This is a genomic window from Stenotrophomonas sp. STEN030 (assembly GCF_056759995.1).
In genome coordinates, this window is sequence record NZ_JBRREB010000033.1 from 1 (window position 1) to 55,085 (window position 55,085).

Sequence of the window (55,085 nt, forward strand, 5' to 3'; positions counted from 1 at the left end):
CCACCGCGGGCCGCCGGCCGCCCCCCCCCCGGCCCCCGCCCCGCCCGCCGCGCCCCGCCCCCCCCCCCCCCCCCCCCCCCCCCCCCCCCCCCCCCCACTACATTGGAATGCTGGTAACGCCTCTGTCGAGCATGGCTCGGCACTACAGGCACGCTTCAGCGCAGCTGTAGCTGCGCGGCGTCATCAACCTGCACGTGGGTCTGGTAGTAGTACTTGTCGCTGACGCGCCTGCCATCGGCAACGAAGGCGATTCGCACCATCCGCGCCGTACCCCGCACCAGGATCGCGTGCCCCTTCAAGGCTGCGCCTGGATCAGCCCCGTACTGCGCCACCATCTCCTGAAGTGCATCGGGCGCGACGCTGATGCTGAGGTTGCGCGGATCGCGGTAATCCAGCTGGGAGTTCAGGAACAACCTGCCATCAGCATTACCACTGGTTCGCACTGTCAGCGCGAACACCCCATCCACACCGCGCTGCGGGCCGGCCGCAGCCGCCAGCTGCACCGCCATGGAGGGATCCACCCATGTACTGCTACGTCCGACGTCACCACATCCCACCAAGCTCATTGATAGAGCTGACATCAACAACAGACCTCGCATGCTCGACTCCTTGTCAGCTCATGAGCATTGATTGAAGCCCAGCATTAGCGATGAGTGCAAGAGACAACACCGCTGTACCTGTAGGAGCGGCGTAAGCCGCGAAGCCACTGCAACAGCAGCGGCAACATGGCTTGTGATTGCGATCAATCCGTTCACCAGCTTCGCGCCTGACGCGGCTCCTACACGGCGAACAGCGCCAGCTCCAGGCCAACCCACGCCAGGAACGCGACGAACAGCACCGCGCCTTCGCCACGGCTGACCTTCAGGTCGCCGCGCAGCATCGGGTACAACATCAGCACGAACACGATCGCTGCCGGCAATTCGAGCCGCACGAACGAGGCCGGTAACGGCATCGGCCGCAGTGCCGCCATGCCACCAATCACCACCAGCACGTTGAACAGGCTGGAGCCGATCACGTGGCCCACCACCATGTCGCCCTGGCCGCGCCGTGCAGCGGCAATGGCTGCGGCGACTTCCGGCAACGCGGTGCCGATGGCGACGGGCAACAACCCCGCCAGCAACGGCGACATACCCCAGCCAGCGCCGATCACCGGTGCTGCCTGCACCACGAAGCGCGCGCCGTAGTACAGCACCACTGCGGCGATGACGAGACGGATGATGTTGAGCCCGAGCACCGTGCGGGTGGTTGCGTAATTGATGATGCTTTCCTGCAGCTCCGCCGGCTCATGCCGTGCACGCTTCAGCAAGAACACCAACGCACCGACAAAGCCCAGCAGCAACACGATGCCTTCAATGCGGCTGATCGCCCCATCCAGTCCGAACACGATCAAGGCCAGCGTCGCCACCGCCAGCAGCACCAGCAAGGGCGACAGCAGGCGCGTGCGCACCACCAGCGGGAACGCCAGCGCAGCCAGGCCCAGGGTCAGGCCGACATTGACGATATTGCTGCCGACCGCATTACCCAGCGCCAGCTCCTGCGCACCGACGGCGAAGGCGCGGGCATTGACCACCAGCTCCGGCAACGAGGTGCCGAAGGCCACCAGCAACAAGCCGGCGACGAAGGGCGAGGCACCGAAGCGCTGGGCCAGGCCGGAGGCGGCCTTGACGATGGAGTCACCGCCCAGGGCCAGCAGCACCAGCCCCAGTACAAACCATGCGATAGCTTCGAACATTGCGCCTCCCTCCCCTGCAGTGATGACGGCGGTGCCCGGAGCATACCGGCGCTACTGCCTATGACCGGCGCAGCGTATCAGCCACAGCCTTCCACGTAATCCACCTGCGGCGGCAGGCCTACGCGCCAGATCGTGGCCTTGCCGTCGGCGCCCAATTCGAACACCAGCACGCCTTGGCTGCCGTCCGTTGCCGGCACCCGCAGCACCTTGCCGCCTTCCACGTACTTGTGCGGCTGCAGCGGCTCGGCCTGCGGGTAAAGCGCCTGCAGCTGGGCCAGATCCATGCCGATCTTGCCGCCGCCCGGCGCGGCGGTATCGCCCCCGCGCACGTCGTAGCGGACGAACTTGCCGCCTTCCAGCATGAAGAACGGCCCGCCCTCACTGTGCGCGGCCGGCGACAGGTAATAGCAGCCACCATCGGCCGCGGCATCACCCTGCAGTTCACCCGTCCACGCCGTGCGCAGCTGCTCGGCATCGATGCCCAGCTGGGCGGCGCCATAGCCCTGCCAATCGGCGTCGCTGCTTGCCGCGGGCGCGGAACTGCCAGGGCTTGGCGCTGGCACCGGAGCTGCAGCAGGTTCGGCAGCTACCGGCTCGGCCGGCGGGGTGCGCTGGCAGGCCACCAGCAGCACGGCAAACAGGGACATCGGCAGGGCAATACGCTTCATGCAGCAGCTCCGGGCGGGTTTGCGGCCGAGTCTAGCGACAACCGTGTCCGGCCAGCGCGAAGACAGACTTGTCATCGTGGTTTCACCTGACAGCGACAGGCTGGGCGCCTACGTCGCCCGTGCCCAACGCCCATGCAACCGCACAAGACCGAACTTGGCCACACCGTGCTGCAGACGCACCGCGCCGCGCTGGACCTGCGCCAGCGGCGGGCGTTGATCCTGTGCGACGGCAAGCGCAACCTCGCCGAACTGAGCGGCATGCTCGGCAATGATGTGCCCGAGCTGATCGCGCAGCTGCAGCGCGACGGTTATCTGCAAGTGGATGTCGCGCCTGCTTCTACGTCAGTCGCGCCCTCTCAGGCCACACCAGCTCCCGTGCCGATTGCGGCAGCAGCCGCACCTGCCTCGGCACCAACGCAGGCGCCCGTTGAACGGCGGCGCTCAATGGTCGCTGCACGCATCTATGTGTTGGATATCCTCGCCCTGCAGCGCAATCCCACCGCTGCGCAACTGCATAAGCTGCTGCAGGCAGCGCGCGAGGAAGGCGATACCGTGCAGGCACTGAAGCTGGCGCTCAGCCATCTGCCGGCAATGACTTCCGATGGTTACACCCAGCGCGTGCGTGGGCGCCTGCAGGAAGTGCTGCCGGAGGCACATCTGACAGCGGTGCTGGAGCCAGCACCGCTGCCGGCATGAATCAGCCCTTGGGCGGGGTGAAATTGTTGCGCAGCCCGCTCCAGCAGGCCTGGTAGCCGCGCTGGCGGTGCGCAGCGTCCATCGCCTGCTCGGTCGGGCAGATCACGCCACGGGTTTCGAACATGAAGGCCATGGTGTCGCTGATCACGTCTGGCTTGGACAGGTCAGCGTGCGAGGCCTTGTCGAAGGTGGCCGCATCCGGACCATGACCAGTCATGCAGTTGTGCATGGACGCACCGCCCGGCACGAAGCCTTCGGCCTTGGCGTCGTAGGCACCGTGAATCAGGCCCATGAACTCGCTGGCGATGTTGCGGTGGAACCACGGCGGACGGAAGGTGTTCTGCGCCACCAGCCAACGCGGCGGGAAGATCACGAAATCCAGATTGCTGGTGCCCGCGGTGTCGCTGGCCGAATGCAGCACCAGGAAGATCGACGGATCCGGGTGGTCGTAGCTGATCGAGCCGATGGTATTGAAGTGGCGCAGGTCGTAACGGTACGGCGCGTAGTTGCCATGCCAGCCGACCACGTCGAGCGGCGAATGACCGATGTCGGCGCGCCACAGGCGGCCCTGGAACTTGGCGACCAGTTCGAACTGGCCGTCGAGGTTTTCATAGGCGGCGACTGGCGTTTCGAAGTCACGCGGGTTGGCCAGGCCATTGCTGCCGATCGGGCCGAGGTCGGGCAGCTTCAACAGCGCACCGAAGTTCTCGCAGACATAGCCACGCGCCTGCCCGTCCAGCAGCTCGACCGCGAAGCGCACGCCGCGCGGGATCACCGCGATCTGCTGCGGCTCGATCTCGATCACGCCCATCTCGGTGCGCAGGCGCAGGCGGCCCAGCTGCGGCACGATCAGCAGTTCGCCGTCGGCGTTGTAGAAATAGCGGCCGCGCATGTCGGCGTTGGCGGCGTACAGATGGATGCCGGCGCCGGTATGCGCTTCGGCCGAGCCGTTGCCGCCCATTGTGTACAGGCCATCGATGAAGTCGGTGGGTTCGGTGGGCAGCGGCAGCGGGTCCCAGCGCAGCTGGTTGGGCGATGCAGCGGCTTTGCTGAAATCGCTGTGCAGGCGTGGCTGCTCGAACGGGGTGAACTCACCGTGCATCGCCGCCGGGCGGATGCGGTACAGCCAGCTGCGGCGGTTGCTGCCGCGCGGCGCGGTGAAGGCGGTGCCGGTCAGCTGCTCGGCGTACAGCCCGTGCGCCACCTGCTGCGGCGAATTGCGACCCACCGGCAAGGTGCCGGGCACAGCCTCGGTGGCGAACTCATTGCCGAAGCCTGATTGATAAGCGTTGCTGACCATGGTGACGGCCTATGTTCTGCGATTGAGCCCCTCTCCCGCCTGCGGGAGAGGGGTTGGGGTGAGGGGAGCTTTTGACTTGATCCTAAGGCAACTGGCGACCTGGGTGCGGCGGAAATCAACAGCAACTGCAAGAGCTTGCCCTCACCCCAACCCCTCTCCCGCAAGCGGGAGAGGGGCTTTGAGCAAAGGCTTCAAGCAAATGCCTCAAGCAAAGGCTTCAAGCAAATGCCTCAAGCAAATGCCTCAAGCAAATGCCTCAAGCAAAGCGCTTACAGCACACCACGGTCCATCTGGTCGCGCTCGATGCTTTCAAACAAGGCCTGGAAATTGCCTTCGCCAAAACCTTCATTGCCCTTGCGCTGGATGATCTCGAAGAAGATCGGGCCGATGCAGTTCTTGGTGAAGATCTGCAGCAGCTTGCGCTGCTTGGTTTCCGGATCGGCGTCGATCAGGATCTTGTTCTTGCGCAGACGCTCGACGTCTTCGCCATTGTTCGGAATGCGCAGGTCGACCACGTCGAAGTAGGTGTCCGGCGTATCCAGGAAATCAATGCCCTGCGCACGCATCGCTTCGACGGTGTCGTAGATGTTGTCGGTGAAGCAGGCGATGTGCTGGATGCCCTCGCCCTTGTAGGCATCGAGGTATTCGTTGATCTGACTCTTCGGGTCGGAGGACTCGTTGAGCGGGATGCGCACGACGCCATCCGGCGCGGTCATCGCCTTGGACACCAGGCCGGTCTTTGCGCCCTTGATGTCGAAGTAGCGGATCTCGCGGAAGTTGAACAGGCGCTCGTAATAGTCCGACCACTGCTGCATGTTGCCCAGGTACAGGTTGTGGGTCAGGTGGTCGATGAAGGTCAGGCCGAAGCCGACCGGGTTCTGCTCGGCGCCTTCGATCGGCTCGTAGTCGGCGTCGTAGATGCTTTCGGCACCGCCGTAACGATCCACCAGGTACAGCATGCAATCGCCGATGCCCTTGATCACCGGCGCCGGTACGGCGCGGGTCTCGGCCAGCAGATCCACTTCCTCGGCACCGTTGCCCAGGGCCATGGCAAGCACTTCGTCAGCCGGCTTCTGGAAGCGGATGGCGAAGCCGCAGGCGCTCGGGCCGTGCTTGGCGGCGAAGTCGGCAGCGAACGAATTCGGCTCCTCGTTCACAAGAAAGTTGACGCCGCCTTGACGGTAGACGGTAATAGCACGCTGCCGGTGGCGGAGGACGGCTGTGAACCCCATGTTCTTGAAGTAAGCGTGCAGCTGGGCAGCCTGCCCCGCCGGTGCGCCGAATTCGACGAACTCAAAACCATCGATGCCCATCGGGTTTTCAAAGGTGGTGACCTGCATGCCCAGGTTGGGCGCGTTGGATGCAGTAGGGGTATTCATGGGTTGCCTCCGGAAGCATGGCGGTCGCCGGGGTACCGGCGATGAAAACAGGAAGATCCGCCGCAAAAAGCGGGTCTGGACCGAAGGTTATAGTTTCACATGAAACCACCATCAAGGTGCACTGCAGCATGAGCTCTTCCGATTACAGCAAGTCCACCAGCATCCGCGCCTCGCACGTGTTGCTGGATCTTGAGCAGTTCCTGCCTTACCGCATCAGCGTGTTGTCCAACCGGGTCAGCGCCAACATCGCCCGGCTGTACGGCGAGCGCTATGGCCTGGCCATTCCCGAATGGCGTGTGATCACCATCCTGGCGCTGTATCCGGGCTCCTCGGCCAGTGAAGTGTCCGAGCGCACGGCAATGGACAAGGTGGCCGTCAGCCGCGCCGTGGCGCGTCTGCTGGAGCGCGGTTTCATCAAACGCGAGACCCATGGCGATGACCGTCGCCGCTCGGTGCTGGCGCTTTCTGCCGCAGGCTTCGAGGTCTACGAGACCATCGCGCCGATGGTGATCGAGATGGAACGGCGCCTGATGTCGGCGCTCACCGAGGACGAGGAACAGGTGCTCGAACGCCTGATCACGCGCTTGGCCGATGCCGGTCTGCAGCGCATGAACGAGGGTTGATCGTCGCCGACGATCAACTCAGGTGCTTGCGCCGCGCATAGATCCACGGCGCGGCAAGGGCCGCGATCGCACCACCTGCAAAACCCAATGCCGCCGCCACCGCCGCCGCTTCCACGCGGCCGGGCAAAGCCAATGCTGCAAGCAGCAACAGGCCGGCCGGCAGACCGATGAACGAGGTCAGGAAGAACCGCCAGCGCGGCACCCAGGTGTGCAGCTGCATCAGGCTGGCGCCGGTCCAGGCATCGTTGGCTTGGTCACGTCTGATTTTGTCCACAAGCTTGACCAGATCGACTTCGGCCGTGCCTTTACCCATACGTGCCAACGCCAGCTCTGCGCCAACTTCGGCCGGTGCCGGCCAGTTGGACGGCCATGCTTCTGGCGCAGCAACGCCATAAGCAGTCAACAGCGGCAGTGACAAGGCGGGCACCGGCAGCGCGCGCAGTCGACGCTTGTCCATCACGCACCAGAATTGGGTCAGGCCGTCGTTGTTGACCTGGTAGAGCGCCAGCTGTTCCGGCGCCGGGTACGGCAAGGCGGTCACCCGTGCTGCCATCGATTCAACGCCCATCGCGCGCAGAAAACCGACGCGGCTGCGGCCGGATTGCGCCCAGCCCAGGCCCAACGGCGACAGCAGCATGACCTCGGCGTGATCGCTGACGCCGCTGTTGGCGCGCTCATCGCTGGCCAGAAAGGCCGACAAGGAATTGGGTTCGGCCACATCGGGCTTGCCCCAGCGCTGCGAATGACCGAGCAGGAACTTCAACGGCACCCGTGCCGCAACAGTCTCGCCGCGTACGCTGTCGGAGGCGAACGGCACCACGCTGGCGACAAACGCGCGCAGTTCATTGCCGGGCGATGCACTCCACTCCGGCGGCAGCAGACCGGCTAGCAAGCCGTTGCGGGTCAGCTGATCGATCTGTTCTTTCTGCTCCACCAGCCGGGTGACGGCCGACTGCAACATGATGTTGGGCGGCACTGCGGCCTGCGGCAGCCGGTAGCGCGGCGGTGGCGTGGACTCTTCCGGCGCGGAGCTTTCGTCCAGCAGTTCGTCCACCGTAGGCAGGCTGGTACCGGACAGATCCTGTTCGGCGGTCGCGACGGCGTTGGAATCAGAGCTGGCAGCTGGCTGCATGATGAGTGAGGGCAAGGAGCCGAATGCAGAGGGATTGATTCGTTAGCGGCCGCACACAGAAAAAATGAACCCGCCCCATAAACCCAGGTAGTGCCGAGCCATGCTCGGCAGGGGCTCTACCGACAATGCCCTGTAGTGCCGAACCATGCTCGGCAAGAGCCTTATCGACGGCGGCTGGTACGTGCATGAAGCCCCTTGCCGAGCATGGCTCGGCACTACAGTGAAGCCAAAAAAAACGGCGCCTTTCGGCACCGTTTTCGTTCAACCACTTCGCAAGCTTATTTCGCCGGCGGCGCCCATGCTTTGAGGAAGGCGTCGAACTTGGCGCGGTCGTAACCCTTGCCCTTCTCCAGATCGCCAGTGAACTGCGAATGCAGCAGCTGACCTTCGGCATCCAGCACGAACAGGTGCGGGTAACCCTTGATCTCGGGGAAGCGCGCGAGGAACTCGGCGTTCTCGTTCTCTTCGCTGTAGTTGACCTTCATCCACACGTAGTTGGCATCGCGGAAGCGGCGCAGCTCCGAATCACCTTCCATGAAGGCGTCCAGCAGATGGCACCAGGAGCACCACTCGCCGCCCACGTCCAGGATGATCCGCTTGCCGCCACGCTGGGCCTCGACCTTGGCCGTTTCCAGATCCGCGACCGGATCGCGGGCCGGGTCGAACTGCGCGTTGAGCCCAGCCACCGCAGCGATATCCGCTGCGGTGGGGGTATTGCCCGATGCCACCGGTTGGCTGGTATCAGCCACCGGCGCCTTCTGTTCGGACGTATCCAGCGGCTGCACCTTTTCAGGCTTGGCGGCGGGCGGTTGATTGCAGCCAGCCAGCGCCACGGTGAGCAACAGGGGAAGCATTCCGAACAGCAGTTTCATCGCCTAACTCCTTACTTCACGCCGTGCATGAGCTTGTTGATCAGCGGAGCGACCAGGAACAGCACCACGCCCGAACCCACCAGGGCCCAGAAGCCGAAGGTGTAACCGGACTGCGCCGATGCCACGGTCATGCCGCCTTCGCCGCTGACCTTGCCGGCAAAGATACCGGCCAGATTGTTACCGATGGCGATCGACAGGAACCAGCAACCCATTGCCATGCCGGCCAGACGGGTCGGCGCCAGCTTGGTGGTCATCGACAGGCCGATCGGCGACAGACACAGCTCACCGATGGACTGGATCACGTAGACCGCAAACAGGGTCCAGAACGGGATCTTGCCGGCGTCGTTGACCATGCTCGACAGGGCCACCATCAGCAGCAGGAACGCCAGGCCATTGAACACCAGGCCCAGGCCGAACTTGCGCGGGATGGACGGATTGCTCTTGCCCATCTTGACCCACATCCAGGCCATGATCGGCGCACAGACGATGATGGCCACCGAGTTCACCGACTGGAACCACTCCAGCGGGAAGGTCCAGCTGCCGAATTCGCGGTTGACGATCTTGTCGGCAAGGAAGGTGAACGAGCTGCCGGCCTGTTCGAAGAACATCCAGAACAGCACGTTGAACACGAAGATCACCAGCATGGCGATCACCTTGTCACGCGCGACCGAACCACTGCGGATGCCTTCGACCAGCAGCATCACTGCCGGCACGATGAACAGCGTCATCAGGATCGCCTGCAGCGCATTGGCATCGATGGTCAGCAGGAAGTAGAACACCGGAATGCCGACCAGCAGGCCCAGCGCGGCAACCAAGGCGACGCGGCTCAGGCTCTTTTGACCTTCTTCCGGCAGGCCAATGCCCTTCAACTGCGCGCGGCCAAACCAGAACCAGATCAGGCTGGCCACCATGCCGATACCCGAGGCGATGAACACCCACTGGTAGTGCGGGTCCTGCTCGGTGCCGAATACCATCTTGGCCAGCGCACCGGTGATGACCGGGGCCAGCAGCGCACCGATGTTGATGCCCATGTAGAAGATGGTGAAACCGGCATCGCGGCGTGCGTCACCCTGCACGTACAGCTTGCCCACCATGGTCGAAATGATCGGTTTGAACAGGCCATTGCCGACGATGATCGTGGCCAGGCCCAACTTGAAGATCACTTCACTGGGCGAGACCAGCATGAACAGGCCGACGGCCATGAACAGCGCGCCGAGCAGGATCGAGCGCTGGAAGCCGACCAGCTTGTCAGCGACGTAACCGCCGAAGATCGCGCCTGCGTACACCAGCGCCAGATAGGCGCCATAGAGCTCGGCCGCCGGCTTTTCGCCCGACGCCAAGCCACCCTGGAACTGGGCAACGATGTACAGCACCATGGCCCAACGAATGCCGTAGAACGCAAAGCGCTCCCAGAATTCGGCCATGAACAGCATCCACAAAGGCTTTGGATGGCCGAGGATGGTCTTGAACTCCGGCACGGGCGCCGGGGTTGGTTCGGAATTCGGCGCGGCAGCGCTCATGCGGTGTCCCCTGATGATTCGTTGGGTAAGTAATGCGAACAAGTCGGCCGGAACCGGCGCGACGGGCGAGGATCACAGAAGCGTCGGCTTCACGTCAAATACATACTGCTGCAACCAACTGCTGCGCCAGGCTTGGGCCAGGCTCTCCGAGCCCAGCCCATGCTGCAGCGCAAGCCGCTGAATAGGCTGAGTTTTCAACCCCAACAAGGGCTCAGGCGTCGCCGCGGATAGTCGTACGCACTTCGAACAGCTCGGGGAAGAAGGTCAGCTCCAGCGCCTGCCGCAGGAAGCCCACGCCGCTGGAACCGCCGGTACCGCGCTTGAAACCGATGACTCGCATCACCGTGCGCATGTGGCGGAAGCGCCACAGCTGGAACTGGGTTTCCAGGTCCACCAGGTCCTCGCACAACGAATACTCACGCCAATAGCGGTCGGTGTCCTGATAGATGTTCTCGAAGACCTGGCGCAGCGCCGGGTCGCTGATATGCGACTGGGTCCAGTCGTGGTCTTCGTACGCGGCCGGGATGGCGTGGCCGAAGCGCGTCAGGTAGGCCAGGAACTCCTCATACAGGCTGGGCGCTTCCAGCACCTCACGCAGTTGCGCCTGCCCTTCCGGGTCGTGTGCGAACACGTTGAGCATGTCGGCGTTCTTGTTGCCGAGCAGGAATTCGATATAGCGGTACTGCAGCGACTGGAAGCCCGAAGACGGGCCCAGCACATCGCGGAAGCCCATGTATTCGGAAGGGGTGAGGGTCTCCAGCACTGCCCATTGCTCGGTCAGCAGGCGCAACACCTGCTTGGCCCGGGCCAGCACCTTGCGGCACTGCCAGACCTCGTCGCGCTGCATATGGCCGCGGGCAGCGCGCAGCTCATGGCCGAGCAGCTTGAGCCACAGCTCCGAGGTCTGGTGCTGGATGATGAACAGCATTTCGTCGTGGTGCGGCGGGTTGGACAGCGGCTGCTGGGCCGTCAGCAGCTGGTCCAGGCGCAGATAGCCGCCGTAGGTGAGCCGGCCCTGCAGGTCGGTATGGATACCGGCTTCGAGCTCACGCTGGTTCTTTTCTACGGTCATCGGCCTGGCCATCTAAGGGGGCGGCAAGGGTAACGCAGCGTTGGACCTTCTGTAGTGCCGACCCATGGTCGGCAGAGGCATTACCGCTGAAGCCCCTGCCGACCATGGGTCGGCACTACGCCCCCTCCCTTTGCCGAAGGCAAGGGGAGGGTTGGGGAGGGGTGCCCTGGCTCTGGCTCCTGCGCAAACGGAATCGAAACACGCGCAAACCCCAGCGGCGCGACAATGTGCCGTTCCTGCTGTCACAGACTGAATACGTTGTAATTGCTCGCCCGAGTCGAGTTCCGCGGAACAAACCTGGCCTGTACCCGGTCAGTCTTGTTGCGGCGCAGGACGGCTTTTTCGGACTGAGTCCTTACCATGCGTAATTCCTATCATTTGAAACCATCTGTCTAAGGTGTTGCTGCAATGACGGTTTCCGCCCAGTTCCAAATCGATTACCTGCAGTACCTGGATGCCGAAGGCAACCTGGTACGTGACGATCTCCCCGCCTCGCTGCGTGACCCACGCTCGCTGCTGCCGATGTTCAAGCAGATGCTGGCCACGCGGGTGTTCGACACCAAGTCCGTGGCGCTGCAGCGCACCGGCAAGCTCGGCACCTTTGCCTCCTGCCTGGGCCATGAAGCGGCCCACGTCGGCATCGGCGCGGCCATGAAGAGCGGCGACGTGTTCGCCCCCAGCTACCGCGAGTACGGCGCCATGTTCATGCGCGGCGTGCGCCCGCGTGACGTCCTGATGTACTGGGGCGGCGACGAGCGCGGCAGCGACTACGACCGCGAGAGCGATGCGGTCCGCGATTTCCCGATCTGCGTGCCAATCTCGACCCAGTGCCTGCATGCGGCCGGCTCGGCGCTGTCGTTCAAGCTGCGCAACATGCCGCAGGTTGCAGTCACCGTCTGCGGTGATGGCGGCAGCTCCAAGACCGACTTCTACGCCGCGGTGAACTCGGCCGGCGCCTACAAGCTGCCGCTGATCCTGTGCGTGGTGAACAACGGCTGGGCCATCTCGGTGCCGCGTTCGGCCCAGACCGGCGCTGAAACCCTGGCCCAGAAGGGCCTGGCCGGCGGCCTGTTCTGCCTGCAGGTGGACGGCAACGACCTGATCGCCGTGATGGCGGCGATGGAACAGGCACGCGAGCGTGCGCTGTCCGGCCAGGGCGGCACGGTGCTGGAATTCCTCACCTATCGCCTGTCCGACCACACCACCGCCGACGACGCGCGCCGCTACCGCGACGACGCCGAAGTGAAATCGGCCTGGTTGAAGGAACCGCTGATCCGCCTGCGCAAGTACCTCACCGCGCATGGCGTATGGAGCGAAGAAGAAGAAAAGAACTGGATCGCCGAATGCGGCACCCGCGTCGACGAGGAGGTCAACGCCTACCTCAACTGCCCGGTGCAGCCGGTCGAGGCCATGTTCGACTATCTGTATGCCGATCCGCCGCCGGACCTGCTGGCGCAGCGTGCTGCTGCCATCGCTCTGGAGCAGCGTCATGGATGACATCAAGCGCAATGCGCCTGTCACCTCGGCCAGCCACGATCACGGCGTCGCGCACAGCGCGGCGAGCAACAGCGGAGACACCCCGATGACAGCTACCCCGATCACCCTCATCGAAGCCGTCACCCAGGCGCTTGCCTGGGAAATGGAACACGACCCCTCGGTGCTGGTGCTGGGCGAAGACGTGGGCGTCAACGGCGGCGTGTTCCGCGCTACTGCCGGCCTGCAACAGCGCTTCGGCTCGCAGCGCGTGCTCGATACCCCGCTGGATGAAACCACCATCGCCGGCCTCACCGTCGGCCTGGCCGCACAGGGCATGAAGCCGGTGGCCGAAGCCCAGTTCGACGGCTTCGTCTACCCGATGGTCGATCACCTGATCTGCCACGCCGCACGCCTGCGCAACCGCACGCGTGGCCGCCTGCATTGCCCGATGGTGCTGCGCGTGCCGTGGGGCGGTGGCATCCGCGCACCGGAACACCACAGCGAAGCCAACGAAGCCATCTTCACCAATGTGCCGGGCATGCGCGTGGTGCTGCCGTCCAGCCCGCAGCGCGCTTACGGCCTGCTGCTGGCCGCGATCCGCGAGCCGGATCCGGTGATCTACATGGAGCCCAAGCGCATCTACCGCCAGTACAAGGAAGTGGTCGTCGATGATGGCGAAGCACTGCCGCTGGACGTGTGCTTCGTGCTGCGTGACGGCACCGACGTGACCCTGGTCACCTGGGGTGCGCAGGTCAAGGAAGCACTGGAAGCCGCCGACAAGCTGGCCGGTGAAGGCATCAGTGCCGAAGTCATCGACGTGGCCACGCTGCGTCCGCTGGACTTCGCCACCATCGCCGAGTCGGTGGCCAAGACCGGCCGCTGCGTGATCGTGCAGGAAGCGCCGAAGACCGCTGGTTTTGGTGCCGAAATCGCCGCACGTCTGGCCGAGGAATCGATCTACGACCTGCTGGCACCGATCGAGCGCGTTGCCGGTTATGACACCCACATCCCGCTGTTCCGCCTGGAAATGAAGTATCTGCCAAGCGTTGAGCGGATTGTGACCGCCGCCAAGCGCGCGGTCGCGGCGGGCTGACATGCTGGCACGTTTGATTGGCAGCTACCGCAGCCAATACCGCAACCCCCTGCAGTTCCGTACCGGGCAGATTGTCGAGCTCGGTGTCCGCGACGAAGAATGGCCGGCCTTCGCCTGGGTGAAAACCAGCGAAGGAAGCGCCGGCTGGGCGCCGGTGGCCTGGCTGCAGGTATTGGACAATGGCTGTGCCGAAGCGCTGCGTGACTACAGCGCACGCGAGCTGGACGTTGACCGCGGGGAGCAGGTAAGGCTGCATCACGAACATGGTGGCTGGTGGTGGTCCGAGCGCGCCGATGGCGCGCAGGGCTGGCTGCCGGCACGCGAACTTGAATTGCTGGAAGAGAAACTCACATGAGCCAGACCAAGAATTTCAACCTGCCCGATCTGGGTGAAGGCCTGCCGGACGCGACCATCGTTGAGTGGTTCGTCAAGGAAGGCGACGTGATCAAGCTCGACGAGCCGCTGGTGGCAATGGAAACCGCCAAGGCCGTGGTCGAAGTGCCCTCGCCGTACTCCGGCAAGGTACTGAAGCTGGCCGGCCCCGCTGGTGACATCGTGGTGACCGGCCACGTGCTGGCCAGTTTCGAGCTCGACCCCAATCTGCCGCAGCGCGCCGAAGGCCAGGACACCGGCCATCACCACGGCGCCCCGGCCGAAGCTGCGCCCGCGCCAGTCGCCGCTCCGGCACCGGTAGCCGCCGCTGCCACCGAACGTGCCGACGAAGGCACCGTGGTGGGCGCGATGGTCAGCTCCAATGCCGTGCACACCGAACAAGCCGTGGCCGTCGGTGGCGTCAAGGCAGTGCCAGCCGTGCGTGCGATGGCACGCAAACTCGGCGTCGACCTGAGCCGCGTGCGCGCCACCGGCGCCGACGGCGCGGTGACGATGAATGATGTGAAGCAGGCGGCAGCCGATGGCACCGCACGCGTGGGCTCAGCGCCTGCTGCAGCGGTACATGCTCCGTCACCTCTCCCGCAAGCGGGAGAGGTCGGCGCGCACAGCGCGCCGGGTGAGGGCGCTCTTCGCGCAAGCGCCGCCCGCACCCCGCTGTCTGCTGCTGGCAAGCCGATGCGCACCGCTCCTCCGGGCGTGGTCGCCAAGGGCCAGCCGGAACCGCTCAAGGGCGTGCGCCGCAACATGGCGCGGGTGATGGCTGATGCGCACAGCAAGGTCGTACCGACCACGCTCAGCGACGATGCCGACATCCATGCCTGGGCACCGGGCAACGACATGACCTCGCGTCTGGTGCGCGCCATCGTCAGCGCCTGCCAGGCCGTGCCGGCAATGAATGCCTGGTTCGACGGTGACAACCTCACCCGTACCCTGCATGCCCAGGTCGACATCGGCATTGCGGTGGACACCGACGATGGTCTGTTCGTGCCGGCCCTGCGCAATGCCGACATGCTCGATGCACGCGGCGTACGCGAAGGCATCAACCGTCTGCGCCAGCAGGTGGAAGACCGCTCGATCGCACCGTCGGAGCTGAGCGGCTACACCATCAGCCTGTCCAACTTCGGCATGTTCGCCGGTCGCTATGCCACTCCGGTCGTTGTGCCGCCGTGCGTTGCCATCGTTGCCGCCGGCCGTGCGCGCTTCCAGGTCACCCCGGTGATGGGCGGCATTGAAACGCACAAGGTCATCCCGCTGTCGGTCACCTTCGATCACCGCGCCTGCACCGGCGGCGAAGCCGCGCGCTTCCTGCGTGTGCTGATTGACGATCTGGCCAAGATTCACTGATAGTTTTTTAGTAGCGTTATTTGAGGCCCGCAGCGATGCGGGCCTTTTTTTGCTTGGCGTTTGCTTTGGGTTTGCTTGTGCCTCGCTTTGGGTCTGCTTTGGGTTCGCTTGTTAGAAGCTTCCCCTCACCCCAACCCCTCTCCCGCACGCGGGAGAGGGGCTCAGTGCACTACGAGCCGCCGCAATCCTAGCCCCTCTCCCGCGCGCGGGAGAGGGGTTGGGGTGAGGGCAGCTCTTGCTTTAGATCTTTCGCCAAATCCCCACCAGCCAGAGAAACATCACCCCCATGTAACGCCAACCCACAATTCCAGCGCTAGGATTACCCCACCCACATCCACAACAAAAACCACCATGGGCACCTGGACCTGCAGCAACTGCAAGGAAGTCAACGAAGACAACTTCGACCAGTGCTGGAAGTGCGGCACCCATGCCGATGGCGCACCGCCGCCACGCGACTTCCAACCTGAGGCCGGGCGCAGTTGGATGCAGCCACCACGCCTGATCGACTGCCCGCGTTGCCCGGGCATGCGCATGGAGTTCATCGGCCGCAAGCGCTTCCACGAAGGCTCGCAGGCCATGCCCTTCCTGCTTGGCGATATCGGCGAGCTGTTCGTCAACCGCGAGGAGTTCGACCTGCATGCCTGCCCGAGCTGCGGCAAAGTGGAATTATTCCTGTCCAACCGCGTGCGCTGAGCACAGCAACCACAGGCGGGCCCATGCGCTTCCAACGCTGTCTGATCCTGCTGTTCGTGGCGATGTACCTGCTGATGTTGCTCGGTGGTGCCGCGCTCAAGCCCGGCTATTCACCGCTATCGCAGTACATCAGCGAACTGGGCGCGACTGGCAGCACGCATGCGCAAGCGATCAGTCTGTTCGGCTTCATTCCAGTCGGCGTGCTGGCCACACTGCTGCTGTTCGCGTTCGCAGGGACAGTGCCAGTCACCGGCGCCAGCCGAGTCGGCTATTGGCTGCTGATGTTCGAGCCGCTGGCATGGATAGGTTCAGCCCTGGCGCCCTGCGACCTTGGCTGCCCGATTGGTGGCAGCCTGTCGCAATTCCTACATACCCTGCTCGGCGTATTCACCTATTTCGGCACCGCGCTGGGCCTGATACTGCTTGCCACCACACCTGCAATCCGTCCAAGCACACGCGTGCTGTGGGTCGCCCTGGCGGGACTCTGGCTGTTGCTGTTCGTGTTGATGGGGCTGGAGCCATTGCACGCTTGGCGCGGACTGCTGCAGCGCTTGGCCGAATGGAGTGTGTACAGCGTGTTGTGCGTAAGCGCATGGCGACTAAGCGCTTCCGCAGCTACCGCCCACAGCGCAATAACGCGGGTACCGCGATAGCCGGTGTACGCTGGGTTCCTCTGTCACAGGAGCATCCGCATGAGCCACCGCAGCCGTCTTGCCGGTTTCATCATTGATTGCCAGGGCACCGACAGCGATGCCGCAGCCGCGTTCTGGGCACCAGCGCTCGGCCTGAGAGCAGAGCCCGGCTACACCGAGGACGACGGCGCGCAATATGCCGAACTATTGGGCGCGCCGGCCGAGCTGCACGTGGAAGTGCAGCGGGTCGACCACGCATCACGCGTGCATCTGGATATCGAAGCCGACGATATCGATGCCGAAGCTGACCGGCTTGAAGCACTGGGCGCGCGCCGTATTGGCAAGATCAAACGCTGGTGGGTGATGGAAGCGCCTACCGGCCATCGCTTCTGCATCGTGCAGATGAAACATCCAGAGCGTGGCGCAACGCCAAATACCTGGAAGTAGCGCGGGATTTTCACGACAGCCTGCATGGCGATGTGTTGGAATGCCGCTCCAAATCAAGGAGCGAAACAGCATGGGTTTGATCACCGGAATGATCGTCGGCGGACTCGGCGGCCTGGCCCTCGTCAACATCCTCGCACTGATGGCGAAGAACAGCGGCAGGCCGCATGACCTCACCACCTTCAGCTCCGACGAGAATGTGCTGGCCAAGGTTGATGGCTGGGCAAGCCAGCATGGCTATCGCCTGGTCCGCGACATCGATGGCAATCGCGTCTATCGCAAGGGCAACAACATCCTGACCTCACCGATGTATCTGGAACTGAGTCAGGACGGGAACAAGTACAGCATCAAGAGCTATACCCAGATCAACGGCTTCATCCTTCGCGGTGACATGGCGCTGACGGGCGACACCTTCATCGCCAAGTTGCCGCGATCAATGGCCAAGAAGGCGCAGAACACCCTGTTCGCGTCCTTGAACGTACCCGGCCTGCCCTGAGCACGGAACAGCGCGTTCGCTGCCTGCAACGCGCAACCCAGGGATAATGTGCGCTCTCCGCCCACCGGAAGCGCCGCAATGACCCCTTCTGTTTCGCTACAAAACGCACGCGTGCTGGTTGCCGGTGGCAGCCGCGGCATCGGCCTGGCCATCGCCCAGGCCTTTGCCCGCGACGGCGCGAAAGTCAGCATCTGTGCACGTGGTGCAGCGGCGCTGCAGCAGGCAGCCGAACTACTGCTGCGCGATGGTGCAGCTGCCGCGCACACGCAGCAATGTGATCTCGCCGATCCAGCGCAGATTCAAGCCTGGATCGATGCCGCGGCCGCCGAACTGGGCGGCGTCGACATCCTCATCAACAATGCGTCCGGCTATGGCAACGGCAATGACGATGCCAGCTGGCAGGCCGGTTTCGATATCGACCTGATGGCTGCCGTGCGCGCCAACCGCGCCGCCCTGCCCTATCTGCGCCTGAGTGCGATGCCGACCATCCTCAACATCAGCTCGATCAATGCCTCGGTGCCGACACCGCGCGCAGCGGCCTACTCCGCCGCCAAGGCCGCGTTGAACTACTACACCGTATCGCTGGCCACCGAGCTGGCGCGCGAGCGTATCCGGGTCAACGCACTGGCCCCGGGCTCGATCGAATTCCCCGGTGGGCTGTGGGAGCAGCGCCGCAGCAGCGCCCCCGAACTCTACGAACAGATCCGCGCCAAGATCCCGTTCGGTGGCTTTGGCAATGTTGAAGATGTAGCCAACACCGCGGTCTTCCTGTGCTCGCCCACAGCGCGTTGGATCACCGGCCAGGTGCTGGCGGTGGATGGCGGGCAGTCGTTGCCGGCCTGAGCCTCGCCCGCTGTTTGTAGGAGCGGCGTGAGCCGCGAAGCCGGTGCACTCACAGATCGCCAGCTTCGCGGCTTACGCCGCTCCCACAACCCAGCCAACCTCGCCCGGAACTCACACCAACGCCGCCGCCCCCACCACCCGCACATCCGGCTGCGGATTCAACACCGCCTCCACCAAGGCATCGGCGATCCGCGTGGCCGGATTGATCCGCCACGCACGCGGCAGCACCGGTGCAAGCGCCCCCAATACCACGCTGGCCAGATCCTCACCGGTTCGCCGTTCGGCGCGGTCGCCGCCAATCAGGCCCGGGCGCACCAAGGTCAATGAAGCAAAGCCCAGCGCGCGCAGGTCCTGTTCCAACTCGCCTTTGACCCGGCTGTAGAACACCAGTGAGCGCGGGTTGGCACCTGCCGCCGAGTTCAAAGCAAACACCTCGCAGCCATTGGCACGGACCGCGCGTGCAATAGCCAAGGGATAGCCATGGTCGATCTGCCGGAAGGCCTCACGCGAGCCAGCCTGCTTCATCGTCGAGCCCAGTGCGCAGATCACCGCATCCACCTGCCAGCCCTGCGCCACCGTCGCCAGCTCGGTGAAATCCAGCACCGGATTGAGCAGCTTGGCGTTGGTCCGCGCCAGCGCGCGGCGGGTCGGTGCGACCACGCCACTGCAGCGTGGATCGGCCAGCAACCGCTGCAGTACCTGCGCCCCGACCAGACCGGTCGCGCCGGCCAGCAATACCTGCATGATGTGCTCCTGTGATCGGCTGCCATTCAAGCCGGCTGCTACCTTGCCGATAATGGGGCTTGGACACCACCTCCGGCTGCGCACAGGCGCAGCCACAACCCGCCCGGACCCCTGCGCAATGGCCGACAGCCCCGATGATTCCTCCACCTCCCGCAGCAGCGGGCTGGGTCGCATCCTGGCGCGGCGAACCACGCCGCAGGCGGCTGCGGCGGTCGAGGTGGTAGCCAACGGGGGCGGTGGCATGGCGATGCTGCAGCGCTTGTTCATCGGCGCCAACGCGCCGGAATCGGTATTGGCCGCCTTCGCCCAGGGCATGTGCACCTTGCCCGGCGAACTCGGCGATATGGGCCAACGCCTGCACAGCGCCCATGCCGAGCAGGACTGGGAGCGCTATGGTCGCCTGCTGCGGCAGCTGATCGACAAGTACATCCGTACCGTTGAGCTGGAGGCATCCCACACCAGCAACAGCCAGGCCGAACAGCTGCGCGACATGCTACGCGACACGCTAGGCGCGGTGCTGGCCAGCCTGATGCAGCAGTCGCCGGAGCTGGAACAGCAAGCCCAGCGCATGGGCGATGAACTGCGCAGCTGGCGCAGTGGCCAGCCCCTGCAGCCAGTCGCCATGCATCTGCGCGAGCTCTGCCACCAGGTCGGCGTGCGCAGCAACAGCCTGCAGGAACAGCGCGACCTGCTGCTCAACCTGTTCGACATGCTGCTGGAGAACATCTCCGAACTGCTCGATGGCGACAGCTGGCTGCAAGGCCAGATCCGCTCGATCCGGCAACTACTGGCCGGGCCACTGGACGCCAGCTCGCTGGAACAGACCCGCAATGACCTGCGCGAAGTGATCTATCGGCAAGGGCTGCTACGCGAGGGCATCGATCAATCCAAACAGGCGATGAAGGACCTGATGGTGGATTTCGTGCAGCAGGTGGACGGCATGGTCACCGAGACCGGCGAGTTCCACGATCGTATTGCAAGCTACGCCGTTGCCGTGCGCCAGACCCGCAGCATCTCCGACCTCACCCAGCTGCTGCAGGACGTGCTGCAGGACACCGCGCGGGTGCAGGAGCAGGCTGCACGTGCACGTGACCATCTGGCCAATGCCCGCGCCGAGGCCAAGGCCGCCGAGCAGCGTGTGCAGCAACTGGAGCGCGAGCTGGAGGAAGCCGGCAGCCAGCTGCGTACCGACCCGCTGACCGGCGCCCTGAACCGCCGTGGCCTGGAGCAGCAGCTGGGCGAGCTGCTAGCTGACCACAGCACGCCACTGAGCCTAGCCATGATCGACCTGGACCACTTCGGCCAGACCAATGCACAGCATGGCCACGCCGGCGGCGATCAGGCCCTGCGCCATCTGGTGGCGGTGACCCAGCAACGCCTGCGCGGCCGCGACTGCATCGCCCGCCTCGGCGGCGACGAATTCGTGCTGGTGCTGCCCGGGCTCAACCGCGCCGCTGCATTGGAAACCCTGCAACAACTGCAGCAGCAGCTGGCGCAACGCCCGTTCCTGCATGAAGAACAGCGCGTGCAGGTGCGTTTCAGCGCTGGCGTCGCCCAAGCCCAGCCCGGCGAAGCCCTGCAGGCCCTGCTGCAGCGCGCCGATCAGGCGCTGTATGCGGCCAAACGCGTAGGCCGCAATCAGGTCCTGCCCGCCGCCTGAGCGGCGACAGCAACGACAATCGGCTCACAGCTGTGATATTTGCTGCGCTGGTGCGAATCACCCGGGCATGGACATCACTGCGACCGACCCCATCGCTGATCTGCAACAACGCTTTGCCCTGCTGCTGGCCCAGCATCAGGGCATCGTGCTCAAGGTCGCGCGTGGCTATTGCGCGCAGCGCGAAGACCGCAGCGACCTGATCCAGGAAATCAGCACCCAGGCCTGGCGCGCCTTTCCAGCCTTTGATCCGCAGCGCGCGCAGTTCAGCACCTGGCTGTACCGCATCGCCTTGAACACCGCCATCTCGCAGCTGCGCAGCCGTGAGCTGCGCCGGCAATACCAGAGCGACGTAGCGCTGGATGACGACCTGGCCAGCGTTGCCGACAACGCCGAGGACACCGCCAGCCTGGCCCAGCTCAACCAGCTGATACACCGCTTGCCGGCGCTGGACCGGGCCCTGTTGTTGCTGCATCTGGACGATTGCAGTCATCGCGAAATCGGCGAGGTGCTGGGCATCAGCGCCAGCAACGCTGCCACCCGTCTGCACCGGCTGCGTCAGCAACTGCGCAGCCAGTTCAACCCCACCGCCGTAACCCGGGACTGACACCATGGAACTCGACGAACTCAAAGCCGCCTGGGCACAGCAGGCGCAACGTATCGATCAGCTGGAGGTTCTGGCCCTGCAGGCATGGCAGCAACCGCGCCAAGCCAGCGTGCAGCGTCGCCTGCGCTGGTTCAGCGGCGTGCAGCTGGCTTGGCTGCTGGCGTGGATCATAGTCACCGTGCTGGCGGCGAGCTTCTGGGTTGAACACCGCCAGACGCCGCAGCTGCTGCTGACCGGACTGGCCTTGCACCTCTACGGTATCGCCGCGATCTGGGTATCGATCACCCGCGCCTTGTTGGCGATGCGTGCTGATGCTGCCGAGGCACCGGTGCTGATCCAGCAGCAACGACTGGCGCGGCTACGCCGCTTTACCGCGCTGACCGAGCTGGGCCTGGGCCTGCCGTGGTTCTGCCTATGGCTACTGGCCCTGCAGTGGGCCTGCGTGCAATGGCTGGGGCTGGACCTGTATGCGATGGCACCAGCGTGGTTCCTCGGCACCTTGGGGTTTGGCGTGGTGGTGATGCTGGGCAGCGTCTGGGCTGCGCGCGGGGTGATGCGGCGTTTGCCGGCCAGCCATCGCTTGCAGCGGCTGCTGGATAGCCTGTCCGGGCAATCGCTGGCACGCGCACAGCAGCAGTTGCGGGAGTTGGAGCAGGGCCTGCAGTGAATCTGTAGCTGTGTTGCTGTTTTGTGGGAGCGGTGTCAGCCGCGAAGTTGGCAATCCATCAGATATCTGTCATGCCGGCACCATTGCTGATGCCTGAAGCATTGCCTGCTTCGCGGCTTACGCCGCTCCCACAATCAAGGCAGAAAAGCCGGCTTCAATGCGCCGCTTTCGCCCCGCGCATACGCTGGATCATGGTCACCGCGGTCAGCACCACCGCACCGATGATGATGCCCACCACCATGCTGCCCAGTGCATTGGCCAGCCATTCCAGATTGGCCGGAGCCAGGCCGATCACGAAGTGGTGCAAGGCCGGAATGGCGTGTACCAGAATGCCGCCGCCAACCAGGAACATCGCCGCAGTACCGGCAACCGACAGGCCGCGCATCAACCACGGCGTGGCATACAGCAGGCCGCGTCCAAACGCAGCCAACGCACGTCCCTTGTCCAGCAACCAGGCGCCGACGTCATCGAGTTTGACGATGCCGGCGACCAGGCCATAGACGAACACCGTCATGCCCAGCGCGATGGCGATCAAGGTCACCACCTGCTGGCTGAATGGCGCATGCGAGATCACTCCCAACGACAGCACGATGATCTCCGCCGACAGGATGAAGTCGGTACGCACCGCGCCCTTGATCTTGTCCTTTTCGAACGCGACCAGATCCACTTTCTCATCGGCGATGGCCTTCAAGCGCTCGGCCTTGTGCGCGTCGTCCTCATCCTTGGAATGCAGGAATTTGTGCGCCAGCTTTTCCACGCCTTCGTAACAGAGGAAGGCACCGCCGATCATCATCAACGGGGTGATCGCCCACGGCAGCCATGCACTGATCGCCAACGCGGCCGGCACCAGGATCGCTTTGTTGACCAGTGAGCCCTTGGCCACCGCCCACACCACCGGCAACTCACGGTTGGCATTGACGCCGGTCACCTGCTGCGCGTTCAACGCCAGATCGTCACCGAGTACGCCAGCGGTCTTCTTGGCAGCGACCTTGGTCAGGATGGAGACGTCATCCAGCAACGCGGCAATATCGTCGAGCAGGGCAAACAGGCTGGCTCCAGCCATGGGTCACCGTAAGGTCATAGGACAGGGGAAGGGAGGATTCTCACTCATTCGCGTCCCGTTCGGTGCGTATTCACCCATCTGCAACCCGGCAACGGCCACACTGCAGGCTCGGCCGCCAGGAAGACCCCCGCTTGATGGACCCGACCAGCAGTGACAGCCCGACCACCGTCGGCGGCCTCAGCCGGCGCCAGCAGATCGTGCGCCTGCTGCTGCGCTACCGCCATTCCGGGGTGTTCTCCGGCATCTCGCTGGATGGCGAAATCCCGCGCCTGGGCAAGCCGCCGGCCAGCGGCAATCCAACCCAGTTCGTCGCTGATCTGGAAGCGCTGGGCACCACCTTCGTCAAACTAGGCCAGGTGCTGTCGACCCGCCCGGACATGATCCCGCCCGAGTACGTGGCCGCGCTTGAGCGCATGCAGGAAAAAGTCGCGCCGATCCCGGTAGAGCAGATCCGCGCGGTGATCGAGGACGACCTGGGCGCGCCGGTCAGCAAGCTGTTTGCCTGGTTCGACCCGCAGCCTTTGGGCAGCGCCTCCATCGCCCAGGTCCACCAGGCCGAGCTGCACGATGGCCGGCAGGTCGCCATCAAGGTGCAGAAGCCCGATATCGCCGCCCAGCTGCGTTCGGACATCGGGGTGCTGCGCAGCTTTGCCACCGCCGCCGATCACCTGACCCGGGTCGGCCGCAAGGTGCGCTTCTCCGACTGGCTGGGCGAGTTCGCCAAGACCCTGCGGATGGAGCTGGACTACGAGGCCGAGGCGGCCAACCTGGCCCGCTTCGGCCAGCACCTGGCGCCCTACCCCGAGCTGTGGATACCGCAGCCGGTGTGGGACCTGTGTGGGCGCAGGGTACTGACCATGGAGCTGGTGCAAGGCGTGCGGGTGGATGCGATCCCACCGGTGCGCCGTACCGAGCAATCGATGGTTCCCTTGGCTGCCGCACTGGTGCGCGGCTATCTGGACCAGATCTTCGTGCATGGCGAAATCCATGCAGACCCGCATCCGGGCAATCTGCGCGTGACCCCCGAAGGCCAACTGGCGATCTTCGACCTGGGCATGGTCGCGCACGTGCCGCCGCGGTTGCGCCAGCGCCTGCTCAAAGTACTGTTTGCCGCAGTGGATGGCCGCGGCGAGGAAGTGGCCGATGAGATCATCGGCATCAGCACCCGCCTGGAGGACTACGACGAGGAACGTTATCTGCGCGAGACCGGGCAGATGATTGCCCGCTACGCCGCCAACGGCACCTTGTCCGAGGGCCATGTGGTGCTGGAGATCGTACGCATCGCCACCTCCAGCAACCTGCGCACGCCACCGGAGCTGAGCCTGCTCGGCAAGGCGCTGCTCAACCTGGAAGGCGTGTGCCGCTTCCTGGCACCGGAGATGGAGACGCGGAAAGTCGTCGAACGGCAGCTGCAGCATGTGATGCGCGCGCACTTCCGCAAGTCGTTCTCGGCAGCAAACCTGGCCAGCGAGGCAATGGAGCTGCAGCAGCTGCTGCGCAACGGCCCGCGTCGCATGTCCGACATCCTCAGCGTGCTGGCCGAGAACCGGCTGCAGATGAAGGTCACCGGCCTGGACGAATCGCGGCTGATGGAGAACATCCAGAAAGTAGCCAACCGCATCGCCGCCGGCCTGATCACAGCGGCACTGCTGCTGTCCTCGACGCTGCTGATGCGCGTGCCAACGCGCTGGACGCTGTTTGGCTACCCAGCCTTCGCAATGCTGCTGTTTCTGCTGGGTGTATTCATCGGCCTGGGACTGATTGTCAGCTCAATGCTGTTTGATCGCCGCACCAGAGCACGCGCACGCGAAGAACGCGGCCATCGCTGAGCCTGTCTGCAGCAGCTGTAGCCGGGTTCATCGCAATGCGTGCAGTGCCAGTAGAAGTTGCCAACAGCTGAAATCAGGCCGAAAAGCACACTTTCTCACCAACGCTCACGGGCTTCAGCGTACAACGCATAGTGCGTGCAACTGATGATGAATGCAGCTGCGCTGTCCCAACATTTCAGTCAGGTTACGGCAGGCAAGATCCAGATGCTTCTGCCACAGCACTGAAACAACAGTGTGTAGAGCGATGACGGCCACGGCCGTCGCCCCTGTCTCCACTACCCACGTGACCGCATGCATTGGATCATCTGGCTGTCTCTGGCAGCACTGTTTGTACTATTGATGTTGTCACCCACCTTGGCGCGCGTGAAGGCGGGCCTGCTATCACTGCTACTGCTGGCACTGAGCAGCTGGTGGTTGATAGACAAGCTCAGCGGCGACGGCATCAACTCAGCCACGCTCTACCACCTGCGCAGCGATATGGAAGGTGCAGGCGTTGGCGATTTCAGTGCCTACATCATCGGCTTCATTGGTCTGGTAATCATCTCGCTGAGCCCGTTGCTGTTGCTGCGCGTGCGTCGCCTGCAGCGGCCCCGTCACGGCGTGGCGGTGTTCGGCGGCTTTGCCGCACTGTTGCTGACAACGCTGATGCTCAGCCCACTGTATGCCGATGGCAAACGCATCTATCTGCAGATGCAGCCAGTGGACTACAGCGCGGTGGCACCGGAGTACCAGTTGCCATCAAAGCCGCTGGCGCAGCGCCCCAACATCGTCTGGATCTACGGCGAGAGCCTGGAACGCACCTATTTCAACGAAAACGTGTTCCCCGGGCTGATGCCCAACCTTACCCGGCTGGCCGGCGAAGGTCTGGATTTCCGCAACATCGCTTCCGCCGATGGCAGCGGCTGGACCATCGCCGGGCTGGTGTCGTCGATGTGCGGCGTGCCGCTGACCACCGCGCAGGGTGATGAAAACAGCATGGGCCGGATGGGCCGTTTCCTGCCTGAAGCGTTCTGCCTTGGCGACTATCTGAAGCAGCAGGGCTATAGCAACCATTACCTTGGCGGTGCCAACGGACAGTTCGCAGCCAAGGCCGACTTCCTCAACTCGCACGGCTTCGACGACGTGCGCGATCTGGAATGGTTCCAGCAACAGAACATCGCCAAGCGGCATTTTTCCAACTGGGGCGTACACGATGACGTGCTGCTGGAGCGCGCCTACGAACGCTTCCTTGAACTGTCCGCGCGCGGCCAGCCGTTCATGCTGACCGCACTGACCATGGACACCCACCACCCGGCGGGGCACCTGCCGGTAGCCTGCAAGAACACGCGCTATCGCAGCGCGCACGGCAATATCGGCCTGCTCAATGCACTCAAATGCAGTGATCGGCTGATCTCGCGTCTGGTCGATCGCATCCGTAGCAGTCAGTTCGCCGACAACACCTTGGTGGTGGTGGCCTCCGATCATCTGGCCATGCCCAATGACCTGAGTCACGTACTGGAGAAGCAGAAGCGCGAGAACCTGCTGCTGTTCCTGGGCAACAAACTGCAGCCGCAGCAGATCGTTGCGCAGGCAGGCACCACGCTCGATTCGGGTGCTACCGCGCTGCAGCTGCTGGATCCAGCGATCGACGCCATTGGCTTTGGCCGCTCGCTGTTGAAACCGACACCTGCGGCCAGTGCCAGCGTAGCGGCCACCAGCGGTGATACGCGGGCCTACGCGCGCTATAGCGCGTTCGCACGCTCGCTGTGGCTGGGCGAACAGACCCGCATGCTGCGACTGGATGACGATCAGGTGCTGGTTGGCGTGCAGAAGGTGCAGCCGCCGGTGCTGCTGGAATACGACCAGCAGTGGGATCTGAAATCGGTGTACCTGGAAAACACCTCACGCAAGTTCGAGGAGGCCGATCCGCAGCACCGCCTGGCCTATGTCGATCGCTGCACAGCGTTTGAAGATGGTTCGGCCGATGGTCAATGGTGCGCGCTGCTGCTCGACAGCGATCAGGGCATGCGTCTTTACCGCGATGCGCAGTTGCGCCGTGGCATCGCCGTGGATGCGCCGTTACAGGCATTCAGCGGGCCACGCCCGAGCGTGCGTCAGTCACGCATGATCAGCCGCCAGCCGCGTCATACCAGCCCCGGCCAATACGTGCTGGAGCTGTATGCCGCGCAGCGTCCGCAGCGCGGTTTCTGGGTGGAAGCGGTGGCGTCAAAGCGCAATGTGGTGGTGGCCCAGCAATGGGTGCAGCCCGATAGCGAAGGCCGCATCCGCATGCCGCTGGGCGTGGACCAGGAGATCGATGATCTGGAGATCCGCGCCTGGTTGAGTCATGCAGAACAGTTGGCGATCGATGACTATGCGCTGGTGCTGACCAGCGGTCATCCGCGGTCGTGACCGACATTTGTGGTTTTGTGGGAGCGGCGTAAGCCGCGAGGCTGGCAATGTTGCAATCGCCATTGAAACTGCAATCTGACTGACCATCAGCTTCGCGGCTTACGCTGCTCCCACATTCCGACAGCTCTCGGTAAAGCCCCTGCCGAGCATGGCTCGGCACTACCTATGCGTCCGGGGGATCGCGTACCAGATGGATGTCGGTCGGGGTGGACAGTGCTATGCCGGCGGCGGTGGTCTGTTCCAGCAAGGCAAACAGCACTTCGCTGCGGGTGCCGTACACATTGCGCGACGACGACACGTAGGCAAGGCTGTTCACCGCCACCTGGCCACCGCTGATCGAATCGATGAAGAATGACGGTGCCGGATCAATCAGCACTGTTTCATTGGCTGCATATATCCCCAGCAACAAGGTCCGCAGCTTGCCCATGTCGGTGCCCAGCGGTACCGAGAACTGCACCTGGATGCGGCCCAGTGCATTGGCCATGGTCATGTTGCGGATGGTCTTGGTGATCAATTCCGAGTTGGGCACGATCAAGGTGGAGCGGTCGCTGACCTGGATCTCGGTAGAACGCACTGAGATGCGGCGGATATCGCCTTCCTGATCCCCGATCTTGACCCAGTCACCGATCTTCACCGGCCGCTCGGCCAGCAAGATCAGGCCGGAGACGAAGTTCTGGGTAATCGCCTGCAGACCGAAACCAATACCCACCGACAAGGCGCTGGCCAGCAAGGCCACCTTCTCAAAACCAATGCCCAGCGCGGCCAAGGCCCATAGCGCGGCCAGCACGATGCCGAGGTAATGCGCCACGGTGCTGATCGAATTGCGTGCACCGATATCCAGCTCGGTCTTGGGCAGATAGGTATCCACCAGCCAGCGCTGCACCACCCGCATCAAGGTCAGGCCCAGCGCCAGCACAAGCAGCGCGCTGAAAATGGAACTCGGCGTCAGCAGGCTGCCGCCGATCTTGATGCCGGCAGACAGACGCTCCAGCCAGCCATACAAGGCACTGACATTACCGAACGGTGCAACAAAGACGGTGATGCCCAGCATCACCAGCGCAACCCGTGAGATCGCCGACAGCAACACCCCGGCCTGCTCCAGGCGACTGGCCGATAGACCGGTGGACAGCCGCAGCATGCGCCCTGCCGCGCTCTCCGGCGCCAACAGCCACAATGCGAAGTCATCGGCAAAGCGCGTCAACAAGGTGGTCGCCAATACGATTACCGTGCCCCACACCATCTGCTGGGCAGTGAACATGGCGAAGTTGAGGTAGCCCAGCAGGGTCGCCACCAGTGCGGCGAAGATGCTCAGGTAGCCGCCCAAGCGCGCCACGATCAGCCAGCCGCTGCGTGGTGCACGCGGCGAACGGCCGCTGCTGGTGCTTTCAGCTTCAGCCTGTGCGGCCTGTGCCGCGCGGCGTCGATGCAGGCCGGCCAGCGTGGCAAGCATGCTCATGATCAGCACCACGTAGGTCAGTGCGATCAGACCATCCAGGGTCACCGTGCCCACCGCCGAGGTACGCGCAGCGCGATTGACCTCACGCAGCAGCATGGTGAACCAGGTCAGGCTGGCCGCGCCCCAGGCAAAGCGGCGCAGGCGAGCGGCGGCGACATCATCGATATCCAGCAGCCGCCAGGTCGGCCGCGACGGCACCAGCAGGCTGGCTGCCACCGCGCCGATGAAAGCAGCGACAAAGGTGGCGGCAACAAAGGTATTGGCCACCGATTCCAGCCGCGGCGCGACCGCATCGATTGCCTGCAGGCTGGCTATCAGCACCGTGGCGGCAAACCCGGGCAGCAAGGTGCCGACCAGCAGCAACCACACGGCCAGACCGGTGCGGCGCAGGCGGCCATCCGGGGCGCGCTCGGACGCCGCGTAGCGCCGGCCAAGGTGGCGCAACCAGATGCGCAGCGGGAACAGCAGCAACAAAGCCAGCGAAGCCCCCAGCAGCGGCATGCCCCAGCCCTGCTTGCCGGCCGCTTTCAGCAGCGCACTGCTGGCCTGCCGGTACAACGACTGGAAGCGCGCGAAATCATCGGGCAGATGCTCACCAAACTCGCGCCACAGTGCCGGCGACAACGGCGAGGCCACCTTGCGGCCCAACTGCTCACCAAACTGCTGGGCGCGCATTTTCTCGATGGACTCGCTGGCCTGCTTGGCGTCCTCAGCCAGCAACTTGCCGCGCTTGATGTCGGCATCGATCTGGCTGCGCTGCTGGTCCAGCACTTTGCGCTGGCGGGCGATACCGGCGTCTTCGCCGCCCTCGGGCGCCGGCCCAAGCTGTTCGATACGGGCATCGAGCTGGGTCAGCTCCGGCTGCAGCGCGGCGACACTGGCCTCGGCCTCGCGCTGCGCCTGGCTGGCGCGTTCGGCCAGGGTTTTCAGGGTTTCCGGCGCATCGGCATCGTTGACCGCACGCTTGACCGCCGCGACGGTGCGCGAGGCCTGCTCGATACGCGCCTGCGGGCTCAGATCGGCGGCAACACCATCCGGCGCCGCCCAGACCGCGCCACTGGCGCCCAAACCACCCAAGGCCACCAGAAGAACCAACAACAATGCGCGCAGCGGGCGTGAAAAACGTTGAGCAAGCAAGGGCAGACACCGGATCGCGCGGACCACCGCGCCTGCGCGAACTATATGTCAGCGCGCGCCAACATCCTGCGAAACAGCGCCGGTATCTCAGTACTTGAGCGCCAACTCGGCGATATGGCTGCGGTTGAGCTCGTAGATTTCCTGGAACTCTTCCTCGGTGAGCTCATCCGGGGCGTACACCGCGACCTGCTCCCATTGCTGGTGGGTCGGCAGCGGCTGGCGTGGCCCAGCCCGCAACGAGAAACCATGCCCTTCGTACTCAACCGCGTCAGGCACCTGTTCCCAACGCTCACGCGCATAGCGGCTCTGCCCTTTGAGCAAGATCACGACATACATGGCGGACTCCCGGCTACGGATGGCAGCAGCCTAGCGCAGCGATGTTTGCCCGGCGCGAAGGACCTGCCGTATCTGAATGCTGGGGCGCCGACAACGACGAAACAACCTCCCGGGCACAAACGCTTAACCATTGCTGCCCTATAGCTGGATCCCCGGCGCAGCAAACCTGCGCGAACGCCGATGAGGTCCTCCATGAGTCAACACCCTCCCCTTGCCACCGTTCAGAGCGTAGACCTGCAGCGCTACCTGGGCACCTGGTACGAAGTTGCCCGGCTGCCCATCCGCTTCGAACCCGAAGACGCCACCGACGTCACCGCGCACTACTCGCTCAACGAGGACGGCAGCGTGCGCGTGCAGAACCGCTGCCTGCGCGGCGACAAGCTGGAAGAAGCCATCGGCCAGGCCAAGCCCATTGATGAGAGCAACAGCAAGCTGGAGGTCAGCTTCCTGCCCGAGGGCCTGCGCTGGATTCCCTTCAGCAAGGGCGACTACTGGATCATGCAACTGGACGCGGCCTATACCACCGCCCTGGTCGGCAGCCCCGACCGCAAATACCTGTGGTTGCTCGCGCGCCTGCCGCAGATGGATGCCACCACCCGCGATCACTACATCGCTTACGCACAACAGCAGGGCTTTGATACCGGACCGCTGATCCACACCCCGCATACCGGCCACCCCACCGCCGGCTGAGTTACCGCCCCGCTGACGACCGGAGCTGTGCATGGACCTGAAAAGCGGCTATCCGTTCTGGGCCATCAAGAACGGTTTGATGCATGCGTTCCCTGCCCTGCAGCAGGATCTGCGCTGCGAGGTGGCGGTGATCGGCGGCGGCATCACTGCCGCCTTGATCGCCGACCAGCTGGTCCGCCACGGCCATGATGTCGCCGTCATCGAGCAGCGCGACATCGGCTGGGGCTCCACCGCCGCCAGCACTGCACTGCTGCAGTACGAGATCGACACGCCATTGCGCGAGCTGGCCGTGCGTCATGGCATCGATGCCGCACTGCTGGCCTACCGCAGCTGCGCGCAGGCCATCGACGAACTGAAGGCGCTGGCCGAACAGGTCCGCGGGGTGGATTTCCAAAGCACCAAGAGCCTGTATTACGCCAGCCGACGCCGACACCTGCGGCCGCTGCTGGAGGAATACGAACTGCGCAGCCAGCACGGTTTCGCGGTGGATTGGCTTGATGCCGAAGGTGTTGCCGACGAATACGGGTTTGCCGCCCCTGGCGCCATCCGCAGTACTCCGGCCGCGCGTATGGATCCCTATCGCATGACGCACCGGCTGCTGACCCGGCTGCTGGCACAGGGTGCGCAGGTCTATGACCGCAGCAGCGTCGTAGCAGTGGAGGCAGACAGCCAGCGGGTACAACTGCGCACCACCGATGGTCTGCGCATCAGCTGCCAACATCTGGTGGTTGCCGCTGGCTACGCCGCGCAGGACTGGCTGAAACAGCGCGTGGCACGCAACCGCAGCAGCTATGCCTTTGTCACCGACCCATTGCCGCCGGCCGTGCTCGGGCCGCTGCGTGACACCTTGATCTGGGAAACCGCCCGCCCCTATCTCTACCTGCGCAGCACCGCTGACGACCGCTTGCTGGTAGGTGGCGAGGACGACGCGGTCGACCTGCCGCTGCGTCGTGACGCGCTGGTGGACCGCAAGGCGCGACGCCTTGCGGCCAAGTTTGGACGTTTGTTTCCGCAGCTTTGCATACAGCCTGCGTTCGCTTGGGCCGGCACCTTTGCCGAAACCGAAGATGGTCTGCCGTTCTTCGGCCCGCATCCGCAATGGGGCCCGCGCGTGCATTTCGCCATGGCTTACGGTGGCAATGGCATCACCTATTCCATGCTCGGCGCCGGCCTGGTCCAGGCCACCATCGAAGGCCGCAGGCACCCGCTGGCACAATTGTTCGGCTTCAAACGACTGGGCTGAGAAGTTCCCCCGCGATGACAGTGATCGACAGCCATCGTTCAAGCCTTTTCTGGTAGCTTCCAAACTGCCAAACCATGACGGTGCGGCCCCGCACCGGAGCACCTGCGACATGATCCGCACATCCCTGATCGCCGTCCTGCTGTTGGCCCCCGCCATTGCCATGGCGCAGGATGATGCTGGCAGCGCAACCGGCGGGCTGGACCTGAGCGTGCCGCAGGCACCGCTGCGTTACCTCGGCGAAACCTACAAGGGCGATGCGCCAGGTACCTATTACGGCGACCACAGCGGGCGCGGGCTGGAGAAAAAGGATAGCCCCGGCGCCCAGGTGATGGACGACAAACTGCAGGTGCACGGCGCGGTCAGCGCTGGTATCGGCTATTCCAAGGCCTACGGCAACAGCAATTGGCAGGCCGTGGACCTGAACCTGGGCAAGAACTACAACACCGACGAGGGCGAGAGCCGTCGGGTGAACCTGAACATCCATATGAGCAAGAGCGAGGGCGCTGGTCCCTATGGCTACGGCCCCTATGGCCGCGGCCCGGGCTTTGGCCCCGGCCCCTGGGGTGGCTGGTAAGCCGCCCGAACGCCGCTTGTCAGCGGCTGGCAGGCCCACTTGGCGGCTGTTGAATCCAGCTCACGCCGCTTAGCGGCCGGCGTGCATCCACAGGCAATCCAGCGCATCCAGCGCGATATGCACCAGCAAGCCGATGCCGAACAGGCGGGTGCGCTTGGGCAGGGTCAAACCCGCATAAAGCACAATGGCCGGCGCGGTATGCAGCGGATGGAAGCCGATGCTGCAGCGGTTGGGGGCGTAGATCGGGTCGGCCAGCAGGTGGTCCAGGTCGATCACCCAGCCCAGCAGCAGCAACATCCAGGCCTTGCCGAACTGCGGCCGCCAGAACAACCAGGCCAGCAAGGCCGGCACCGCCAGATGCAGGCACAGGTGCAGGATCGCGCGTGAACTCATTGCCGGCCCGCCAACGACAGCGCGGCAGACCGGGCCCCGATGGGCGGCACGGGAACGGAGGCGTGAGGGTGCATACGGGCTGACTTTGCTGAACCAGCCCCGATTGTAGGCTGGGGCCCTGCCGGTGCGGCGTTACACTATGCCCCCGCCGGCATCTCCGCCGCGGTGGTTCCGGAGTGGCAATGATCAACAACGACGTACTGCGCAGCATCCGCTACATGCTCGACCTCAGCGACAGCATGGTGGTGGACACCATTCACCTAGCCGACTCCAACTTTGAAGTGGATGCGGCACAGGTGCACGACTTCCTGCGCAAGGACGACGAGCCGTTGTTTGAAGCTTGCCCGGATGCGGTGCTGTCGCGCTTCCTGGACGGCCTGATCTACCACTACCGTGGCCGCGACGAATCGCAGCCGCAGCGCCCGCCGGAAAAGCGCATCACCAACAACATCGTGCTGAAGAAGCTGCGCGTGGCCTTCGAACTGAAGGACATGGACATGCATGCGATCTTCGAAGCCGCTGGCTTCCCGATGTCCAAGCCGGAGCTGTCGGCACTGTTCCGCCAGCCGGACCACAAGAATTACCGCGAATGCGGCGACCAGGCCCTGCGCAACTTCCTCAAGGGCCTGACCCAGCGCGTGCGCCCGGCGTAAAGCGCAACGGCCGCTCCCTTGTAGGAGCGGCGTAAGCCGCGAAGCTGACAATGCATCCGCGCCGGAGATTCTCTTCGGCCGATATGGCGTTGACTGCTGCTTCGAAGAAATTTGTGGCTTCGCGGCTTACGCCGCTCCTACAAAAGGCGCGCGGCCTGACGTTTACAGAATCCGGTAAACCCGCGCCTTCGGCAGGTCTTCGTCCACCTGCAGGAACCAGCGCCCGGCGATGCCCGGTATCACTGCGATCTCTGGTGACTGCAAGGTAGTACGCAGGCGCATCTGGCCTTTAAGCACCTTCCATTGCTGGCCGTTGGCCAGCACGAACACCGTGCCCGGCTCCCAGCCTTCCACCGCTCCCTGCACGCGGCTTTGCACAGGCCCTTCTTCCAGACCGATCTGCATTGGTGCAGGTACGGGCTGCTGTGGGTTTACTGCGACCACCGGGGTGGTTTCGCTGAGCATGCGGTTGAGCAGTTGCAGCTGCTGCGCGCTCAGACCGACCTGCTGAAGCTGTTCGGCGCTCAGTCGCTGCTCCAGCGGCAGGTAGCCGCGCTGCTGGCTCCAGGCCAGCGGGGTTGTCGACAACAGCATTGCGGCGAGCAGCAGGCGGGTTTTCATTCTCAAGGTCCTTCCGGCCGGTGCCGGTTGAGGCGCACTTTGCTGCAGTTTGGTTGCAGTGGTGTTACAGGCTTGCTTGTGGGTTTGCTTGCCAGGAGCTTCCCCTCACCCCAACCCCTCTCCCGTAAACGGGAGAGGGGCTAGTGCACTACGAGTGCAAGCAATGCGAGCCCCTCTCCCGCCTGCGGGAGAGGGGTTGGGGTGAGGGCAAGCTCTTCGCTAAAAACCTAAACGACAGGCAAAAGAAAAGGCCCGGCATAAGCCGGGCCCTCCTTCGCTACATGACGCCAAAGCGTCAGTGCGTCAGTGCGTCTTACCAGCTGAAGCGCGGACCCACGGTCCACTGCTTGTCGCCGTCACCGGTCATCTTGATGTCGCCATTGATGCCCCAGTTCTGGTTCAACTTCACCTGGCCACCAAGGCGGCCGTAGAAGTTGCCGTCCGGGTTGACGCCGTGCTTCTTGCTGAAGTCTTCGTAGCCAGCCATGGCATACACCTCGGCGTGCTTGCCGAATGCGGTGCGGATGCCGGCTTCAGCGCTGTAGCCTTCGAAGTCCAGATCAATGTGCTTCGGGTCGAACTTTTCGTAAGCCACGCGAGCAACGAAATCGGTGGTCGGCGCGATTTCCTTGTTGAAGCCAGCGCCAACGCGCCACTGGTCGATATCAAGGTTGGTGCGCGAGATTTCCTGACGGGTGTATTCGCCGAAAGCGTGGAAGTTCGGCAGGAACGCATAGGAACCCTTCACGCCCCAGCCTTCAGCCTTGCCGTCGGCCGAGGTCTTGGCGTAGTCGGCTTCCGCATAGTTGTAGGACAGGCCGTCAGCAGCCGAAGCGGCGAACGGGAGGGCGGCAACCAGCGCCAGGGCAATCAACGAAGTCTTCATGGGGGTACTACCTCTGCATTACTGAGCTTGATGGCACGACAGCAAACAGCTGTCTGCGTCCGGATGTAAGTTTTCCGTTAGACGCCCCAACAAACCCTGAAACCAGCCGCGCAATAAAACAGCGATTTTAGGCTTTTATTCAGCCTGTTTCTGGCACGCGCGCAGCGCGCGCACCTCGCATCTTGTTCATTTATGCAAATTCACGCTGCAATCAGCGCGCGCGTTTTCCTGCGCTGATGCCGCCAAATGTGGTCGGCAATGCTTCGCCGTGCAGCGGTACGCCGGTCTCGATATCACGCAGGATCGGGCAATCCGGGCGGTCATCGCCGGCACAGCAGTTGGCCAGCGCCTGCACGGTCTGCACCATGCCCTGCAGCTCGGTGATGCGCTGCTGCAGTATCTGCACGTGCTCCAACGCCATGCGCTTGACGTCGCCGCTGTGGCGCGAACGGTCGCGCCACAGCTCCAGCAGTTCACCGATACGCTCCACGCTGAAGCCCATGTCACGCGAGCGCTTGATGAAACCCAGCGTGTGGATGTCGCGCGGTGCATACAGGCGGTAACCGGCATCGGTGCGCGCCACCGGCCCGATCAGGCCGATGTCCTCGTAGTAGCGGATCATCTTGGCCGAGATACCCGAGGCCTTGGCGGCCTGGCCGATATTCATGCCTTCGTCCATCGTCATCACTCCTCAGGCTTCGATCTGCGGGGCGCGGAAGCGCTTCAGGCGCAGCGCATTGCCCAGTACGAACACCGACGACAAGGCCATCGCACCGGCCGCGAACACCGGCGACAGCAGGATGCCCCAGACCGGATACAACACACCGGCAGCGACCGGAATCAAGGCAGCGTTGTAGACGAAGGCCCAGAACAGGTTCTGGCGGATATTGCCCATCGTCGCCTTGCTCAGCGCGATGGCATTGGGCACACCTTGCAGGCTGCCGGACATCAGGACCACGTCGGCCGCTTCAATCGCCACGTCGGTGCCGGTGCCAATCGCCAAGCCGACATCGGCTTCGGCCAAGGCTGGGGCGTCGTTGATGCCGTCGCCGACGTAGGCCAGACGACCGTGCTCGGCCTTGAGCCGACGTACCGCGTCAACTTTTCCTTCCGGCAACACTTCGGCAACCACTTCGTCGATGCCGAGTTGGCGCGCGATGGCTTCAGCGGTGCGACGGTTGTCGCCGGTGATCATCGCTACCTTCAGGCCCAAGGCATGCAGGCTGGCGATGGCGGCGCGGGTATCGGACTTGATCGGGTCGGAGACCGCGATGATCGCCGCCAGGCGGCCATCCAGCGCCGCGTACAGCGGGCTCTTGCCTTCTTCGCCCAGACGCTGTGCCTCGGCAGCGAATGCCGCCACATCCAGGCCGAGCTTCTGCATGAAACGATCAGCGCCCACTTCCACGCGCACGCCGTCCACAGTCGCACGCACACCGTAGCCAGTCACCGATTCGAAGGAATCCACGGCCGGCAATTGCAGATTCTCCTGCTGTGCGGCAGTGACGATGGCGCGGGCAATCGGATGCTCGGAGCGGTCTTCCACCGCCGCCACGCGTGCCAGCACTTCGCTGCGCTGGAAGCCTTCAGCCAGTTGCAGATCGGTCAACAGCGGACGGCCTTCGGTCAGCGTGCCGGTCTTGTCCACCGCAACTACCTGCGCTTCCTTCAGCAGCTGCAGCGCCTCGCCCTTGCGGAACAGCACGCCCAGCTCGGCACCACGGCCGGTACCGACCATGATCGACGTCGGCGTCGCCAGGCCCATCGCACACGGGCAGGCAATGATCAGCACCGCCACCGCGTTGACCAGGCCGAAGGTCAGCGCCGGATCCGGGCCGAAGATCAGCCATACCGCGAAGGTCAGCAAGGCCAGGCCCATCACGATCGGCACGAATACCAAGGTGATGCGATCAACCAGCGCCTGGATTGGCAGCTTGGCGCTCTGCGCCTGTTCAACCAGGCGGATGATCTGCGCCAGCACCGTTGCGCCGCCGACGGCGGTGGCACGCACACCGAGTGCGCCGGTCTGGTTGACCGTGCCGCCAATGACATTGCTGCCCGGCGCCTTCTGCACCGGCACCGGCTCGCCGCTGATCATCGATTCATCGACATAGCTGTCACCGTCGACAACCTCACCATCCACCGCGATGCGCTCGCCCGGGCGGACTTCAATCACGTCCCCGCTGTTGATCTGCTCCAGCGGCAGCTCAACCACACTGCCATCGCGACGTACGCGCGCAGTCTTGGCCTGCAGCTTGAGCAGGCGTTTGATCGCCTCGGAAGTGCGGCCCTTGGCCTTGGCCTCCAACACGCGGCCGAGCAGGATCAAGCTGACGATGACCGCAGCGGCTTCGTAATAGACGTTGACCGTACCGGCCGGCAGCAGGCGCGGCAGGAAGGTCGCCACCAGCGAGTAACCATAGGCAGCCAACGTGCCTACCGCGACCAGCGAATTCATGTCCGGTGCGGCGCGCAGCAGCGCCGGGATGCCCTTCTGGTAGAAACGGCGGCCCGGGAACACCAGCACCAGCGTGGCCAGCACGAACTGCAGCAGCCAGCTGTTCTGGGTGCCCAGCGTACCGGCGATGAAGTGATGGAAGGCCGGGATCAGGTGCCCGCCCATTTCCAGCAGGAACACCGGCAGGCTCAACGCTGCGGCTATCCACAGATCACGGGTGAGCACGCGCAGGTCGTCGGCATGGCGTTGCGCCTGCTGATCCTCATTGCTGCCGGCGCTGCCGATCACACTGGCCGTATAACCGGCCTTTTCGATCGCCGCCAACAACGCGGCCGGATCGGCTGTGCCCTGCACGCTGGCGCGCTCGGTGGCCAGGTTGACGCTGGCCGACTGCACGCCCGGCACCGCCTTCAGCGCGCGCTCGACGCGGCCTACGCAGGAAGCGCAGGTCATGCCTTCGATCAGCAATTCCTGCGCGGCGGGGGCGGTCACCTCGTAGCCGGCCTTGTGTATCGCCTGCACCAGCGCCTCGCGCGGCACGCTGCCGTCGGTCTGCACGCTGGCGCGTTCAGTGGCCAGATTGACGCTGGCCTCGCTGACCCCGGGGATGGCCTTCAGCGCACGCTCGACCCGGCCCACGCAGGAGGCGCAGGTCATGCCTTCGATCATCAGATCTTCGGTGGTGGGACCGGCGCTCTGCTTGCCCGGACTGGCGATGCTGCTCATCGGCACGTCTCCATTTCTATTGTTGGAGGCACCTTAAAGCTTCCAACGATGGGAGGGTCAAGCGTTCTTTATCGCTTGACCTTGCCATGATGGCAAGCTGCAAGCTCACCGCACCCCAACGGAGAAACCCCATGAAATTGCATATCGAAGGCATGACCTGCGGCGGCTGCGCACGCAGCGTGACGGCCGCCATCAAGGATGTGGACCCGGCCGCCACGGTCGACATCGACCTGCCCGGCAGGAACGTGAAGATCGAATCCAGCCAGCCGGTGGAAAGCTTCACCAAGGTGCTGGAAGAAGCGGGCTTCCCGGCGCAGTAAGTACCACGTTCATGATTTGTGGTTTGTGGGAGCGGCGTAAGCCGCGAAGCTGATGGACTTCCGGCGCATGGAATCGCCGGATCGCCATGGAACATCGGCTTCGCGGTTTACACCGCTCCCACAAAACCATCAGCCCCAGTCATCTCAGCGCGCGCGTTTCCATACTTCGCGCTCAACCCGGCGCTCGCCGTCCCAGCGCTCCAGCGTCCACACATCGCCTTCCAGGGTGTAGCGGAAGCTGTAGCTGCCGCCGTTCTCCAGCGGGTACGACGCCATCAACGGCGTTTCCACATACTGCCCGTCCGCGCTGCGATACGTGCCAGAGCCGCCGGCCCAGAACTTGCCATCGCTGGTGGTGGTGAAGGCGAAACGGCCATCGGCCAATATCTTGGTGCCGGCCAGCTTCTGGCTGGCGTAATCCACGACCTTTCCTTCCGGATTGATGAACTCCCCCGATTGCAGTTGCCAGGCGCCTTGCAAGCCCTCGGTGCCGTGCGCGTTGGCAGCACCCAGCAACAACACAGCGGTGGCGAAAGAACGCAGCAGCATCGGCAAGTCCTGATCGGGATGGGCCCGCATTGTGCGCATCGCCGCTGCCCGAGCGCCAATACCGGTTCATTGGCAACCTTTGGCAGAGCGCTATCATTGCCGGCATTACAGGAATCAACGGCGGCCACAACGTGCAGACCCTACTCACCCCGGTATCGATTGGCGAACTGATCGACAAGATCACCATCCTCGAAATCAAGGCCGAGCGCATCACCGATACCGCCAAGCTGGCCAACGTGCGCACCGAGCTGCAGGGCCTGTGGCCGCTGTGGCTGTCGCAGCAGGAAGCGCGCCCGTCGCTGAGCGCGCTCAAGGACCAGCTCAAGGCCATCAACGAGCGCATGTGGGAAATCCAGGACCGCCTGCGCGAGAAAGAAGCCGCACAGGATTTCGGCGCGGAATTCATCACCTTGGCGCGCGGCGTGTACGGCACCAATGGCGAGCGCATCGTGGTCAAGAACGAGATCAACCGCGTGGCCGGTTCGGCACTGGTTGAAGAAAAGCAGTACCAAGGCGAGTAAGCCACCAAGCCCCCTCCCTTTCGCATAGCGAAGGGGAGGGTTGGGGAGCTGTGCTCTTAGCGGCAACCTCAAAGCTTCAAGCAAAAGCCACCCCCCTCCCAACCTCCCCCTTGGCTACGCCAAAGGGGAGGAGCAGAGCCAGCCTCCCACGGCTTAGCGCAAAACACTCAGAACGCTATCTGCGCCCACAAGCCGGCTTCATGGCTTTCCAGCGACTTCTTCGCCGTTTCCTGCCTCAGCTGCTTAGCCACCGCCGCCAATCGCAGGTATTTGTTCGGCTTCCACTCCACGCCGACCAGGTGATAACGCTCGCGGGTGCGCGGATCGATGTCCAGGCTCATCCGGGTTTCTTCGTGCCGGGTGAGCAGCGCGTACTGCGGGCTCAGCTGGTAGCTGCCCCACACCGACCAACCACGCTGGTCATCGCTGCCCGGCTTGACCACCCGGGTCCAGTCCTCCGCTCGGAAGTATTGCGCGCCGATCCGGCCACGCTCGCCCACCCAGCTGGCCATCGCATTCCAGCGCTGCGCGGTGTGCTGCCGCGGCATGTCGCCTGCATCCAGCGCGCGGGTGCCACGGTAGCCGCCTAGGGCCAGCTCAACGCCCTTGGCCGGCGCCCAACCTACCCGCGCCTCCACGTCCGGGCGATTGCCCAGGCGCGGCTTCTGGTAACCGCCACCGGTAACCACCGAGGCGGCATAGGTGAAGTCACCATGGGTGTACTGGCCATGCACGCCGTAGTCGGCCGCATTGCCCATCTTGCTGCGGGTGATCAAGGCACCATCGACATAGCGGTAACCATCACGCGCCGACTCCTGCTGGATCCACGGCAGCGGCGCATTGCCCAGCCGCAGCCAGTTGCCCTTGCCGAAGCTGCGCTGCAGGTAGGCATGGCGCAACCACACATCGGTCGGATCGCTGTTACGCAGCCACTGCACATCAGTGGTGACCTGCGCCGTCCAATGCTGATTAAAACGATGATCGACGGTGATGAAGGTGCGCTTCAGATCCAGCGCCAGGCCTTCATCGTCAGTGACCACGCCATCACGATCCAGCTGGCTGGCGTTGATGAATATCTGCGCCGACACCTTGGTGGCCGGCGCGGCGTCCTGTGCCCAGGCCACGGCCGGCAGGCACAGCGCAGCCAGCGCGGCGGCCAGTGCATTACGGGAAACAAACTGCATCACTACTCTCCTGGTGCCAGCCAACGCTGGCGGTATGCGATCTTTCGGGTATGTCATTGGCCTGCGGCGTTCCTGCGTGGCTGGCGGGGAAGCAGACGACCTCGCCTGACGCAGCCGGTTCGCCCAACACCTCTGCGCTCACGGCGGCTGCTGACGCACGACCGATGGCGCGATCTGATCAACGAAGGATGCCTTCCGCTGCGCGCGGCAGCGTGCCGACGCTGCCATTGAACGAGCCGTCTCCCCATAACGGCAGCGATGGGCATTCATTGAACCCTCTATTGCCGCCCTACCTGCTTCAGCCACAACGGCCCACGAGGCATAGCGACGCCTGCCTCTTCGGCTGGCAACGCTATCCAGCGTAGTCCGCAACACCATTCTGCCAAGCCCGTTCATGTTCCCTGCCTTACCCGAAGCAAGGCCATTGTCGACAAGCCGACGCCAGCCGACCCTGATCAATATCAATGCCGTGGGCGGTCCGTCGCCGATCCGTTGTGCGCCAGGCCACAGAACCACGCTTCGGCTGCATGCCGGTTCGGCACGCAACGGAGTTTTTGCAAGGCCGAAACATTGCCCGGCGCACAATCGATGTTGCCCATTACCGCCGTTTCACCGAAGGCGGCCCCACGCCGCCCACCCTGCGAGGCCCAGCATGTCTTACGTAGATGGTTTCCTGGCCGCCGTGCCACTGGCCAACAAAGCCCGGTTCATCGAACACGCGCATATCGCCGATGCCCTGTTCATCGAGTTCGGTGCCTTGCGGGTGACCGAATGCTGGTCCGACGATGTGCCACACGGAACGCTGACCGACTTCTACCGCGCCGTGCAGGCCAAGGACGATGAAGCGGTGGTGTTCTCGTGGATAGAGTGGCCGGACAAGGCCACCCGCGACATCGGCATGCGCAAGATGATGGAAGACCCGCGCATGGACCCGGCCACCAATCCGATGCCATTCGACGGCAAGCGACTGGTCTATGGCGGCTTCATGCCGGTGCTGCATCTGGGCGACTAGGTGACCAGTGCAGCTGGTTGGACACATGAGACTTGCCGCAATGGTCGAGCGTGATCGCGGCTCGTTTGTGGGAGCGGCGTAAGCCGCGAAGCTGACACCGCGGAAGCAACCAGCATCCATGCCAACTGATGATCTACCGGCTTCGCGGGTGAAGCAGCTCCCACAAAAACAGCAGCCCGGGCCATGTGGCCGACGACAGCTACGGCCCCGCCGTTACTGCGCCATCCCCAGCACGTACATCAGCACCAGCAACGCGAGCACACCAGCCAGTACCGCGAAGAAAATCTTCCACGCACTGTAAGGACGCTCACCGGCCAGCTGGCCCGTATAGCCATTGGCCAGCACCTGGAAGCTGCGCGAACCATAGGTGTAGCTGACCAGCCACACCGGTACCAGGATGTGCTTGAAGGTGCGCTTGCTGTACGTGGCCTGCACCTGCAGGTTGCGCTGGGTGTCACCGGGCACCTGCTCGGAACACAGGTAGCGGGTCTGCTCCTGCATCTGCGCCTCACCCTTCTGCGCGGCCTGGCGCAGATCCACCTGGTAACGCTCCACCGTCCAGCCGCGCACGAACTCGGGCGTGTACGGCTTCAGATCAGTGGTGGTCGGGAACTGGCCGATCTTGGCCAGCAGTTCCGGGTGCACACCAACCGTGCCCGGCACCAGTTCATCGTCAAAGAAGTGCTGCAGCGAACCGGAAGCCGGTTCCCAGCGTACGCGCTGTTCCTGCCGGGTCTGCGTATTGCCCTTGGAATCGCGGTAGCTGACGGTGACGTAGTAGTAGTGACCGGCCTCGGCCGTCCAACGCGCGGCAACCTGCGCGTCGAACGTCCAGTACGGCAGGTACATGCCCTTGAGCGTATCGGTCAACGCTGCGCGCTTGAGCTTGCTCGGCGCAAACCAGCGCGTGCCATACCACTTGCGGATGATGTCGCGGACCTGGCCGTCGCTGATCTTGAACGGCAGCACGCTCTGCGGGGTGATCGCATCGCCCAGCGACTCGTGGTCGATGATCGATGGCGAACCGCAGAACTCACAGCGATCGGCAACCTTGCCATCGACGAACACCGAGATCGCGTGGCAGCTCTGGCATTGCACCTCGCGCGGCTGCGCACCGTAGCCACGTTGCTCGGCCGGGGTGGCAGCCATGCTCTGCAGCATGCCGACCACGCCGCCCTGCGGCTTCGGTGGCAACGGCGGCGGCAGCGCCGCCTCGTCCTGCAGCCGCTTCAGTGCGGCCAGCAGATCCTGCTCGACCACGCCGGCACTGCCATCGCCCACGCCTTCGGCTGCCTCCGACAGCGGCACGATGGTGCCGCAGTAGGGACAGGCCAAGGCTTGCTTGGTGGCATTCCATTGCAGATCCCCGCCACATTCCGGGCAGGGATGTTTGCCAACTGTCGCGTTGTTCATCAGCCGCGCAGGAACTCTTCCAGTGCCGAGCGGGCAATGCGCGTGGCATTGCCGATCTTGCGTGCCTTCAAGTCACCCGCGGCAATCGAGGCCATCACGTCCTCGACCGATACCGACAAGGCCTGCGCGGCCTGCTCGGGGGTGAGCACATCCAGCGCGACAGCATCACCAGCAGCAGGCAACGGCGGTGGCACCGCCGCGCCGGGCACCACCGGTGCACCGGTCTGCATGTTGCGCATCATTTCCTGCGCCATGCCAAAGCCCATCGCCATCTGTGCCGGCACCGCAGCGGCGGCGGCACCTTCACCGCCCTCGCCCATGCCGTGGCCCATCTGGTACTTCACGTAGTCGTTGAGGTTGCCGATCACGCCCATGCTGGAGCGCTTGTCGATGGCCTGCTCCACTTCCGGCGGCACCGACACGTTTTCCAGGATGAAGCTGGTGATCTCGATGCCGTACTTGTCGGTCATCGCCGGGTTGATGATCGGCAGCAAGGCCTCGCCCAGCTCGGAGTAGCGCGAGGCCACATCCAGCGCCGGCACGCCGGCCTTTGCCAAGGCCTCGGTGAACACGCTGACGATGCGCGAACGCATGGTGTCGGCAAACTCATCAAGGCGGAAATTCTGGTCGGTACCGGCCACTTCCTTGAGGAACTTCGGCGGGTCGACGATGCGGAAATCGTAGGTGCCGAATGCGCGCAGGCGGACCACGCCGAAATCGGCATCACGCATCATCACCGGATTGGACGTGCCCCACTTGTTGCCGGTGAACAGCCGCGTGTTGAGGTAGTAGACGTCGCACTTGAACGGCGATTCAAAGCCGTACTTCCAACCCAGGATGGTGGACAGCACCGGGATGTTCTGGGTGCTCAGCGTGTGCTTGCCCGGGCCGAACAGATCGGCGTACTGGCCGGCAGCGACGAACTGCACCATCTGCGACTCGCGCACGATCAGCTGCGCGCCGTTCTTGATCTGGCGGTCATCGTCCGGCCAGCGGTAAGACAGCGTGTCACGCGAGTCATCGGTCCACTCGATGATCTCGATCAGTTCCTTCTTGATGAAATCCAGAATGCTCATGCTCAGTCCCCAGTCGACAAGGCTCCGATTCTACGGCGGGAATGTTAAGAACGCGCGTGACGCCATGCAGACATGCCGTGGCGCAGCATGGCCGCATCTTCTGTACCTGCGGGGACGCCATGCGTGTTCTGACCCTGTTGTTGACGAGCCTGTTCGGGCTGGCCTTGGCGGTGGGCGGCGCATGGCTGCTGGCCCTGCAGGGCAGCCCGTTCTACCTGCTCAGCGGCCTGCTGCTATTGGCCGTGGCCTGGGGCCTGTGGCGACACCGGCGCTGGCCGACCTGGCTGTACGCCGGCTGGTTGCTGGTGCTGCTGGGCTGGTCGCTGTGGGAGGCCGGCCTGTACTGGTGGCCGCTGGCCACCCGCCTGGGCGTACCGGCCCTGCTTGGCCTGCTGATGGCCTTGCCGGCCTCGCGCCGTTCCAGCCCGCACGGCTACACCGGTCCGGCCGGCTGGCCGGTGCTGCTGGCCTCGCTGGGGGTGGCGGCGGTTGCCTTCGCCGGCATCCCGCGCCATCTGCATGAGATCGATGGTCGTCTTCCGATGGACATCGTCAACGCCACCCCGGCCTTGGGCGACAGCGCGCAGCCGGACGGCGAATGGCAGGCATACGGCCGCAGTGGCTACGGCCAACGCTACTCGCCGCTGGCGCAGATCACCCCGGCCAATGTCGGCCAGCTGCAGCTGGCCTGGCAGATGCAGACCGGCGACGTGCGCCTGCCGCAGGACGTGGGCGAGACCACCTACGAAGTCACCCCGCTGAAGATCGGCAACACCCTGTATCTGTGCACGCCACACAGCTTGGCGTTCGCGCTGGATGCCGACAACGGCAAGGTGCTGTGGAAGTTTGATCCGGGTGCCGGCATGGAACCGCAGCGCCAGCACCAGACCTGCCGCGGGCTGTCGTATTACACCGAAGCCACCAATACCCCAGCCGTAGCAGCGACAGACACGCCAACAACGGCGCACACCTGCAGCAACCGCGTATTCCTGCCCAGCGCCGATGCCAAGCTGCACGCACTGGACGCGCAGACTGGCGAGCACTGCAGCGACTTCGGCAACAACGGTGTGCTCGACCTGCTGCACAACATGCCGTTCAAACAGGCCGGTTACTACTACTCCACCTCGCCGCCGCTGATTGCCGGCGGCAAGGTCATCGTTGCCGGTGCGGTCAACGATGACTATGCGATCAACTCGCCGTCCGGGGTGATCCGCGCCTACGACGTGCACAGCGGCCAACTGCTGTGGAACTGGGATTCGGGCAATCCGACACAGACTGCGCCACTGGACCCCAGCAATCCCAACCAGGTCTACACGCCCAGTTCGCCCAACAGCTGGTCGGTAGCCAGCGCCGACGAAGCACAGGGTCTGGCCTACTTCCCGATGGGCAACCGCACCCCGGACCAGCTCGGCATGTACCGCAGCCCCGCAGAGGAAACCTACGCCTCATCGGTAGTTGCCCTGGATATTGCCAGTGGCCAGGTGCGCTGGGTGCAGCAGTTCGTGCACCACGACCTGTGGGACATGGATACCCCGGCACAACCGGTACTGCTGGATCTGGACCTGCCGCAAGGCCGCGTACCAGCACTGGTGCAACCGACCAAACAGGGCGACGTATACGTATTGGATCGCCGTGACGGCAAACCGCTGCTGCCCATCGGCCAACGCACCGCTCCGCAGTACGTGGACATTCCCGGCCAATTTGCCGCTCCCACGCAACCCACGTCCGCGTTGAGCTTCGAGCCCAAACCACTACGCGAAGCCGATATGTGGGGCGCCAGCCTGATCGATCAGATGCTGTGCCGCATCCAGTTCCGGCAGCTGCGTTACGAAGGCCGCTACACGCCGCCAACGCTGCAGGGCAGCCTGATCTATCCCGGCAACTTCGGCACCTTCAACTGGGGCAGCGTTGCGGTGGACCCGCAGCGGCAGGTGATGTTCGGCATGCCGACCTATCTGGCCTTCGTCTCCAAGCTGGTGCCCAAGCATGAGACCAGCGGCCGTGAAATGAACAAGGGCGAGCATGGTTTGAACGAAAACAAAGGCGCTGATTACGCGGTGGAAATGACCCCCTTCATGTCACCAATCGGTGTTCCCTGCCAGGTACCGCCGTGGGGCACCGTTGCCGCCGCCGACCTGCGCACCGGCAAGATCGCCTACCAACACCGCAACGGCACCATCCGCGATCTGTCACCCGTGCCACTGCCGATCCGCATCGGCGTGCCCGGCATTGGCGGACCGATGTTGACCGCGACCGGCGTGGCCTTCATGAGCGCGGCCACCGACGACAACTTCCGCGCCTACGACCTGGCCAGCGGCAAAGTGTTGTGGGATGTGCGTATTCCGGCCGGTGGCCAGGCCACGCCGATGACCTACCTCAACAGCCAGGGCGAGCAGATGGTGTTGCTGGTGGCCGGCGGGCATGGCTCTACCGGGACCAAGGCGGGCGACTATGTGCTGGCTTACAAGTTGAAGAGGTAGCCAGCTGGGCGGCTGAAGCAGGAGCAGGAGCACCCCTCCCCAACCCTCCCCTTGGCTTCGGCAAAGGGAGGGAGCGCAGGCAACAGCCGCGGTGCTGCACGGTCAACTCCCTCCCTTGCGCAGCGCGCAGGGGAGGGTTGGGGAGGGGTGCCTTTCGCAAGGAATCCAGTCAGCCCAGATCAATCAACAACACATTGCATCTGGCTAGCAGCGTCGTATCCAATCACAGACACCGCCGCAATCGCCGCCTCAAAGCTCCAGCGCAGCGACCAGTTTCTGCAAGTTCCGCCGGTTCTTGCCCCAGTCCAGGCATTGGGTGGGCCATACACACCTACTTCGCAGCACGGTGCGCGCGCCATCGCAGGTCACCTCGACCCTTTCGCCGAATGACCAGATGTTGAACGGAACCGCGCCGCGCATGCCAGTCGGCGTTTGCTGGATGCTGTTCCAGCCGCTGCGACGCATTGCAGCCTCGATGCTCTCCACCGTGTGGGCCCGCTCAAGCACCATCTCGTGGAACGCGGGAAAAGCAAATGTCATGTCAGGCTCCTTCCTGTCTTGAAGCCCCATGATAGATGCAATGTGCGCAGGAATGATCCCAAAAACGGTCAGCGAGGAGCACACCGACGGCATGTTCCGCAGCTCCGTCGATCAACGCGACCAGCCACCACGGCCGGACACAATGATCCACTGTTTCACCCCAGATCAATCCTCGGCACGTCATACCAGACCGCATCCGGGAACCGCTCCAACACCCAGTCGCGAATGAAGCTGCGACTATCCGCTGCAATCACTTCATCACTGCTGTCGTCGCGACTATTCCAAGCCACACCGTGCAAGCTAATCCCACGCGCGGCAATCGCCTCCAACGACAACAAGGTGTGATTGATCGAACCCAAGCGCCCGGAGGTCACCAGCAACACCGGCCAACCTTTCTGCGCGACGTAATCAATCGTCAGCAGCTGCTCGGTCAGCGGCACCATCAAACCACCGGCACCTTCGATCAGCACAGTCTCGTAGCGTTCGCACAGGCGCGCCGTCGCTGACTCGATGGCGGCCAGATCCAACGTCCTCTGCTCCAAACGCGCAGCCAGATGCGGCGATGCCGGATAGGCGAACAACGCCGGCATCGTGGTGCCGTCGCGGTCCTCATCAAACAAGCCGGTGCCCATGATGCGCCGGTGCAGCAGGATGTCATCGGACGCACCCTCGCAACCGGTCTGCACCAGTTTCTGGGTGATGACATTCTCACCCTGCGCCGCCCACTGCTGCGCCAGCCAACCGGTGACAACCGTCTTGCCGATCTCGGTATCGATGCCACTGACAAATACGATCTTGCCGCTCATGCGCGCATATCCTCTTCCTGCAGGCTGGCCACCAGCGCGACCATGCCATCGCACAACTGCTGCAGCTGTGCATCGTCGACTACAAACGGTGGCATCACATACACCAAGCGACCAAACGGCCGGATCCAGATGCCGTGGCCCAGCATCCGCTGCTGGATGCGTTCCAGGCGCAGCGATGCCTTCAACTCGATCACACCGATTGCCCCAAGCACACGCACATCAGCCACCTGCGGCAAGGTGCGCGCAGGTGCCAGGCTCTGCTCGAGTCGACGCTCGATCGCTGCCACCCTGCCCTGCCAATCCTGAGACAACAGCAGCTGCACCGAGGCCAGCGCCACCGCGCAGGCCAGCGGATTGGCCATGAAGGTCGGACCGTGCATGAACACGCCCGGCTCGGCACTGGCGATCACATCGGCTAGCTCACGCGTGCACAGCGTGGCCGCCAAGGTCATGTAACCGCCGGTCAATGCCTTGCCGATGCACAGGATGTCGGGACTGATGCCGGCATGCTCGCAGGCAAACAATCGCCCGCTGCGGCCAAAGCCGGTGGCGATCTCATCGCAGATCAGTAGTACATCGTGCTCACGACACAAGCGTGCAAGCTCGCGCAGGTACTGCGGATGGTAGAAGCGCATGCCACCCGCGCCCTGCACCACCGGCTCGATGATGAAGGCGGCCAGCTCATCGGCGCTTTCAGCAAAGAGCTGCACAAGCGGCGCGATATCGGCGGGGTTCCACTGGTCGCCGAAGCGTGTCTGCGGCGCGGGTACGAAACGTCGTGTCGGCAGTGACGTACCGAACAAACCATGCATGCCGGTGACCGGATCGCATACCGACATCGCGTTCCAGGTATCACCGTGATAGCCCGAACGCGTTGTGCCGATATTGCACTTGCCCGGCTTGCCGCGCGCCACCTGGTACTGGATCGCCATCTTCAGCGCTACTTCCACCGACACCGAACCGGAGTCTGCATAGAAGATCGCATCCAGCCCCTCGGGCACGATCTGCAGCAGCTGCTTGCCCAGCGCGATGGCGGGCTCGTGGGTGAGTCCGCCGAACATCACGTGCGACATGCGGCCCAGCTGGTCAACCACCGCCTGGTTCAGCTGCGGATGGTTGTAACCATGGATGGCACACCACCACGAGGCCATGCCGTCGATCAGCTGGGTGCCATCTTCCAGCTGCAGCAGCACGCCATCGGCGCGGGCCACCTTGAGCACCGGCACCGGGCTGCCGAGGGCGCTATAGGGGTGCCACAGGTGTTCACGGTCGAATTGATCAATCAGCATCGTTCAGTACAGCTCTCGCCGCGGGAAGGCGGCTTGCAGGGGGCGTACCTTACCGCTTGCGCGGCTGCCCTGCATGCATCAGCGGCAGCGGGTCGAAGGGGCCGTCACCGCCATAGATGCCATAGTGCAGATGTGGCGGCGTACCGCGCGCATTGCCGCTGTCACCCACGAAGCCCAGCACATCGCCGGCCTGCACGATGCGCCCGTAGGCCAATCCCGGCACCCAGTCCTGCAGATGCGCATAGTAGTGCCGCTGCCCGGCCGGCCCGATCACCCACACCTGGCGCCCGCCCAGGCCGCTGTCGCGCACCGCAGCCACCACGCCCTGGGTGGCAGCGACAACCGGCGTACCGCGTTTGGCGAAGATATCCACACCGTGGTGTTTGCGGTCGCGTCCGCGTGGCGCCCCAAAGGTATCGGCGATCTGCCGCGGCTTGATGCCCTGCACCGGCACGACTATCGCGCTTGGCGCCGGCTGGCGTGAAAGCTTCCAGCCTTCGCGGGCGACCACAGTGAAGGGTTGCTGCCAAAGCCAGCTACCGGCCAACGCCAGCACGACCAACAGCAGGACGATGCGCACTGTACGCGGCCAATGTGTTTGTTTGGAAGAAGTCAAAGTTCGCCTTGGCAGTGTGTGCTGGATGGCGAAAGCTAACAGCTGCTGGCGAAGGAATTCCAGAACTTTTTTATTGCCAGAAGCCGGCATTCAACACTTCAAATTGGCTTCACATTGGGCGCATATCTGGCACACGCGTCGCACCTAGAATTCGCCGCCAACGCCCCACCAAGCATGCATGCCCGAAATGGAAATTCTCTACTTCATGGCCAAGACGCCAGCACTACCAACGGCGATGTATCTGCTGATCGTGGTTGCGGCATGGCGCTTCAATCGCCTGCTGTTCGATGCGCTTTCCATTTTTGGCTTCATTTGTTTGCTGATGGCGTTCCTGGCCAGCAGCGGCGAAGCTGCCGTGGTCATCGCGCTTATCGCCTGCGTCCATCTCACGTTGACCTTCGTCGGCAGCAGGAAGCAAGGCCGAAGCGGCGTAACCAGCGAAGTGCACGCACCAACGGACAGCCGTTGACGTAACGACGTCAGTAAGCACATGTAGGAGCGACGTAAGTCGCGAAGCTCATAGATCATCAGATTGCAGTTGGCATGGCTGCCAATTGCCGCCAGCCTCGCGGCTGACGCCGCTCCCACAAGGGCAACCTGCCTTTTTGTGGGAGCGACGTAAGTCGCGTAGCTCACACATCATCAGATCGCAGCGCAACTGGCTGCCAGCAGTTCCCGGCTTCGCGGCTTACGCCGCTCCTACAAAAGCGGCGCGCTCTCCCACAAAGCCGGGCACTGTCAGAACGATGCCTGCACAGCAGCTTCCCAGCGCGTGCCAGCGGCCTGATCGCCAAAAAGATCACGTGCGTGCTGGTCGGTGAAATGCCCACTCAGCCGCAGTTCGATCGGCGCGGCCACTGCCCAGACTGCGCTGACCTGCCCGTGCGCATAACCACCTCCCGCCGCATCTTGCAGCTGGTACCAACCAGCGGCTGCCTCAAGACGGAGCTGCGGAGACAGCGGTATCCGCGCGCCCAACTGGGTGTACAGACCATCCTGCTTGGTGCCCAGCGCCTCGGATGACCAACCCATGGACAGCCAGTAGTTATCCTTCCAGGTCAGCGTGGTGTTCAGCTCGGTCCAGTTCAGATCGACAGTCGTTGCCGGGTAGCGGTAATGCAGCAGGTTGGCATCCAATGCCCAGTCATCGGCCAGCTTCCCGTTCCAACCAACGACGAAATCCAGCTCGCTGCTGGCGTGTGTTTCCGGCGCGAACTCCACGCTGGATCCCCAGGCGGATGCGTAGAAACCACTATCGCCGGTAACGCGGAAGCCAGCCTGCACGGCGGCGTCACCCTGGCTCTGAGTGGAACCGCGCCAGACATAGTCGCTGGTCAAGGCGGCGCTGCCGCTGGTGTCGAGGGCCAGTGCATTCGCACTGGCGGAGAGCGCAATAAAGGCGGCGAAGTACAACGAAGAACGTGAGCGTCTCATGGATTTCCCGAATGCTGCCGCGCGAGCTGCGCAGCGATGCGGAATTGTTCACGTACCCGGAGTAAACCGACGATGGCGACGGGCTGGCCCCTGCATCAAATCTACGTAAAACCGTAGCTCTCAATCCTCGTCGCGGAACACCTGCCGCGTCGCTCCCGCCGGCATCGGCTCGGCAAACGCCGGTTTGATCTCCATCGGCAGCCAATCGCTCTCACAATGCTTGAACTGCCATTGGCTGGGTCTGAAGCGCGCCGTCGCGCCGTCCGGCTCGCCGACCAGGAACTCGGCCTGGATGTCATAGTCGATCAACGGCGCATTGAACCAGACGTTCTCACCGGCCTTGCAGTCAATGAAGGGGCGCGCTTGGTCGATGACCCAATCACCAGTGTCCGGGTCGGTGCGATATACCGGGCTGATGCGCTGATCGATGGCCAGCCGCATCCGCCCCGGCGCTATCTCCAATGCCTCGACCCAGAGTCCGGCCAACAGCACCGGAGCTTTGAACTGCAGGGCGTCCAAGCCACGCAGGCCCAATGCGCGTTGCGGATCGCCGTTGTCGAATGGGTCGTAGCGATTGACCAAGCTGCCCTTGGGGACAAGGAACTCGCCGTACTGGAAATCCCGTTCCAGCACGAACTGTGCGCGGCTCTGCCGCTGCCAGCTCTCGATGTCGAATTCCCGTTTGAACTGGGCCAGCTTGTAGCCGAGCAGGCCCACCCAGGCCGCGACCAGCACAACGAATCCGGTGCTTATCCGTACCTTCCAGCCGAAGAATACGCGCCAGCCGCCTTCGCCGTGCCTATGGAAGTACCAAGCCTGCACAAGCAGGCTTATCGCGACTGCGGCGCCTACCAACGGCAGCACAAACACCAGCAGCAGGAATGGCCACGAGATCACCGGTCCAAAGATCATCAGTACAAACATGGGAGGGAAGGCAATGCATCCTAACGCCACAGCACTCCATTGCCTGCAGCCAAGGCATAACGATCAAACAAATCCACATCAGCCAACGACCAATGAACTCATCTGGACTCATGCGGCAAGCGGGAAATCCGTCAAAATAGCGTCCCCGTAGCCCATCCAACGCCATGATGTCCAGCACCAAGCACCTGCAATCCCTGCGCAGCTGGTTGAGCATCGAGCGCAACCAGACCAGTCATGGCGAAAAGTGGATCTCGGCGCTGGGCGCGCTGATCGGCATCAGCGTGGTCTACCAGATCACCCATTGGTGCTTCCCCGGCGGCTTCAACCATACCGGTGGCGCGATCCTGCTGGCTTCGATGGGGGCCAGCGCCGTGCTGGTGTTTGCCGTGCCACATGGCGCCCTGTCGCAGCCGTGGGCTGTCATTGCCGGCCATCTGGTATCGGCCTTCATCGGCGTCAGCTGCCAACTGATGTTCCCCGAGCAGGCCTGGACTGGCGCGCTGGCGGTCGGCCTGGCGGTTGGCGCGATGCATTACCTGCGCTGCATCCACCCGCCGGGCGGCGCTACCGCGCTTGCGGCGGTGATTGGTGGCGGCGATGTACACGCGCTGGGCTACCACTACCTGCTCACGCCGGTGGCGATCAATGTCGCCGCCATCCTGCTGGCCGGGGTTGTGTTCAACGCCTGTTTCGCATGGCGTCGTTATCCGGTGCATCTGCACCGGCGCCGCCAGAAGACCGCAACCATGCCGTCCTCGCAACGCCATGTGGATCTGACCCAGGAAGACTTCCACGCCGCCATCGGCCAGCTCAACTCCTTCGTCGACATCACCGATGAGAACCTGACCGAGCTGTTGGAACTCGCCAAACAGCATGCCGAGCGCGACGCCTTGCACCCGGAGCTGATCGAGCCCGGTCGCTGCTACAGCAATGGTCGTCTGGGGCGCGCCTGGAGTGTGCGTCGGGTATCCGTAACGCCTCCCCTCTCCGGGCCCTCTGCTGATCGCTTGGTGTTTGCGGTGGTGGCAGGCGATGGTATTGGCGACATCGGCCACGCAACCGCTGCCGAGCTGCGGCAGTGGGCGCGCTTCGAGGTATCGCTGCGTGAAGGTGGACGCTGGGCCAAGCTCGGTAGCGCTTGACTCCGCCAGCCGGCTGACAACACACGTTGCCCGGATTCAGAGCGAGAGCAGTTCCAGTACGGCGCCGAACAGGCTGATCGGAACGCGACAGGCGAGCGACTCATGCACGCCGAACCAGTTGCAGGCCACCCAGCCGAAGGGCATCAATAGCAGGCCCAGGATCAGCGCATCGGTTATCCAGTTCCAGTGCCGTCGGCGCACCAGCTGCAACACCGCGTCCACCAAGAACCCCACCAGCATCAGCAATGCAACAGCGCCCAACAGCAAGGCGATGCCCAAGCCGGTATCACCGCTATGTTGCTGCGTGGACGCATACGCGACGGCCATGCGCGCGTACAGCAGCAGCGCAAGCAAGGGCGTGACGAAAGCAGCAATACGGATCACAACCGACCATGGATAACGCGAGTACCAAGCTCGGCGCAGGGATTCAATCACGATCAGGGGCCCCCAAGGGAAACAGATGGCGGTAGCCGCGCGCCTCATCCACCGCACGCGCGAACGACGGCCGCTGCAGCAGGCGCTGGCGGTAGTCCAGCAGCAGCGGGTAGTCATCGCTGATGCGGTGCGTCCAGTCGGCATAGAACAGCGAGGGCGCCGCCGCACAGTCGGCGAGCGTGAAGGTATCGCCGCAGGCCCATTGGCGACCCGGCAACTCGCCTTCCAACCAGCCATAGGCAAGTTCCAGCTTCTGCATGCTGAAGGCGCGTGCTTCGTCGCGCTTGCCATCATCGCCACTGAGCGCACCGCTCACTGCGTGCTGCACCGGGCTCATCACATGCAAGTCGAAGAAGCGATCACGGAAGCGCACATCCAGCGCCTGCATCGGATCCTCGGGCAGCAATCGCACCAGCCCGGCATGCTTCAGCTGCAGGTATTCGATGATGATGCTGGTTTCCACGACACTGCGCTCGCCGTCGAGCAGCAACGGGAACTTGCCCAGCGGCCAATGCTGCAGCCACTGGCCGATGTGCTCAGGCGTATCAGGGCCGAGCTCGCGGAGCTCGAAGGCGATGGCGTTCTCGTACAGCGCGATCAGCACCTTCTGCGTATACGAGGAAAACGGATGACCATAGAGCACCAACGACATGACGAAGTCTCCGTGATTGGAATCGCAGCGGGATCCCCCGCTGCCTGGACAGGCGCCTCACCGCATGCAGCCTGCAGCCTGCATTATCCGCTGGCTGCTGACCCAGCGCTCATCGCCTGCCCGCAATCACTGCCAGACGGCTGCCCGCTGAAG

The 55,085-nt window shown here is 63.9% G+C and carries 57 protein-coding genes (1 of these 57 running past the window's edge); 26 read left to right on the forward strand and 31 right to left on the reverse strand.

All coding sequences use genetic code 11. The annotated features are described in order from the left end of the window. Positions 1-155: 155 nt before the first annotated feature. The 3 genes from ACVOLR_RS12560 to ACVOLR_RS12570 form a co-directional block, all read right to left on the reverse strand. Positions 156-509 (reverse strand): hypothetical protein, encoded by a 354-nt coding sequence (locus ACVOLR_RS12560; RefSeq protein ID WP_481536721.1) that lies wholly within the window; start codon positions 507-509, stop codon positions 156-158. A 269-nt stretch (positions 510-778) separates the two neighbouring features. Beyond that, the gene (locus ACVOLR_RS12565; RefSeq protein ID WP_481536722.1) at positions 779-1,732 is read right to left on the reverse strand and encodes a calcium/sodium antiporter; all 954 of its coding nucleotides are present in this window, start codon (positions 1,730-1,732) and stop codon (positions 779-781) included. A 77-nt stretch (positions 1,733-1,809) separates the two neighbouring features. Beyond that, positions 1,810-2,379 carry a lectin gene (locus ACVOLR_RS12570; protein ID WP_481536770.1) on the reverse strand — a complete coding sequence of 190 codons (570 nt, stop codon included), beginning with the start codon at positions 2,377-2,379 and terminating at the stop codon, positions 1,810-1,812. 153 nt (positions 2,380-2,532) lie between these two features. On the opposite strand from ACVOLR_RS12570, the gene ACVOLR_RS12575 reads away from it, so the two are divergent. After that, on the forward strand, positions 2,533-3,096 hold the full coding sequence (locus ACVOLR_RS12575; RefSeq protein ID WP_481536723.1) for a hypothetical protein: 564 nt from the start codon (positions 2,533-2,535) through the stop codon (positions 3,094-3,096). Position 3,097: 1 nt separating this feature from the next. Here the strand turns inward: ACVOLR_RS12575 and hmgA are convergent, their stop codons facing one another. Further along, positions 3,098-4,396: a homogentisate 1,2-dioxygenase gene (gene hmgA / locus ACVOLR_RS12580; RefSeq protein WP_481536724.1), complete on the reverse strand. Its 1,299-nt coding sequence runs from the start codon at positions 4,394-4,396 to the stop codon at positions 3,098-3,100. Between the two features lie 269 nt (positions 4,397-4,665). Next, positions 4,666-5,775 (reverse strand): 4-hydroxyphenylpyruvate dioxygenase, encoded by a 1,110-nt coding sequence (gene hppD / locus ACVOLR_RS12585; RefSeq protein WP_481536725.1) that lies wholly within the window; start codon positions 5,773-5,775, stop codon positions 4,666-4,668. Between the two features lie 128 nt (positions 5,776-5,903). Here hppD and ACVOLR_RS12590 point away from each other — a divergent pair, with 128 nt between their 5' ends. Next, a complete protein-coding gene (locus tag ACVOLR_RS12590; protein WP_481517892.1) occupies positions 5,904-6,398 on the forward strand; it encodes a MarR family winged helix-turn-helix transcriptional regulator in 495 nt (164 codons plus the stop codon). A 13-nt stretch (positions 6,399-6,411) separates the two neighbouring features. Here the strand turns inward: ACVOLR_RS12590 and ACVOLR_RS12595 are convergent, their stop codons facing one another. From ACVOLR_RS12595 to ACVOLR_RS12610, 4 genes are all read right to left on the reverse strand, one after another. Beyond that, positions 6,412-7,545 carry a hypothetical protein gene (locus ACVOLR_RS12595; protein WP_481536726.1) on the reverse strand — a complete coding sequence of 378 codons (1,134 nt, stop codon included), beginning with the start codon at positions 7,543-7,545 and terminating at the stop codon, positions 6,412-6,414. Positions 7,546-7,808: 263 nt separating this feature from the next. Then, the gene (locus tag ACVOLR_RS12600; protein WP_481536727.1) at positions 7,809-8,402 is read right to left on the reverse strand and encodes a thioredoxin family protein; all 594 of its coding nucleotides are present in this window, start codon (positions 8,400-8,402) and stop codon (positions 7,809-7,811) included. A gap of 11 nt (positions 8,403-8,413) precedes the next feature. Next, the gene (locus ACVOLR_RS12605; RefSeq protein WP_481536728.1) at positions 8,414-9,922 is read right to left on the reverse strand and encodes a peptide MFS transporter; all 1,509 of its coding nucleotides are present in this window, start codon (positions 9,920-9,922) and stop codon (positions 8,414-8,416) included. Positions 9,923-10,133: 211 nt separating this feature from the next. After that, complete coding sequence (locus ACVOLR_RS12610) at positions 10,134-10,994, reverse strand: tryptophan 2,3-dioxygenase (RefSeq protein WP_481536729.1); 861 nt, start codon at positions 10,992-10,994, stop codon at positions 10,134-10,136. A gap of 408 nt (positions 10,995-11,402) precedes the next feature. Here ACVOLR_RS12610 and pdhA point away from each other — a divergent pair, with 408 nt between their 5' ends. The 9 genes from pdhA to ACVOLR_RS12655 all read left to right on the forward strand — a co-directional run bounded on the left by pdhA (position 11,403) and on the right by ACVOLR_RS12655 (position 18,408). Continuing rightward, positions 11,403-12,491: a pyruvate dehydrogenase (acetyl-transferring) E1 component subunit alpha gene (pdhA, locus tag ACVOLR_RS12615; RefSeq protein WP_481529720.1), complete on the forward strand. Its 1,089-nt coding sequence runs from the start codon at positions 11,403-11,405 to the stop codon at positions 12,489-12,491. Next, the gene (locus tag ACVOLR_RS12620) at positions 12,484-13,563 is read left to right on the forward strand and encodes an alpha-ketoacid dehydrogenase subunit beta (RefSeq protein WP_481536730.1); all 1,080 of its coding nucleotides are present in this window, start codon (positions 12,484-12,486) and stop codon (positions 13,561-13,563) included. The genes pdhA and ACVOLR_RS12620 overlap by 8 nt, the downstream gene beginning before the upstream one ends. A 1-nt stretch (position 13,564) precedes the next feature. Then, entirely contained in the window at positions 13,565-13,918 is a 354-nt protein-coding gene (locus ACVOLR_RS12625; protein ID WP_481536731.1) for an SH3 domain-containing protein, read from the forward strand. Continuing rightward, entirely contained in the window at positions 13,915-15,300 is a 1,386-nt protein-coding gene (locus ACVOLR_RS12630; RefSeq protein ID WP_481536732.1) for a dihydrolipoamide acetyltransferase family protein, read from the forward strand. The genes ACVOLR_RS12625 and ACVOLR_RS12630 overlap by 4 nt, the downstream gene beginning before the upstream one ends. 351 nt (positions 15,301-15,651) lie before the next feature. After that, the gene (locus tag ACVOLR_RS12635; RefSeq protein ID WP_282273279.1) at positions 15,652-15,993 is read left to right on the forward strand and encodes a hypothetical protein; all 342 of its coding nucleotides are present in this window, start codon (positions 15,652-15,654) and stop codon (positions 15,991-15,993) included. Between the two features lie 23 nt (positions 15,994-16,016). After that, a complete protein-coding gene (locus tag ACVOLR_RS12640) occupies positions 16,017-16,646 on the forward strand; it encodes a DUF998 domain-containing protein (protein ID WP_481536733.1) in 630 nt (209 codons plus the stop codon). Between the two features lie 39 nt (positions 16,647-16,685). Continuing rightward, positions 16,686-17,072 (forward strand): VOC family protein, encoded by a 387-nt coding sequence (locus ACVOLR_RS12645; RefSeq protein ID WP_481536734.1) that lies wholly within the window; start codon positions 16,686-16,688, stop codon positions 17,070-17,072. A gap of 70 nt (positions 17,073-17,142) precedes the next feature. Next, entirely contained in the window at positions 17,143-17,565 is a 423-nt protein-coding gene (locus tag ACVOLR_RS12650) for a hypothetical protein (protein WP_481536735.1), read from the forward strand. 78 nt (positions 17,566-17,643) lie between these two features. Further along, entirely contained in the window at positions 17,644-18,408 is a 765-nt protein-coding gene (locus ACVOLR_RS12655; RefSeq protein ID WP_481536736.1) for an SDR family NAD(P)-dependent oxidoreductase, read from the forward strand. A 111-nt stretch (positions 18,409-18,519) separates the two neighbouring features. Here ACVOLR_RS12655 and ACVOLR_RS12660 read toward each other — a convergent pair whose 3' ends face one another. Continuing rightward, a complete protein-coding gene (locus ACVOLR_RS12660; RefSeq protein WP_481536737.1) occupies positions 18,520-19,152 on the reverse strand; it encodes an NAD(P)H-binding protein in 633 nt (210 codons plus the stop codon). Between the two features lie 118 nt (positions 19,153-19,270). Between ACVOLR_RS12660 and ACVOLR_RS12665 the strand changes: the two genes are divergently transcribed. The 3 genes from ACVOLR_RS12665 (at position 19,271) to ACVOLR_RS12675 (ending at position 22,083) form a co-directional block, all read left to right on the forward strand. Further along, positions 19,271-20,812: a GGDEF domain-containing protein gene (locus tag ACVOLR_RS12665; RefSeq protein ID WP_481536738.1), complete on the forward strand. Its 1,542-nt coding sequence runs from the start codon at positions 19,271-19,273 to the stop codon at positions 20,810-20,812. A 67-nt stretch (positions 20,813-20,879) separates the two neighbouring features. Next, entirely contained in the window at positions 20,880-21,416 is a 537-nt protein-coding gene (locus tag ACVOLR_RS12670; protein WP_481536739.1) for an RNA polymerase sigma factor, read from the forward strand. 4 nt (positions 21,417-21,420) lie between these two features. Then, positions 21,421-22,083 (forward strand): hypothetical protein, encoded by a 663-nt coding sequence (locus ACVOLR_RS12675; RefSeq protein ID WP_481536740.1) that lies wholly within the window; start codon positions 21,421-21,423, stop codon positions 22,081-22,083. A gap of 154 nt (positions 22,084-22,237) precedes the next feature. Here ACVOLR_RS12675 and ACVOLR_RS12680 read toward each other — a convergent pair whose 3' ends face one another. Continuing rightward, complete coding sequence (locus ACVOLR_RS12680; RefSeq protein WP_481536741.1) at positions 22,238-23,146, reverse strand: DUF808 domain-containing protein; 909 nt, start codon at positions 23,144-23,146, stop codon at positions 22,238-22,240. Between the two features lie 134 nt (positions 23,147-23,280). Here ACVOLR_RS12680 and ACVOLR_RS12685 point away from each other — a divergent pair, with 134 nt between their 5' ends. Next, positions 23,281-24,975, forward strand: coding sequence for an ABC1 kinase family protein (locus ACVOLR_RS12685; protein WP_481536742.1), 1,695 nt, complete (start codon positions 23,281-23,283; stop codon positions 24,973-24,975). Between the two features lie 291 nt (positions 24,976-25,266). Continuing rightward, entirely contained in the window at positions 25,267-27,366 is a 2,100-nt protein-coding gene (locus tag ACVOLR_RS12690; protein WP_481536743.1) for a phosphoglycerol transferase I, read from the forward strand. 163 nt (positions 27,367-27,529) lie between these two features. On the opposite strand, the gene ACVOLR_RS12695 is transcribed toward ACVOLR_RS12690, so the two are convergent. Beyond that, positions 27,530-29,959: a DUF3772 domain-containing protein gene (locus ACVOLR_RS12695; RefSeq protein WP_481536744.1), complete on the reverse strand. Its 2,430-nt coding sequence runs from the start codon at positions 29,957-29,959 to the stop codon at positions 27,530-27,532. Between the two features lie 87 nt (positions 29,960-30,046). Beyond that, positions 30,047-30,295, reverse strand: a complete 249-nt coding sequence (locus ACVOLR_RS12700) for a hypothetical protein (protein ID WP_481536745.1) — start codon at positions 30,293-30,295, stop codon at positions 30,047-30,049. Between the two features lie 192 nt (positions 30,296-30,487). On the opposite strand from ACVOLR_RS12700, the gene ACVOLR_RS12705 reads away from it, so the two are divergent. The 3 genes from ACVOLR_RS12705 to ACVOLR_RS12715 all read left to right on the forward strand — a co-directional run bounded on the left by ACVOLR_RS12705 (position 30,488) and on the right by ACVOLR_RS12715 (position 32,802). After that, positions 30,488-30,985 (forward strand): lipocalin family protein, encoded by a 498-nt coding sequence (locus ACVOLR_RS12705; protein WP_481536746.1) that lies wholly within the window; start codon positions 30,488-30,490, stop codon positions 30,983-30,985. Positions 30,986-31,016: 31 nt separating this feature from the next. Further along, positions 31,017-32,228 (forward strand): NAD(P)/FAD-dependent oxidoreductase, encoded by a 1,212-nt coding sequence (locus ACVOLR_RS12710; RefSeq protein ID WP_481536747.1) that lies wholly within the window; start codon positions 31,017-31,019, stop codon positions 32,226-32,228. A 109-nt stretch (positions 32,229-32,337) separates the two neighbouring features. Beyond that, positions 32,338-32,802: a hypothetical protein gene (locus ACVOLR_RS12715; RefSeq protein WP_481536748.1), complete on the forward strand. Its 465-nt coding sequence runs from the start codon at positions 32,338-32,340 to the stop codon at positions 32,800-32,802. 69 nt (positions 32,803-32,871) lie between these two features. On the opposite strand, the gene ACVOLR_RS12720 is transcribed toward ACVOLR_RS12715, so the two are convergent. Further along, entirely contained in the window at positions 32,872-33,195 is a 324-nt protein-coding gene (locus ACVOLR_RS12720; RefSeq protein ID WP_481536749.1) for a DUF6122 family protein, read from the reverse strand. A gap of 182 nt (positions 33,196-33,377) precedes the next feature. Between ACVOLR_RS12720 and ACVOLR_RS12725 the strand changes: the two genes are divergently transcribed. Further along, positions 33,378-33,848: a YehS family protein gene (locus tag ACVOLR_RS12725; protein ID WP_481536750.1), complete on the forward strand. Its 471-nt coding sequence runs from the start codon at positions 33,378-33,380 to the stop codon at positions 33,846-33,848. 162 nt (positions 33,849-34,010) lie between these two features. Here ACVOLR_RS12725 and ACVOLR_RS12730 read toward each other — a convergent pair whose 3' ends face one another. From ACVOLR_RS12730 to ACVOLR_RS12745, 4 genes are all read right to left on the reverse strand, one after another. Beyond that, positions 34,011-34,469, reverse strand: a complete 459-nt coding sequence (locus tag ACVOLR_RS12730) for a hypothetical protein (RefSeq protein ID WP_481536751.1) — start codon at positions 34,467-34,469, stop codon at positions 34,011-34,013. Positions 34,470-34,782: 313 nt separating this feature from the next. Then, positions 34,783-35,355 (reverse strand): OmpO family porin, encoded by a 573-nt coding sequence (locus ACVOLR_RS12735; RefSeq protein WP_481536752.1) that lies wholly within the window; start codon positions 35,353-35,355, stop codon positions 34,783-34,785. A 211-nt stretch (positions 35,356-35,566) separates the two neighbouring features. After that, complete coding sequence (gene cueR, locus ACVOLR_RS12740; protein WP_481536753.1) at positions 35,567-36,034, reverse strand: Cu(I)-responsive transcriptional regulator; 468 nt, start codon at positions 36,032-36,034, stop codon at positions 35,567-35,569. Between the two features lie 12 nt (positions 36,035-36,046). After that, on the reverse strand, positions 36,047-38,539 hold the full coding sequence (locus tag ACVOLR_RS12745) for a heavy metal translocating P-type ATPase (RefSeq protein ID WP_481536754.1): 2,493 nt from the start codon (positions 38,537-38,539) through the stop codon (positions 36,047-36,049). Positions 38,540-38,670: 131 nt separating this feature from the next. Here ACVOLR_RS12745 and ACVOLR_RS12750 point away from each other — a divergent pair, with 131 nt between their 5' ends. After that, a complete protein-coding gene (locus tag ACVOLR_RS12750; protein ID WP_481510193.1) occupies positions 38,671-38,859 on the forward strand; it encodes a heavy-metal-associated domain-containing protein in 189 nt (62 codons plus the stop codon). A gap of 144 nt (positions 38,860-39,003) precedes the next feature. On the opposite strand, the gene ACVOLR_RS12755 is transcribed toward ACVOLR_RS12750, so the two are convergent. Further along, positions 39,004-39,408: a hypothetical protein gene (locus tag ACVOLR_RS12755; protein WP_481536755.1), complete on the reverse strand. Its 405-nt coding sequence runs from the start codon at positions 39,406-39,408 to the stop codon at positions 39,004-39,006. A gap of 131 nt (positions 39,409-39,539) precedes the next feature. Between ACVOLR_RS12755 and ACVOLR_RS12760 the strand changes: the two genes are divergently transcribed. Beyond that, positions 39,540-39,929 (forward strand): DUF6165 family protein, encoded by a 390-nt coding sequence (locus ACVOLR_RS12760; RefSeq protein WP_296246945.1) that lies wholly within the window; start codon positions 39,540-39,542, stop codon positions 39,927-39,929. Positions 39,930-40,096: 167 nt separating this feature from the next. Here the strand turns inward: ACVOLR_RS12760 and ACVOLR_RS12765 are convergent, their stop codons facing one another. Continuing rightward, positions 40,097-41,113, reverse strand: coding sequence for a hypothetical protein (locus ACVOLR_RS12765; protein WP_481536756.1), 1,017 nt, complete (start codon positions 41,111-41,113; stop codon positions 40,097-40,099). A 652-nt stretch (positions 41,114-41,765) separates the two neighbouring features. On the opposite strand from ACVOLR_RS12765, the gene ACVOLR_RS12770 reads away from it, so the two are divergent. Further along, positions 41,766-42,125, forward strand: coding sequence for a DUF1428 domain-containing protein (locus ACVOLR_RS12770; protein WP_481513337.1), 360 nt, complete (start codon positions 41,766-41,768; stop codon positions 42,123-42,125). A 213-nt stretch (positions 42,126-42,338) separates the two neighbouring features. On the opposite strand, the gene ACVOLR_RS12775 is transcribed toward ACVOLR_RS12770, so the two are convergent. Beyond that, a complete protein-coding gene (locus ACVOLR_RS12775) occupies positions 42,339-43,538 on the reverse strand; it encodes a TFIIB-type zinc ribbon-containing protein (protein WP_481536757.1) in 1,200 nt (399 codons plus the stop codon). After that, positions 43,538-44,614, reverse strand: a complete 1,077-nt coding sequence (locus tag ACVOLR_RS12780) for an SPFH domain-containing protein (RefSeq protein ID WP_481536758.1) — start codon at positions 44,612-44,614, stop codon at positions 43,538-43,540. The genes ACVOLR_RS12775 and ACVOLR_RS12780 overlap by 1 nt, the downstream gene beginning before the upstream one ends. Positions 44,615-44,733: 119 nt before the next feature. Here ACVOLR_RS12780 and ACVOLR_RS12785 point away from each other — a divergent pair, with 119 nt between their 5' ends. Then, positions 44,734-47,094, forward strand: coding sequence for a membrane-bound PQQ-dependent dehydrogenase, glucose/quinate/shikimate family (locus tag ACVOLR_RS12785; RefSeq protein WP_481536759.1), 2,361 nt, complete (start codon positions 44,734-44,736; stop codon positions 47,092-47,094). Between the two features lie 249 nt (positions 47,095-47,343). Here ACVOLR_RS12785 and ACVOLR_RS12790 read toward each other — a convergent pair whose 3' ends face one another. The 4 genes from ACVOLR_RS12790 to ACVOLR_RS12805 form a co-directional block, all read right to left on the reverse strand. Then, the gene (locus ACVOLR_RS12790) at positions 47,344-47,727 is read right to left on the reverse strand and encodes a hypothetical protein (protein ID WP_481536760.1); all 384 of its coding nucleotides are present in this window, start codon (positions 47,725-47,727) and stop codon (positions 47,344-47,346) included. A 62-nt stretch (positions 47,728-47,789) separates the two neighbouring features. Further along, positions 47,790-48,440: a dethiobiotin synthase gene (gene bioD, locus ACVOLR_RS12795; RefSeq protein WP_481536761.1), complete on the reverse strand. Its 651-nt coding sequence runs from the start codon at positions 48,438-48,440 to the stop codon at positions 47,790-47,792. Next, positions 48,437-49,729 carry an adenosylmethionine--8-amino-7-oxononanoate transaminase gene (gene bioA, locus ACVOLR_RS12800; protein ID WP_481536762.1) on the reverse strand — a complete coding sequence of 431 codons (1,293 nt, stop codon included), beginning with the start codon at positions 49,727-49,729 and terminating at the stop codon, positions 48,437-48,439. Before bioA ends, bioD begins: the two co-directional genes overlap by 4 nt. A 49-nt stretch (positions 49,730-49,778) precedes the next feature. Further along, a complete protein-coding gene (locus ACVOLR_RS12805; RefSeq protein WP_481536771.1) occupies positions 49,779-50,360 on the reverse strand; it encodes a M23 family metallopeptidase in 582 nt (193 codons plus the stop codon). A 172-nt stretch (positions 50,361-50,532) separates the two neighbouring features. On the opposite strand from ACVOLR_RS12805, the gene ACVOLR_RS12810 reads away from it, so the two are divergent. Then, entirely contained in the window at positions 50,533-50,814 is a 282-nt protein-coding gene (locus ACVOLR_RS12810; RefSeq protein ID WP_481536763.1) for a hypothetical protein, read from the forward strand. A 269-nt stretch (positions 50,815-51,083) separates the two neighbouring features. Here the strand turns inward: ACVOLR_RS12810 and ACVOLR_RS12815 are convergent, their stop codons facing one another. Together ACVOLR_RS12815 and ACVOLR_RS12820 are read right to left on the reverse strand one after the other, a co-directional pair. Beyond that, entirely contained in the window at positions 51,084-51,779 is a 696-nt protein-coding gene (locus tag ACVOLR_RS12815) for a TorF family putative porin (protein ID WP_481536764.1), read from the reverse strand. 120 nt (positions 51,780-51,899) lie between these two features. Next, the gene (locus tag ACVOLR_RS12820; protein ID WP_481536765.1) at positions 51,900-52,691 is read right to left on the reverse strand and encodes a hypothetical protein; all 792 of its coding nucleotides are present in this window, start codon (positions 52,689-52,691) and stop codon (positions 51,900-51,902) included. Positions 52,692-52,870: 179 nt separating this feature from the next. Here ACVOLR_RS12820 and ACVOLR_RS12825 point away from each other — a divergent pair, with 179 nt between their 5' ends. Then, positions 52,871-53,845 carry an HPP family protein gene (locus tag ACVOLR_RS12825; RefSeq protein ID WP_481536766.1) on the forward strand — a complete coding sequence of 325 codons (975 nt, stop codon included), beginning with the start codon at positions 52,871-52,873 and terminating at the stop codon, positions 53,843-53,845. A gap of 36 nt (positions 53,846-53,881) precedes the next feature. Here the strand turns inward: ACVOLR_RS12825 and ACVOLR_RS12830 are convergent, their stop codons facing one another. From ACVOLR_RS12830 to ACVOLR_RS12840, 3 genes are all read right to left on the reverse strand, one after another. Beyond that, positions 53,882-54,280, reverse strand: a complete 399-nt coding sequence (locus tag ACVOLR_RS12830; RefSeq protein ID WP_481536767.1) for a hypothetical protein — start codon at positions 54,278-54,280, stop codon at positions 53,882-53,884. Further along, positions 54,273-54,932 carry a glutathione S-transferase family protein gene (locus ACVOLR_RS12835; protein WP_481536768.1) on the reverse strand — a complete coding sequence of 220 codons (660 nt, stop codon included), beginning with the start codon at positions 54,930-54,932 and terminating at the stop codon, positions 54,273-54,275. Before ACVOLR_RS12835 ends, ACVOLR_RS12830 begins: the two co-directional genes overlap by 8 nt. A gap of 83 nt (positions 54,933-55,015) precedes the next feature. Next, positions 55,016-55,085, reverse strand: partial view of an alpha/beta fold hydrolase gene (locus ACVOLR_RS12840; protein WP_481536769.1) — the final stretch only. 1,073 nt of this gene lie beyond the right edge of the window; only the last 70 of its 1,143 coding nucleotides appear in the window; its start codon lies off the right edge, out of view; its stop codon occupies positions 55,016-55,018.

What these genes read in the sequence shown, in the direction of transcription:
- ACVOLR_RS12560 (WP_481536721.1), bottom strand. Translation starts at nt 509, where the DNA reads ATGGCGGTGCAGCTGGCGGCTGCGGCCGGCCCGCAGCGCGGTGTGGAT.
- ACVOLR_RS12565 (WP_481536722.1), bottom strand. Translation starts at nt 1,732, where the DNA reads ATGTTCGAAGCTATCGCATGGTTTGTACTGGGGCTGGTGCTGCTGGCC.
- ACVOLR_RS12570 (WP_481536770.1), bottom strand. Translation starts at nt 2,379, where the DNA reads ATGTCCCTGTTTGCCGTGCTGCTGGTGGCCTGCCAGCGCACCCCGCCG.
- ACVOLR_RS12575 (WP_481536723.1), top strand. Translation starts at nt 2,533, where the DNA reads ATGCAACCGCACAAGACCGAACTTGGCCACACCGTGCTGCAGACGCAC.
- hmgA (WP_481536724.1), bottom strand. Translation starts at nt 4,396, where the DNA reads ATGGTCAGCAACGCTTATCAATCAGGCTTCGGCAATGAGTTCGCCACC.
- hppD (WP_481536725.1), bottom strand. Translation starts at nt 5,775, where the DNA reads ATGAATACCCCTACTGCATCCAACGCGCCCAACCTGGGCATGCAGGTC.
- ACVOLR_RS12590 (WP_481517892.1), top strand. Translation starts at nt 5,904, where the DNA reads ATGAGCTCTTCCGATTACAGCAAGTCCACCAGCATCCGCGCCTCGCAC.
- ACVOLR_RS12600 (WP_481536727.1), bottom strand. Translation starts at nt 8,402, where the DNA reads ATGAAACTGCTGTTCGGAATGCTTCCCCTGTTGCTCACCGTGGCGCTG.
- ACVOLR_RS12605 (WP_481536728.1), bottom strand. Translation starts at nt 9,922, where the DNA reads ATGAGCGCTGCCGCGCCGAATTCCGAACCAACCCCGGCGCCCGTGCCG.
- ACVOLR_RS12610 (WP_481536729.1), bottom strand. Translation starts at nt 10,994, where the DNA reads ATGACCGTAGAAAAGAACCAGCGTGAGCTCGAAGCCGGTATCCATACC.
- pdhA (WP_481529720.1), top strand. Translation starts at nt 11,403, where the DNA reads ATGACGGTTTCCGCCCAGTTCCAAATCGATTACCTGCAGTACCTGGAT.
- ACVOLR_RS12620 (WP_481536730.1), top strand. Translation starts at nt 12,484, where the DNA reads ATGGATGACATCAAGCGCAATGCGCCTGTCACCTCGGCCAGCCACGAT.
- ACVOLR_RS12625 (WP_481536731.1), top strand. Translation starts at nt 13,565, where the DNA reads ATGCTGGCACGTTTGATTGGCAGCTACCGCAGCCAATACCGCAACCCC.
- ACVOLR_RS12630 (WP_481536732.1), top strand. Translation starts at nt 13,915, where the DNA reads ATGAGCCAGACCAAGAATTTCAACCTGCCCGATCTGGGTGAAGGCCTG.
- ACVOLR_RS12635 (WP_282273279.1), top strand. Translation starts at nt 15,652, where the DNA reads ATGGGCACCTGGACCTGCAGCAACTGCAAGGAAGTCAACGAAGACAAC.
- ACVOLR_RS12640 (WP_481536733.1), top strand. Translation starts at nt 16,017, where the DNA reads ATGCGCTTCCAACGCTGTCTGATCCTGCTGTTCGTGGCGATGTACCTG.
- ACVOLR_RS12645 (WP_481536734.1), top strand. Translation starts at nt 16,686, where the DNA reads ATGAGCCACCGCAGCCGTCTTGCCGGTTTCATCATTGATTGCCAGGGC.
- ACVOLR_RS12650 (WP_481536735.1), top strand. Translation starts at nt 17,143, where the DNA reads ATGGGTTTGATCACCGGAATGATCGTCGGCGGACTCGGCGGCCTGGCC.
- ACVOLR_RS12655 (WP_481536736.1), top strand. Translation starts at nt 17,644, where the DNA reads ATGACCCCTTCTGTTTCGCTACAAAACGCACGCGTGCTGGTTGCCGGT.
- ACVOLR_RS12660 (WP_481536737.1), bottom strand. Translation starts at nt 19,152, where the DNA reads ATGCAGGTATTGCTGGCCGGCGCGACCGGTCTGGTCGGGGCGCAGGTA.
- ACVOLR_RS12665 (WP_481536738.1), top strand. Translation starts at nt 19,271, where the DNA reads ATGGCCGACAGCCCCGATGATTCCTCCACCTCCCGCAGCAGCGGGCTG.
- ACVOLR_RS12670 (WP_481536739.1), top strand. Translation starts at nt 20,880, where the DNA reads ATGGACATCACTGCGACCGACCCCATCGCTGATCTGCAACAACGCTTT.
- ACVOLR_RS12675 (WP_481536740.1), top strand. Translation starts at nt 21,421, where the DNA reads ATGGAACTCGACGAACTCAAAGCCGCCTGGGCACAGCAGGCGCAACGT.
- ACVOLR_RS12680 (WP_481536741.1), bottom strand. Translation starts at nt 23,146, where the DNA reads ATGGCTGGAGCCAGCCTGTTTGCCCTGCTCGACGATATTGCCGCGTTG.
- ACVOLR_RS12685 (WP_481536742.1), top strand. Translation starts at nt 23,281, where the DNA reads ATGGACCCGACCAGCAGTGACAGCCCGACCACCGTCGGCGGCCTCAGC.
- ACVOLR_RS12690 (WP_481536743.1), top strand. Translation starts at nt 25,267, where the DNA reads ATGCATTGGATCATCTGGCTGTCTCTGGCAGCACTGTTTGTACTATTG.
- ACVOLR_RS12700 (WP_481536745.1), bottom strand. Translation starts at nt 30,295, where the DNA reads ATGTATGTCGTGATCTTGCTCAAAGGGCAGAGCCGCTATGCGCGTGAG.
- ACVOLR_RS12705 (WP_481536746.1), top strand. Translation starts at nt 30,488, where the DNA reads ATGAGTCAACACCCTCCCCTTGCCACCGTTCAGAGCGTAGACCTGCAG.
- ACVOLR_RS12710 (WP_481536747.1), top strand. Translation starts at nt 31,017, where the DNA reads ATGGACCTGAAAAGCGGCTATCCGTTCTGGGCCATCAAGAACGGTTTG.
- ACVOLR_RS12715 (WP_481536748.1), top strand. Translation starts at nt 32,338, where the DNA reads ATGATCCGCACATCCCTGATCGCCGTCCTGCTGTTGGCCCCCGCCATT.
- ACVOLR_RS12720 (WP_481536749.1), bottom strand. Translation starts at nt 33,195, where the DNA reads ATGAGTTCACGCGCGATCCTGCACCTGTGCCTGCATCTGGCGGTGCCG.
- ACVOLR_RS12725 (WP_481536750.1), top strand. Translation starts at nt 33,378, where the DNA reads ATGATCAACAACGACGTACTGCGCAGCATCCGCTACATGCTCGACCTC.
- ACVOLR_RS12730 (WP_481536751.1), bottom strand. Translation starts at nt 34,469, where the DNA reads ATGAAAACCCGCCTGCTGCTCGCCGCAATGCTGTTGTCGACAACCCCG.
- ACVOLR_RS12735 (WP_481536752.1), bottom strand. Translation starts at nt 35,355, where the DNA reads ATGAAGACTTCGTTGATTGCCCTGGCGCTGGTTGCCGCCCTCCCGTTC.
- cueR (WP_481536753.1), bottom strand. Translation starts at nt 36,034, where the DNA reads ATGGACGAAGGCATGAATATCGGCCAGGCCGCCAAGGCCTCGGGTATC.
- ACVOLR_RS12745 (WP_481536754.1), bottom strand. Translation starts at nt 38,539, where the DNA reads ATGAGCAGCATCGCCAGTCCGGGCAAGCAGAGCGCCGGTCCCACCACC.
- ACVOLR_RS12750 (WP_481510193.1), top strand. Translation starts at nt 38,671, where the DNA reads ATGAAATTGCATATCGAAGGCATGACCTGCGGCGGCTGCGCACGCAGC.
- ACVOLR_RS12755 (WP_481536755.1), bottom strand. Translation starts at nt 39,408, where the DNA reads ATGCTGCTGCGTTCTTTCGCCACCGCTGTGTTGTTGCTGGGTGCTGCC.
- ACVOLR_RS12765 (WP_481536756.1), bottom strand. Translation starts at nt 41,113, where the DNA reads ATGCAGTTTGTTTCCCGTAATGCACTGGCCGCCGCGCTGGCTGCGCTG.
- ACVOLR_RS12770 (WP_481513337.1), top strand. Translation starts at nt 41,766, where the DNA reads ATGTCTTACGTAGATGGTTTCCTGGCCGCCGTGCCACTGGCCAACAAA.
- ACVOLR_RS12775 (WP_481536757.1), bottom strand. Translation starts at nt 43,538, where the DNA reads ATGAACAACGCGACAGTTGGCAAACATCCCTGCCCGGAATGTGGCGGG.
- ACVOLR_RS12780 (WP_481536758.1), bottom strand. Translation starts at nt 44,614, where the DNA reads ATGAGCATTCTGGATTTCATCAAGAAGGAACTGATCGAGATCATCGAG.
- ACVOLR_RS12785 (WP_481536759.1), top strand. Translation starts at nt 44,734, where the DNA reads ATGCGTGTTCTGACCCTGTTGTTGACGAGCCTGTTCGGGCTGGCCTTG.
- ACVOLR_RS12790 (WP_481536760.1), bottom strand. Translation starts at nt 47,727, where the DNA reads ATGCCGTCGGTGTGCTCCTCGCTGACCGTTTTTGGGATCATTCCTGCG.
- bioD (WP_481536761.1), bottom strand. Translation starts at nt 48,440, where the DNA reads ATGAGCGGCAAGATCGTATTTGTCAGTGGCATCGATACCGAGATCGGC.
- bioA (WP_481536762.1), bottom strand. Translation starts at nt 49,729, where the DNA reads ATGCTGATTGATCAATTCGACCGTGAACACCTGTGGCACCCCTATAGC.
- ACVOLR_RS12810 (WP_481536763.1), top strand. Translation starts at nt 50,533, where the DNA reads ATGGAAATTCTCTACTTCATGGCCAAGACGCCAGCACTACCAACGGCG.
- ACVOLR_RS12815 (WP_481536764.1), bottom strand. Translation starts at nt 51,779, where the DNA reads ATGAGACGCTCACGTTCTTCGTTGTACTTCGCCGCCTTTATTGCGCTC.
- ACVOLR_RS12820 (WP_481536765.1), bottom strand. Translation starts at nt 52,691, where the DNA reads ATGATCTTTGGACCGGTGATCTCGTGGCCATTCCTGCTGCTGGTGTTT.
- ACVOLR_RS12825 (WP_481536766.1), top strand. Translation starts at nt 52,871, where the DNA reads ATGTCCAGCACCAAGCACCTGCAATCCCTGCGCAGCTGGTTGAGCATC.
- ACVOLR_RS12835 (WP_481536768.1), bottom strand. Translation starts at nt 54,932, where the DNA reads ATGTCGTTGGTGCTCTATGGTCATCCGTTTTCCTCGTATACGCAGAAG.